The sequence below is a fragment of the Candidatus Acetothermia bacterium genome, from assembly GCA_024653305.1.
Classification (GTDB): Bacteria; Bipolaricaulota; Bipolaricaulia; order Bipolaricaulales; family Bipolaricaulaceae; genus JACIWI01.
Genome location: JANLFW010000002.1, coordinates 68,733 through 124,272, shown reverse-complemented (window position 1 = coordinate 124,272; position 55,540 = coordinate 68,733). Strand labels below are relative to the sequence as shown.

Annotated in this window: 54 protein-coding genes and 1 pseudogene (1 of these 55 running past the window's edge); 11 read left to right on the top strand and 44 right to left on the bottom strand. The window is 66.3% G+C overall.

Annotation, left to right across the window (positions count from 1 at the left end):
- Positions 1-170: 170 nt before the first annotated feature.
- Together NUV94_01785 and NUV94_01780 are read right to left on the bottom strand one after the other, a co-directional pair.
- Entirely contained in the window at positions 171-815 is a 645-nt protein-coding gene (locus NUV94_01785) for a hypothetical protein (GenBank protein MCR4391520.1), read from the bottom strand.
- 1 nt (position 816) lies between these two features.
- Positions 817-1,713 carry a restriction endonuclease gene (locus NUV94_01780; GenBank protein MCR4391519.1) on the bottom strand — a complete coding sequence of 299 codons (897 nt, stop codon included), beginning with the start codon at positions 1,711-1,713 and terminating at the stop codon, positions 817-819.
- Positions 1,714-1,933: 220 nt separating this feature from the next.
- On the opposite strand from NUV94_01780, the gene NUV94_01775 reads away from it, so the two are divergent.
- Together NUV94_01775 and NUV94_01770 are read left to right on the top strand one after the other, a co-directional pair.
- Complete coding sequence (locus NUV94_01775; GenBank protein ID MCR4391518.1) at positions 1,934-2,038, top strand: transposase; 105 nt, start codon at positions 1,934-1,936, stop codon at positions 2,036-2,038.
- A 287-nt stretch (positions 2,039-2,325) separates the two neighbouring features.
- Positions 2,326-3,351, top strand: a complete 1,026-nt coding sequence (locus tag NUV94_01770; protein MCR4391517.1) for a D-cysteine desulfhydrase family protein — start codon at positions 2,326-2,328, stop codon at positions 3,349-3,351.
- A 69-nt stretch (positions 3,352-3,420) separates the two neighbouring features.
- Here the strand turns inward: NUV94_01770 and NUV94_01765 are convergent, their stop codons facing one another.
- The 40 genes and pseudogenes from NUV94_01765 to NUV94_01570 all read right to left on the bottom strand — a co-directional run bounded on the left by NUV94_01765 (position 3,421) and on the right by NUV94_01570 (position 43,144).
- Positions 3,421-3,714 carry a metal-sensitive transcriptional regulator gene (locus NUV94_01765; GenBank protein MCR4391516.1) on the bottom strand — a complete coding sequence of 98 codons (294 nt, stop codon included), beginning with the start codon at positions 3,712-3,714 and terminating at the stop codon, positions 3,421-3,423.
- Between the two features lie 79 nt (positions 3,715-3,793).
- Positions 3,794-5,053, bottom strand: coding sequence for a lactate racemase domain-containing protein (locus NUV94_01760; protein MCR4391515.1), 1,260 nt, complete (start codon positions 5,051-5,053; stop codon positions 3,794-3,796).
- Positions 5,053-6,504 carry an NADP-dependent phosphogluconate dehydrogenase gene (gene gndA, locus NUV94_01755; protein ID MCR4391514.1) on the bottom strand — a complete coding sequence of 484 codons (1,452 nt, stop codon included), beginning with the start codon at positions 6,502-6,504 and terminating at the stop codon, positions 5,053-5,055. The genes NUV94_01760 and gndA overlap by 1 nt, the downstream gene beginning before the upstream one ends.
- A complete protein-coding gene (locus tag NUV94_01750; GenBank protein ID MCR4391513.1) occupies positions 6,501-7,409 on the bottom strand; it encodes an HAD family hydrolase in 909 nt (302 codons plus the stop codon). The genes gndA and NUV94_01750 overlap by 4 nt, the downstream gene beginning before the upstream one ends.
- Positions 7,410-7,434: 25 nt before the next feature.
- Positions 7,435-8,715 (bottom strand): diphosphate--fructose-6-phosphate 1-phosphotransferase, encoded by a 1,281-nt coding sequence (locus NUV94_01745; GenBank protein MCR4391512.1) that lies wholly within the window; start codon positions 8,713-8,715, stop codon positions 7,435-7,437.
- A gap of 94 nt (positions 8,716-8,809) precedes the next feature.
- Positions 8,810-9,616 (bottom strand): SDR family oxidoreductase, encoded by an 807-nt coding sequence (locus NUV94_01740; GenBank protein ID MCR4391511.1) that lies wholly within the window; start codon positions 9,614-9,616, stop codon positions 8,810-8,812.
- Positions 9,609-11,027 carry a tagaturonate epimerase family protein gene (locus NUV94_01735; protein MCR4391510.1) on the bottom strand — a complete coding sequence of 473 codons (1,419 nt, stop codon included), beginning with the start codon at positions 11,025-11,027 and terminating at the stop codon, positions 9,609-9,611. Before NUV94_01735 ends, NUV94_01740 begins: the two co-directional genes overlap by 8 nt.
- Positions 11,024-11,848 (bottom strand): sugar phosphate isomerase/epimerase, encoded by an 825-nt coding sequence (locus NUV94_01730; protein MCR4391509.1) that lies wholly within the window; start codon positions 11,846-11,848, stop codon positions 11,024-11,026. Before NUV94_01730 ends, NUV94_01735 begins: the two co-directional genes overlap by 4 nt.
- A gap of 16 nt (positions 11,849-11,864) precedes the next feature.
- Positions 11,865-12,962, bottom strand: coding sequence for a creatininase family protein (locus NUV94_01725; protein ID MCR4391508.1), 1,098 nt, complete (start codon positions 12,960-12,962; stop codon positions 11,865-11,867).
- Positions 12,963-13,014: 52 nt separating this feature from the next.
- A complete protein-coding gene (locus NUV94_01720; GenBank protein ID MCR4391507.1) occupies positions 13,015-14,175 on the bottom strand; it encodes an alcohol dehydrogenase catalytic domain-containing protein in 1,161 nt (386 codons plus the stop codon).
- Positions 14,176-14,221: 46 nt separating this feature from the next.
- Positions 14,222-15,244: an inositol 2-dehydrogenase gene (gene iolG, locus NUV94_01715; protein MCR4391506.1), complete on the bottom strand. Its 1,023-nt coding sequence runs from the start codon at positions 15,242-15,244 to the stop codon at positions 14,222-14,224.
- 11 nt (positions 15,245-15,255) lie between these two features.
- Positions 15,256-16,065 carry a sugar phosphate isomerase/epimerase gene (locus NUV94_01710; GenBank protein ID MCR4391505.1) on the bottom strand — a complete coding sequence of 270 codons (810 nt, stop codon included), beginning with the start codon at positions 16,063-16,065 and terminating at the stop codon, positions 15,256-15,258.
- Positions 16,066-16,094: 29 nt separating this feature from the next.
- A complete protein-coding gene (locus NUV94_01705; protein ID MCR4391504.1) occupies positions 16,095-16,922 on the bottom strand; it encodes a Cof-type HAD-IIB family hydrolase in 828 nt (275 codons plus the stop codon).
- 2 nt (positions 16,923-16,924) lie between these two features.
- Positions 16,925-18,010: an ABC transporter ATP-binding protein gene (locus NUV94_01700; GenBank protein ID MCR4391503.1), complete on the bottom strand. Its 1,086-nt coding sequence runs from the start codon at positions 18,008-18,010 to the stop codon at positions 16,925-16,927.
- Positions 18,000-19,667, bottom strand: a complete 1,668-nt coding sequence (locus NUV94_01695) for an iron ABC transporter permease (protein MCR4391502.1) — start codon at positions 19,665-19,667, stop codon at positions 18,000-18,002. Before NUV94_01695 ends, NUV94_01700 begins: the two co-directional genes overlap by 11 nt.
- A gap of 46 nt (positions 19,668-19,713) precedes the next feature.
- On the bottom strand, positions 19,714-20,709 hold the full coding sequence (locus NUV94_01690) for an ABC transporter substrate-binding protein (protein MCR4391501.1): 996 nt from the start codon (positions 20,707-20,709) through the stop codon (positions 19,714-19,716).
- Between the two features lie 128 nt (positions 20,710-20,837).
- Positions 20,838-21,671 carry a carbohydrate ABC transporter permease gene (locus tag NUV94_01685; protein ID MCR4391500.1) on the bottom strand — a complete coding sequence of 278 codons (834 nt, stop codon included), beginning with the start codon at positions 21,669-21,671 and terminating at the stop codon, positions 20,838-20,840.
- Positions 21,664-22,554, bottom strand: coding sequence for a sugar ABC transporter permease (locus NUV94_01680; GenBank protein ID MCR4391499.1), 891 nt, complete (start codon positions 22,552-22,554; stop codon positions 21,664-21,666). Before NUV94_01680 ends, NUV94_01685 begins: the two co-directional genes overlap by 8 nt.
- Positions 22,555-22,617: 63 nt before the next feature.
- Entirely contained in the window at positions 22,618-23,853 is a 1,236-nt protein-coding gene (locus tag NUV94_01675; GenBank protein ID MCR4391498.1) for an ABC transporter substrate-binding protein, read from the bottom strand.
- A gap of 115 nt (positions 23,854-23,968) precedes the next feature.
- Positions 23,969-24,682, bottom strand: a complete 714-nt coding sequence (locus tag NUV94_01670; GenBank protein MCR4391497.1) for an MBL fold metallo-hydrolase — start codon at positions 24,680-24,682, stop codon at positions 23,969-23,971.
- Positions 24,683-24,684: 2 nt separating this feature from the next.
- Positions 24,685-25,551, bottom strand: a complete 867-nt coding sequence (locus NUV94_01665) for a PfkB family carbohydrate kinase (protein MCR4391496.1) — start codon at positions 25,549-25,551, stop codon at positions 24,685-24,687.
- An 8-nt stretch (positions 25,552-25,559) separates the two neighbouring features.
- Positions 25,560-26,420 carry a sugar phosphate isomerase/epimerase gene (locus tag NUV94_01660; GenBank protein ID MCR4391495.1) on the bottom strand — a complete coding sequence of 287 codons (861 nt, stop codon included), beginning with the start codon at positions 26,418-26,420 and terminating at the stop codon, positions 25,560-25,562.
- A complete protein-coding gene (locus tag NUV94_01655; GenBank protein ID MCR4391494.1) occupies positions 26,417-27,319 on the bottom strand; it encodes a sugar phosphate isomerase/epimerase in 903 nt (300 codons plus the stop codon). The genes NUV94_01660 and NUV94_01655 overlap by 4 nt, the downstream gene beginning before the upstream one ends.
- Positions 27,320-27,330: 11 nt before the next feature.
- A complete protein-coding gene (locus tag NUV94_01650; protein MCR4391493.1) occupies positions 27,331-27,582 on the bottom strand; it encodes a TOBE domain-containing protein in 252 nt (83 codons plus the stop codon).
- Positions 27,568-27,849, bottom strand: a pseudogene (locus tag NUV94_01645) (glycerol-3-phosphate ABC transporter ATP-binding protein). Before NUV94_01645 ends, NUV94_01650 begins: the two are co-directional and overlap by 15 nt.
- Before the next feature lie 200 nt (positions 27,850-28,049).
- Positions 28,050-28,259, bottom strand: a complete 210-nt coding sequence (locus NUV94_01640) for a LacI family DNA-binding transcriptional regulator (GenBank protein MCR4391492.1) — start codon at positions 28,257-28,259, stop codon at positions 28,050-28,052.
- 1 nt (position 28,260) lies between these two features.
- Entirely contained in the window at positions 28,261-29,091 is an 831-nt protein-coding gene (locus NUV94_01635; protein ID MCR4391491.1) for a sugar phosphate isomerase/epimerase, read from the bottom strand.
- Positions 29,088-30,230, bottom strand: a complete 1,143-nt coding sequence (locus tag NUV94_01630) for an ABC transporter ATP-binding protein (GenBank protein ID MCR4391490.1) — start codon at positions 30,228-30,230, stop codon at positions 29,088-29,090. The genes NUV94_01635 and NUV94_01630 overlap by 4 nt, the downstream gene beginning before the upstream one ends.
- 10 nt (positions 30,231-30,240) lie before the next feature.
- The gene (locus tag NUV94_01625; protein ID MCR4391489.1) at positions 30,241-32,010 is read right to left on the bottom strand and encodes an iron ABC transporter permease; all 1,770 of its coding nucleotides are present in this window, start codon (positions 32,008-32,010) and stop codon (positions 30,241-30,243) included.
- 78 nt (positions 32,011-32,088) lie between these two features.
- Entirely contained in the window at positions 32,089-33,291 is a 1,203-nt protein-coding gene (locus NUV94_01620) for an ABC transporter substrate-binding protein (protein MCR4391488.1), read from the bottom strand.
- Between the two features lie 15 nt (positions 33,292-33,306).
- Entirely contained in the window at positions 33,307-34,263 is a 957-nt protein-coding gene (locus NUV94_01615) for a hypothetical protein (GenBank protein ID MCR4391487.1), read from the bottom strand.
- Positions 34,264-34,350: 87 nt separating this feature from the next.
- Positions 34,351-35,481 (bottom strand): metallophosphoesterase family protein, encoded by a 1,131-nt coding sequence (locus NUV94_01610; protein MCR4391486.1) that lies wholly within the window; start codon positions 35,479-35,481, stop codon positions 34,351-34,353.
- A gap of 2 nt (positions 35,482-35,483) precedes the next feature.
- A complete protein-coding gene (locus NUV94_01605) occupies positions 35,484-36,197 on the bottom strand; it encodes an HAD family hydrolase (GenBank protein ID MCR4391485.1) in 714 nt (237 codons plus the stop codon).
- A 104-nt stretch (positions 36,198-36,301) separates the two neighbouring features.
- On the bottom strand, positions 36,302-37,195 hold the full coding sequence (locus tag NUV94_01600; GenBank protein MCR4391484.1) for a MurR/RpiR family transcriptional regulator: 894 nt from the start codon (positions 37,193-37,195) through the stop codon (positions 36,302-36,304).
- Positions 37,192-38,232, bottom strand: coding sequence for a LacI family transcriptional regulator (locus NUV94_01595; protein MCR4391483.1), 1,041 nt, complete (start codon positions 38,230-38,232; stop codon positions 37,192-37,194). The genes NUV94_01600 and NUV94_01595 overlap by 4 nt, the downstream gene beginning before the upstream one ends.
- A gap of 52 nt (positions 38,233-38,284) precedes the next feature.
- Positions 38,285-39,580 carry a DUF1015 domain-containing protein gene (locus NUV94_01590; protein MCR4391482.1) on the bottom strand — a complete coding sequence of 432 codons (1,296 nt, stop codon included), beginning with the start codon at positions 39,578-39,580 and terminating at the stop codon, positions 38,285-38,287.
- Positions 39,581-39,583: 3 nt separating this feature from the next.
- Positions 39,584-40,492, bottom strand: a complete 909-nt coding sequence (locus tag NUV94_01585) for a D-2-hydroxyacid dehydrogenase (GenBank protein ID MCR4391481.1) — start codon at positions 40,490-40,492, stop codon at positions 39,584-39,586.
- A 9-nt stretch (positions 40,493-40,501) separates the two neighbouring features.
- Entirely contained in the window at positions 40,502-41,578 is a 1,077-nt protein-coding gene (locus tag NUV94_01580) for an alanine--glyoxylate aminotransferase family protein (GenBank protein ID MCR4391480.1), read from the bottom strand.
- 62 nt (positions 41,579-41,640) lie between these two features.
- A complete protein-coding gene (locus tag NUV94_01575; protein MCR4391479.1) occupies positions 41,641-42,543 on the bottom strand; it encodes a radical SAM protein in 903 nt (300 codons plus the stop codon).
- 1 nt (position 42,544) lies between these two features.
- Complete coding sequence (locus tag NUV94_01570; protein MCR4391478.1) at positions 42,545-43,144, bottom strand: Maf family protein; 600 nt, start codon at positions 43,142-43,144, stop codon at positions 42,545-42,547.
- On the opposite strand from NUV94_01570, the gene NUV94_01565 reads away from it, so the two are divergent.
- Positions 43,143-43,985, top strand: coding sequence for a histone deacetylase (locus tag NUV94_01565; GenBank protein ID MCR4391477.1), 843 nt, complete (start codon positions 43,143-43,145; stop codon positions 43,983-43,985). The genes NUV94_01570 and NUV94_01565 overlap by 2 nt on opposite strands.
- Here the strand turns inward: NUV94_01565 and NUV94_01560 are convergent.
- Complete coding sequence (locus tag NUV94_01560; protein ID MCR4391476.1) at positions 43,945-44,679, bottom strand: hypothetical protein; 735 nt, start codon at positions 44,677-44,679, stop codon at positions 43,945-43,947. The genes NUV94_01565 and NUV94_01560 overlap by 41 nt on opposite strands.
- 199 nt (positions 44,680-44,878) lie before the next feature.
- Between NUV94_01560 and NUV94_01555 the strand changes: the two genes are divergently transcribed.
- The 8 genes from NUV94_01555 to NUV94_01520 all read left to right on the top strand — a co-directional run bounded on the left by NUV94_01555 (position 44,879) and on the right by NUV94_01520 (position 55,323).
- Positions 44,879-45,916 (top strand): hypothetical protein, encoded by a 1,038-nt coding sequence (locus tag NUV94_01555; protein ID MCR4391475.1) that lies wholly within the window; start codon positions 44,879-44,881, stop codon positions 45,914-45,916.
- The gene (locus tag NUV94_01550) at positions 45,913-46,647 is read left to right on the top strand and encodes an ABC transporter ATP-binding protein (protein ID MCR4391474.1); all 735 of its coding nucleotides are present in this window, start codon (positions 45,913-45,915) and stop codon (positions 46,645-46,647) included. Before NUV94_01555 ends, NUV94_01550 begins: the two co-directional genes overlap by 4 nt.
- Complete coding sequence (locus tag NUV94_01545; protein MCR4391473.1) at positions 46,644-47,417, top strand: ABC transporter permease subunit; 774 nt, start codon at positions 46,644-46,646, stop codon at positions 47,415-47,417. Before NUV94_01550 ends, NUV94_01545 begins: the two co-directional genes overlap by 4 nt.
- Positions 47,407-48,210, top strand: coding sequence for an NAD(+)/NADH kinase (locus tag NUV94_01540; GenBank protein ID MCR4391472.1), 804 nt, complete (start codon positions 47,407-47,409; stop codon positions 48,208-48,210). The genes NUV94_01545 and NUV94_01540 overlap by 11 nt, the downstream gene beginning before the upstream one ends.
- Positions 48,211-48,261: 51 nt before the next feature.
- The gene (locus NUV94_01535; protein ID MCR4391471.1) at positions 48,262-49,596 is read left to right on the top strand and encodes a TldD/PmbA family protein; all 1,335 of its coding nucleotides are present in this window, start codon (positions 48,262-48,264) and stop codon (positions 49,594-49,596) included.
- Between the two features lies 1 nt (position 49,597).
- Positions 49,598-51,085, top strand: a complete 1,488-nt coding sequence (locus tag NUV94_01530; protein MCR4391470.1) for a carboxypeptidase M32 — start codon at positions 49,598-49,600, stop codon at positions 51,083-51,085.
- 309 nt (positions 51,086-51,394) lie between these two features.
- On the top strand, positions 51,395-54,448 hold the full coding sequence (locus NUV94_01525) for a PKD domain-containing protein (protein MCR4391469.1): 3,054 nt from the start codon (positions 51,395-51,397) through the stop codon (positions 54,446-54,448).
- A gap of 11 nt (positions 54,449-54,459) precedes the next feature.
- Positions 54,460-55,323, top strand: a complete 864-nt coding sequence (locus NUV94_01520; protein MCR4391468.1) for a hypothetical protein — start codon at positions 54,460-54,462, stop codon at positions 55,321-55,323.
- Here NUV94_01520 and NUV94_01515 read toward each other — a convergent pair.
- Positions 55,320-55,540 carry the final stretch of a hypothetical protein gene (locus tag NUV94_01515; protein MCR4391467.1) on the bottom strand. The gene runs 3,607 nt beyond the window's last position, so 221 of the gene's 3,828 nt are visible here — the last part of the coding sequence; its start codon lies off the right edge, out of view; it ends in the stop codon at positions 55,320-55,322. The genes NUV94_01520 and NUV94_01515 overlap by 4 nt on opposite strands.

Genomic DNA, 55,540 nt, shown 5'->3' with positions numbered 1-55,540 from the left:
GTGCGGGTCATGTGGTCGATGATGAAACAGGGACGGGACTACGAGCTAAGGGAGGTCGCATGTCCCACTTGAACATCCGAGCGGAATGTTCGCGTCCTGCAATCTAACAGGGCAAGCGGGGTAGGGTCCCGCACAAGGAAGAATCCCGGCGACGGTGGTATTGTTCGCCATCACACATTCGTCTTTCCTGCGCGTTTGAACACCACCGCGAGCAAGGCCGTCGCAAGGGGGAACGCAATTGCCCATACGGCCAGGCTTGCGAGAACCAACACGTGAAGAGGGTTGTTGCTCAGCACATAGCCGATGCCACCCAAAACAGTAAACACGGCATTGGCAACGAAGCACCCGCGGATCACACGTTCGATTCGGCCTCTGGCAAAGATGGGCAGGGCGAACAACGCGGCCAAGCCCATGAGGGTGTAGCCAATCGTTTCGAGCGACCAGAAAGCCGTATCGGGCGTGAAATCCATGGTCAGCCACGCGTAGAGGTGGGGGTTGGTGTGTACGACGGTCAATTGCAGGTAGTAGTTCCATATCAGCAAAGCCGCATACACAATGGCAAATGACAACCCGATCTGACTCAAGACCTTCTTCTCCTGGGAAGCGTAACTGTGGATGCTCGCCATAAGAACGATAAATGAGAGGGCAAGCAACAGAGAGGCACCCACAGCGACCGAACGCGTTGGGACGCCGCTTGCGCCGAGTGCGATGGCGATGTCGAAGACGATGATCCACGCGGTGGTGAAGATCGCCGACCAGAAGCCGATCTTGAGTACGATTCGGGGTGGAGCTGAAACGAGATTTGTACGTGCCACCTTATTCCTCAGTGGGAGCCAAGAAGTACACCTTGATCAAGGGCAGCATGGCTTTCCCTCTCTCGCTGAGTTTGTCGTAGTGCTCCTGCCATAGGTTGATGAGCCGGTCGAGGTCCATCGTCTCGATGTGCTTTGTGGATGCGCGTATCTCCCGCTCCACCTCGGAGCTGAACCCACCTGACGAGACGATCAACCCAATGTCGCCCTCCTTGCGAAGCAACCCTTCTAGTTCGCGGACCTCCTTGACCGTCACCCTCTGGTCCCGGTGCTTTACCTGAACCTTGATCCGGGGGGTGGTGGTCCCCAACGGATCTTTGTAGGCGACGATGTCAATCCCACCGTCCCGGCCAGGGGGAGCAACATGCGGAACGTGGTACCCCATGGCCCTGAGCAGTTCAGCAACGAGCTTCTGGAAGTCGTAAGCCCCGAGGTTGTTGATGTACTCCTCGATCTCAGCCCTGGCTTGGGCCAAAGCCTCTTCGTACGCTGCCTGTCGAACGATCTCTCCTTGTTCTTCAGCAGTGAGGTCGATGTCGGCTTCCGTCGCCTTCTCCTGGCTTGTCTTCCACGCCCGGTACGCGGCTTGGGCAGAACGGATGAACTCCTCCGGCGGAAGGTGCAGCGCCCTCTCACCATCCGCCGTCAAGTACCACTTCCCACCGGACTTTCGGATGTAACCCGCCTTGACGCAGTCAATGGAGTAGAAATGGACTATGGCTTTCCATCGGATCCAACCAGACTTTTCATAGGGTGCCTTTTCGTACGTGGAAAGGCTCAGCTTCGGCTCGACCGCCGTTAACAGGTCCCGGATCCGTGCCTCACCGCCCGCATTCCTGAGCTCCAAGAGAACGGCCTTCATCAACTGACCAACGCGTTCCAACGGAACCTTCGCAGGCATCCCCGATCACCATAGAAGTATAGCGTGCCACCATTACCTCAGGCCAAATGGTGTCCAGCAGGTGTGTGAGACCAAGCGGCTCCCTCCTGTTTCACGTAGGCCAGCCGCGGTCGTGCCTGCCAGCGAGCAGGTAGGACATGGCGATGAGGCTCCCTAGGTGGCTAGCGTTGGGTTTGTGAAGGTGGCGGGCAAGGCTCGTACGGGTAAGAAGGTGTGGTGGGTGCACCGGGAGATCGGGAGACGGTGCGGCGTGGTTGGGATGTTCCCGAACATTGCTTCCGTGCTGCGGCTGATCGGCGCCGGGAAGGAGGTGACTGCCGTCTAGATGGTCACAAACCACGGGGAACCCAATCTACACCACTTGACGGGATGTGACCCCTCAGTTGAAAATCCAATCGGAATGTTCAGACTCCGTTTCTCGATTGCGTGCGGTGGAACTCCGGACTCGATCGGGACCTGTTTCGGTTCCCGCTCTGGTCTGTGCGGGGGGAGAATTGACCGGGCTCGAACAGCACCGCCGGGCCAACCGGTCCCGCCGGCCTTGGACGTCCTGCGGGCTGGGCGAGGGTTTCGGCGCGTCCGGCACCCAGGCTAGGGCGTGAAGGAGGGGGAATGCAGATTGGGAAGGTGGAGCGGCTGCGGCTTGGGGGCTTCCCCACCCCACTTGAGGAACTCCCGAACCTCTCCCGAGTCCTCGGCGGGCCCCACATCTTCAGCAAACGGGATGATCTCAGCGGCCTAGGGCTTGGAGGAAACAAGGTCCGCAAGCTGGAGTACGCCCTGGGCGAGGCCAAGTCGATGGGGGCCACCGTGGTCATCACGAGCGGGGCCGTGCAAAGCAACCATGTCCGGCTCACGATCGCCGCCGCCAACCGTTTGGGGCTGCGTACGGTTGTGGTCCTGCGCGGCGAAAAGCCCTCGGCCCCCACCGGCAACCTCCTCCTCGACCGGATCCTCGGCCCAGCCGAGGTGCACTTTGTGGGCCCTGCCCAATACCCGACCCGGGAGGAGCTCGTCCGGGCCACCGAGGCCAAGGCCGAGGAGATCGCCGAACGCCTCCGGGCCTCGGGCGAAGTTCCCTACGTGATCCCCAATGGGTGCAAGCCGGTCCATGGGGCCCTGGCCTACGCGGGGTGCGTGCTCGAGCTCGTGGCCCAGCTCCGAGAGCTGGGCTTGGCGCCGGATGCGGTGGTCACCGCGTGCGGGACCGCAGGCACCCAGACCGGGCTCATCCTGGGATCCTCGCTCTACACTCACGGGGAGATGCGGGTGATCGGGATCAGCGTGTCTGGGGCGGCCTCTTCCCTCACCGAGCGCATCCACCGCAACCTCGAGGAGGCCCAGCAGTTCTTGGGTCTCGGAACGGAGATCCCCCGGGAGGCCATCGAGGTCCACGATGGGTATGTGGGCCCGGGGTACGGTGTGCCGACCTCGGCGATGCGGGAGGCGGTGGTCCTCCTCGCCCGGACCGAAGGGATCCTCCTCGACCCGGTGTACACCGGGAAGGCCATGGCCGGCCTCATCGACCTCGTCCAGAAGGGGCGGTTCCGGAAGGACGAGGTCGTCGTATTCCTCCACACCGGGGGGATCCCCGCCCTGTTCGCCGAGGCCCAAGCCCCCACGTTCCACGACGTTTAGTGCTGCCAAGGGGCCGTCTCCCCAGGGGCGTCGGTGGCCCCCTGCCCAGCGCAACACGCCGATCAGAACCTAGAAATGGCGGAGGTACTTGAGGGCCTCGAACAGCTCCTCGATCTTCTCCTCGCCATGGCCCTCCTCGATCGCGTGGCGGACGCAGTGGCGGGTGTGGGACGCGGCCAGGGCCCGGGCGGTGCGGCCCAGGATCCCCTGGACGGCGGCGATCTGCTTGAGGATGTCCACGCAGTAGGCATCCTCTTCGATCATCTTCCCGATCCCCGCGAGATGCCCTTCCGCGGTGCGGACCTGGCGCAGGAGCTGGCCCTTGAGCATCGGCTCTTCGTGCAGACTCCCGATCCGTTCCATCGCCTCTACATCCACCCCACCTGGGGTGGGTCTAGTATAACCAGCACTGCTCCCAGGTCAACCTTGCGGGGCAGAGGGTTCAGAGCCGGTCGATATCGGGCACTGTACCGTCGGCGAGCCGCCACAGCATCTCTCCGGCGTTGGGCACCGCCAAGACCCCTTCTTTCTCCCGGCCCATGAACGCCTCGGGCCGGATGGACGCGGGGTCCTGGTACCCCAGGTTGATCCGACGGCACACGTTTTCCGGGATCCCCGTGGCCAGGACGACCTCGATCCGGGGCCGTTCCACCCCGCCCCGGTACGTGCCGATCCCCTTGACGTGGGTGGAGTGGGCGAGCACGGCCCACGGGACGTCCCTGTACTTATCCCACTGGGCGAGGAAGTAGTCGCGGGTGTGGTAGCCCACCGTGAGGATCCACTCCCCATGGGTCACTGATACCTCGTGCAGGTGAGGGGCGTAGATGATGAGGGCTCCCCCATCCTCGACTACCGGCTCCAGCTTGTACATGCATTTGCCGGCCGTCCACAGCTCCCGGTACATCGCCGGGGCCATGGACAGCACGGTGGAATAGGCCCGATCGGCCCACACGATGTTCACCTCGGCGGAGAGCGCGGCCGCCGCCGCCCATGCGCCCTTCACCTCGCCGACGAACAACCCCACGAGGCTTTGGCCGCGCATGACGAGCGAGATCCCGGCGCGCGGGGTGGGCACCAGGGCCGCGGCCCGCTCGATCAGCGCCCGCACCGGGGTGTCGCGATGGCCGTTCACCTTGGGGTTGGTGATGAGCGCCCCCAGCCAGTGGGAGGCGTGGAGCATATCCGGCCCGGCGATCCCGGGGAAGAAGTACTTGTGCCCGCCGGAGAACCCGACCACCTCGTGGGGAAACACCGGTCCCAAGATGATCAGAAAGTCGTGCTCCAGCACCGCGCGGTTGACGCGTACCGGCACCTCCTCCCGCAGGAGGCCTCCCGAGATCTCCGCCATCTCCTCCCGGGCGATGGTCCCGACCTGGGCCAGCGCCGCCGGGTCGTCCCACCGATGCTGGAGGATCTGGACGCCAGGGAAATCGTGGAGTCGGGGCCCAAGGTGGCGGGCGAGCTCGGCTTCGGTCAAGGGCGGGTGGGTCCCCAGGGCGATGAGGAACGAGAGCGTCCGGGCCTGGGGGGCATAGGCCTCGGCGATCGTCTCGAACGCGGCCGGCATGGGCAGGGTGCGGGTGTGGTCGGGGATGATCACGAGCACGCGTTTTGCGCGGACGTTGAACCCGGCCAAGGCCTCGCCCAGCTTCTCGCGGAACTCCCGGTCGGCGATGGGGCGACCGGGGGCGAAGGAGAACATCACCCAGCCTCCCCTTGGGTTTTGCCCCCAGAAGCATCACGGCTTCTGGGGGACCCCCATTCGGTGTGGAACGTCCCTGGGCGGTCCACCCGCTCGTAGGTGTGGGCGCCGAACCAGTCCCGCTGGGCTTGGATCAAGTTGGCCGGGAGCCGCCCGGTGCGGTAGGCGTCCACGAACTCCAGGGCCGAGCTCATGGCTGGAGTGGGGATCCCGTGCCGGTGGGCTTCGGCCACGATCCGCCTGAGGGAGGTGTGGTGGTCGTGCCACCGCGACCGGAACGGCTCGGCCAGGAACAGGATGGGCAGGTCTGGCTGCGCCGTGAGCGCTTGGCGGATGGGCACGAGCAGTTTCGCACGGATGATGCACCCCGCCATCCACACCCGGGCCACCTCGGCGAGATCGAGGCCGTAGCCCCGCTCCTGGGAGGCGTCCCTGAGCTGCCTCAGGCCCTGGGCATAGGCGGAAACAGCGGTCAGGTACACCGCGTGGTGGAGATCGGCGAGGAACCCGGCGCGGTCGGCCGCCAGATGCGGCTCGGGCCCGGGGATGAGCTTCTCAGCGTGGGCACGCTCGTCCTTCAGCGCGGATACGATCCGGGCGAACACGGCGGCGGCGATGGTCGGCGCCGGTGCGCCGATGTCCAGCGCCGACTGCGTGGACCACTTCCCGGTCCCCTTCTGCTGAGCGGTATCCTTGATCAGCTCTACCAGGGGGGCGCCCGTCTCGGGGTCGCAGGTGCGGAGGATGCCCTCGGTGATCTCCAGGAGATACGAGCCGAGCTCCCCCCGGTTCCATTCCCCGAAGAGGTCGGCCATCTCGTGGGGGGACATCCCGAGCCCGCGCTTCATGAGGTCGTAGGCCTCGGCCAGGGTTTGCATGATCGCGTATTCAATTCCGTTATGAACCATTTTCACGTAGTGCCCCGCGGAGCCCGGGCCGAAGTACCCGCAGCATGGGCCTTCCGGCCCCTGGGCGGCGATCTTGGTCAGGATCCCTTTCACCCGTGCGTAGCCTTCCAGGTGGCCGCCGGCCATGATCGCCGGGCCATGGAGGGCCCCGGCCTCGCCCCCGGAGATCCCGACCCCGAGGTACAGGAGGCCCCGGTCCTCGGCGAGCTTCAAACGCCGGTCCGTGTCGTCGTAATGGGAGTTACCCCCGTCCATCACCAGGTCCCCGGGGGCGAGTAGAGGGAAAAGCTCGGCGAGCACGTCATCCACCGGGGAGCCGGCCTTGACCATCACCAGGATCGCCCGCGGCCGTTCAAGGGTGGCCACGAACTCCTGAAGCGTATAGGCGGGCACCACCTTCCGGCCTTGCGTCCGCTCCGCAAATGCCTTGGTCCGGTCGGCGGTGCGGTTGTACACCGCCACCGGGTGGCCCTTGCTCTCTACGTTCAGGGCCAGGTTCTGCCCCATCACCGCGAGGCCAATCACACCGAGGTTCGCCTTCATCCCTCCACCTCCCACGGCGGCCGCTCCGGCAGCGCCCGCTCGAATCGCCCGATCAGCTCCCGCTCGTACTCGCCAGCGTAGCTCCCCGCGAAGAACCTCTCCAGGGCCTCCCGATAGAAGCGCTCCCAGGCGGCCTCCTCCTCCCCCGGGACGACGGGGTAAAAGAGGACGCCGTTGGCTTGCGCCGCCTCGAGGTCCCCGGGGGCATCCCCCACCATGAGCACGTGGTCCTTGGGGTAGTGGCGGGCGGTGGCCGCGACCTGCTCGGCTTTCGTCCCCATCTCCTGGCCGCAGATGAGGGACGCGTAGCGGTCGATCCCGTGCTCGGCCCACTCCCGCTCCAACGCCTCCAGGGGGGTCTGGGAGACCACCACCACGTCCGCCTTCCCCGAAAGCCCCTCCATCAGGGACTCCCGCACGAAGGGGAACGGGGGGATGCCCCGCACGATCTCCTTGATGGCCCAGTTCACCCGCTCGGACCACTCGAGCACGTGCTCAAGCTCCCTTCTTTCCTCCTCCGATTTCGCCTGCGCGATCGCCTTCCTCAGGCCGTCGTTTGAGAGGGAGCTTCCCGGGTCGTCTACCCAGGCGAAGTAGTGGGGGTACTGGGGCACTTCGAACCCCCGTCGCCGCACCTGGGGGTGGGAGGGGAGGAGCTCGGTGAGGATGCGCTTGATGGTGATGTGGCGGTTGGCCCCCCGGGTCCTGGAGAAGAGGTCCGCGAACTCCTTGCACTCCCGGGCGGCCTGGGCCACGGGCTGAAGGCCGAAGTACGCGACCATCCAAGGGCAGAAGCACTCCCGTTGCTTGATTCCCATGGTGTCGAACACGCAGCCGTCGGAGTCGATGCACACCAGGAACCCGTGCCGCGGCGTGAATTCCTCAAGCTTTGCCCTGTAGTCCATCGTCACCTCCCGCGTGACGGGTATTTCATCCTCCCTCCCGATGGGCGGCAGGGGTGTAGTCCGGGAGCACCTTTTCGGCGAAGATCGGCCGCAGGCGCGCAAACCTGAGCCGGCCGTCCACGATCGGTACCGAGACCAGGTCCTCCCCCAAAAGCGGCCAGGCGTAGCGGACGAAGTCGTCGGTGACGTCGGCCCGCTCGCGGTCGACCCAGGCCGCGGGGAAGGGCCGATCCCTCCCCGCCACCTCCGCGAGGGGGACGGCCCCGTACTCCGCCCGGTAGATGTTCCCCGGGGCCCGCAGGATGGTGGCCATGACCCCGCTTTTCCCCTCGGCGGCGAGAAGCACGGCCTTCCGCCCCACCTGGTGGGCCTCCGTGAGGTCCACGGGCGAGGCGTAGAGGATGGCGTCGCGCTGCTCGGTCCCGGGGAGCTGGCCCCGGGCCGGAAGGCCCACGTCGTTCAGGTGGTTCACCAGGAGCTGGGCCACGGTGGCGCGGGAGGAGGAGAAGGCGGCATGGCCGAAGGCATCGCGACGCTCCCCGAGCTCGGCGAGCTTGAGCCCCTCGGAGACCACCACGATGGCCCGCCCCTCCCGGCGGACCGTGTCGGCCACGAGGCCTGCGAGCTCCTCCAGGGTGGGGTTCATCTCCGGGAGGAAGATGAGGAGGGGGATTTCCCGTTCGGGGTCGGCCAGGCGCGCCGCCGCCGGGATGTAGCCCACCCGCCGGCCCATGGCCTGGACCACCAGCACCGGGTCGGCCGGGGCCGAGCCCCGGTTCTCCTCTTCCAGGCACTGGACCGTCCACGCCCAGTAGCGGGCCACGGACCCGTAGCCCGGGGTGTGGTCTACAAGCTCGAACTCCTCGTCGCCGAGGTCGTTGTCGATCGTCTTGGGGACGCCCACCACGGTGAGCTCGTAGCCCGTCCCCTCGGCGGCCTGGGCCACCTTGAGGCACACCTCTTGCGTATCGTTCCCCCCGATCCCGAAGAAGTAGCCCACCTGGTGGGCGCGGAACACCTCGATGGTCCGCGCCAGGTCCTCCTCGCGTGTGAGCTTGTAGCGGGCGGTGCCGATGGCCCCGGCGGCCGGGGTGGTCCTGAGGAGGGCGATCTCCTCCTCTGCTTGGGCGGAAAGGTCGAGAAGCTCCTCCTTGAGGACCCCCAGGATCCCGTGCCGGGCCCCGTACACGGTCCCGAAACGCCCCGGGAAGGAGAGGCAGGTTTCCACGATCCCACGGAGGGCGCTGTTGATCACCGGGGTGGGTCCCCCGCCCATGGCCACCACCACGTTCCTCGCCTTACTCATCCCTGCCTCCGCGGTGAATGCTCGCGACTGATCGAGGCTTTTGCAAACCTTTTCTTCAACCCCATCACGGATCACCGATCACGCATCACGGATTTCACACGCCGGAGTAGGCGGAGAAGCCGCCGTCGATGGGCAGGACCACCCCGGTGACGAAGCTCGCTTCCGGGGAAAGGAGCCACCGTACCGCTCCCACCAGGTCCGCGGGCTCGCCAAACCGGCCCATCGGGGTGTGGGCGATGATCTCCCTCCCCCGCTCGGTGAGCTCGCCACGCTCGTCCACAAGGAGAAAACGGTTCTGCTCGGTGAGGAAGAACCCGGGGGCGATCCCCACGACCCGGATCCGGGGCGAGTACTCCTGGGCCATGTGCACCGCGAGCCACTGGGTGAAGTTGGCCACCGCGGCCTTCGCCGCGGAGTAGGCGGGGATGCGGGTCAGCGGGCGCAGGGCGTTCATGGACACGATGTTCAGGATCACCCCTTCCCCCTGGTCGGCCATGACCTTCCCGAAGGCCTGGGAGGCGAGGAACGTCCCCATGAAGTTGAGGTCGAGCACGAACCGCACCCCGTCCTCGGGGAGGGTGAAGAACGGCTGCTCAGGGCTGGTGGTGGCCTTGGGGTGATTGCCCCCTGCCCCGTTCAGGAGGAAGTCCACCCGGCCGAACGCGGACAGGGCCTTCTCCGCCGCCCGCTCCAGATCGGCGCGAGAAAGCACGTTCGCCTTGACGGAAAGGCCGTTCCCCCCCGCCCGACGCACGGCGGCCAACGTGGCCTGGGCCTTGTCCTCGGCCAGGTCCAAGATCACCGCGTTCACCCCATCGCGGGCGAGCCCGACGGCGATGGCCGAACACAGCACCCCACCACCGCCGGTGATCACCGCCACCTTACCGGAAAGGTTAGCCATCGTCCTTCACCTCCAGGAGCTCAAGGTGCCGGCCCAGGTGCTGGGCCAGCGCCTCGTAGTGTTCCTCTTCGTGCTCGGAAAGCACACGGCGCAGCTCCTCCCCGAGGGGGCTCTTGAGTACGGAGCCGAACGCCACGTGCAGCACCTGCCGGGCATCGTCCTGGGCGAGGAGCTCGAGCAGCCGCGCATCGGGGAGCGTTTCCAAAACGGGCAGGCGCCGGAGGTCGGCCGACAGGTGGTAGCTCTTCCGATCCTCAGGGAACCGGTCCAGGGACAACCGCACGATCTTCCGGAACAGGGGCGGGGCAAACCGGGCTGCGACCTCGAGTGCGACGAGGTAGCTCGTTCCTGCGGTCTTCACGTGCCAGAGCCCGTCGGCCTCCTCGGCCAGGATCGGGTAGAGAGAGAACTTGTCGGATCCCGAGTGCAGGCTTAGCCGGTAGGGCCCGAACGCCCGGGCGATGGCCACATGGGCCCGGAGTTCCCGCCGGAAGTGCGCCGGATCCCCACGCCAGTCCACCGCCTTCTCCATCGCCCCGGGGAACCGGGGGGCGAGGCTGGCCAGTGCCACGTCGTGCCGCCTGAGCTCCAGGGCGATGAACAGGTGCTCCAGGGGCGTGGTCGGGGTCTCCGTCTCGTCCACGGAGAGCTCGAAGTCGAACCCTTGGGGGAGGCGGGCGACGAGCGCCCGGTACATCTCGACGGCGAAGGCTACGGCTCCACCGTGCTTCACCGCCGCCCGGGCCAGGTCCTCTTCCGTGAACCGGAGCGTTCTCCCTCCATCCAGGATGAACTCCCGGCCCAGGTACTCCCGACACAGCCGATCGGCATCCGGCAAGGACCGGAACCGCTTCGCCACCTCGGCCAAAGGGAGCCGCTCCACGGCCACCACGTGGTCCGAGGGGTCGCAGGTGAAGAACGTGTAGCCGAGGTCGGCACCGTGGAGGGCGTCCTCGACCTCCTTTAAGTGATCGGCGTCGGCGCCGAACCCGCCCTGGTAGCCCTCCTGGAAGGCGCCGAAGATGGCATGGACCAGGACGTCCTCGAACGTGCGTCCGGTGCGGGCGTTCTCCCGCACCGATTGCTGGGCCAGCGCGGGGAATACCTTGGCCCCCCGGAGGGCGCGGATGTGGCCGGGTGTGGCCAGGCCGAGGCGGTCGCCGAACCCGAAGCCCGGGCCGGAGGAGACCCGCTGTGGGGAGAGCCAGGGGAAGACCTTGGTCAAAGCCCGGGCGTTCGCGAACGAAACTGGGCACAGGACCCCACCCGAGGGCAAGGGGTCCCCGGCAAATCCGGGGACGGGCGACGATAGAAACAGCCGTCTCCCATCCGGTCCCCGCACCAACGCGAACACGGTTTGCCCCACGGTGTGCACGGAAGCCGGATAGACCTCGTGCTGGTTCGGGATCATCGGCTCCCTTCCCACATGGACCTTAGCCAACCCATGGCCTGGAAGGGCGCCCCTGCCGTCGGCCGGGGTAGACACTCCAGGATCAGGCTCCCCCGGTAGCCGATCCGGACCAAGGCATCCCGCACCTCGCCCCACTCGAGGTGGCCATGACCAGGGGGCCAGCGGTTGGAGTCGGCGAGGTGGACGTGGAACAGGCGATCACCGGCGCGGCGAAACGCCTCCCCGATCTTGGGCTCCTCGATGTTGGCGTGAAACGTGTCCACGAGGAGGCCCACGTTCTCAGCCCCGACCCGTTCCATGACCGAGAGGCCCTCGGCCACGGTGTTCACGAGACGCGATTCATAGCGGTTGAGCGGCTCCAGGGCGAGCCTCACGGTACGATCGGCTCGGGCGCACTCGCGCAGGGATTCCACGAGGAGTCCTGGGTCCCCGTCCACCCCGCGGAGGAGCCCCACGATCACGACCGCCTGGAAGGGGGCCGCGAGCCGCATGTGGGCCTGGATTCGCTCCACCGCTCGACGGCGGACAGCGTCGTCCGGCGCGGCCAGGGAGAGGGACTCCTTTCCCGCGGCCTGGCCGGTGGTGAGGGAGGCGAGACGAAGGCCGGCACGTTCGAGGGCCTCTGCCACGTGTGCCGCGTCCAACCGGGTCGGGTCGGTGACAGCCAATTCCACCGCCTCGCATCCGTGCTCACCCACCCGGGCCAGGGCGTCCGTCCACTCCCCGGGGGCAAACGGGGAGAACGGCGTCGGGTCCTGGACCGGGACGATCAACCCAAGCGGCCACCTACCGAACTTGCCCTCGCCTATCACACGGATCACGGTTTACGGATCACGGTCAAAACCCCCGCCTGGGAAGGGCGTACACCGGCTTCCACCCTGGGCTCCCGGGCTCCTTGAGGTACGGCTCCATCTCCTCTCGGGTGCGGAGGGTCACCTTCTCCACCGGCGGGACCGTCCCGGGCGGGAACGCCTCGAGGATCTGGTCGATCACCAGGGTGAGGTAGGAGAGGATCGCGGCGATGGGGCGCTTGGCCTTGCGGGCCGTAGCCCGGGTGGGATCGCCCACCACCCCCTGCGGGGTGGCCGCGACCTCGATGGCGATGTGTCCCTCCCCCTCCGACCACTTGTGCGGCCGGCGATGGGCATCCACCGCCGTGTCAAAATGCCCTCCGGGAAGGAGGTTCAGCCCCTCCGTCTTCTCGGCCAGGGCCATGTCCACCATCCCCGGGGGGAACATGAGGAGGGCCACGGAGGTCTCCGCCTCGTCGGCGTGCACGAAGTGGGTCTCCAACGAGCCCGGGCGATCCACGGGGAAGAAGAACTCCCGTACTGCACGGTGCCAGTCCAGCACCTGGAACACGCCGGGGAGCTGGTAGCGGTACATGAACTCGTGCAACGCCGACTCCAGGACCCACAGCTGGCCGTGGTTGTTGACGATGAGTTGCTTCCTGAACCCATCGTTCCATAGCCCGAGCATGACGTTGACCAGGGTCTCCCGGACCACGTCCTCGGGCATGATCACCGTCCCGGGCATGCCCACATGGTGGTAGGGATGGGCACCGTAGTTGAGCGGGGGCAGGGCCAAGGCCACCGGCCGGCCCTTCTTCTCCGTATAGCGCCGCACGGCCTCGCAGATCTGGGTGACCATGAACGTGTCCAGGCCGGACACCGTGTGGCGGCCGTGGTTCTCGGTGCAGCCCACCGGGATGAGGACGATGTCGTTCTTCTTCCTCGCTTCGATGACCTTGGCCCGCACCGTGGTCTGGATGTAGGAGCCGGGTTTCCCGAGCTCCGGCGCGGAGGGGACGCCGTATTCGGAGAGGATCCGGTCGATCTCCGCCTCGGATGCGTCCCACAGCTTCTTCTTCAGCCGGCCCACCTCCGTGTCCTCGAACACGATGGCGGGGTGTTCCGTGGTTATCCACATGCCCATCGCTCGCTCCTTTCCAAACGTCGCACATGAAGTGCGACGCTACGAACACTCGTCACGGCTTGATGACGATCTTCCCGTCCTGTCGCTTGGTGGCCTGTTTCAGGGCGTCCAGGGCCTTCGTGAGCGGGAAACGGGAGGTGATGATCTTGGAGTTGTCCACGAGCCCTGCCCCCATCAGGCGGATGACGGACGGGAAGATGCCGTAGCCGGAGTGGCCCTGGGCCCCGAAGAGCTTGGCCTTGCGGGTCTGGAAGCGCTCGAGGTACATGGGCACCCGCTGGGCGGCCCGGCCCACCACCGCGATCTTCCCCCCGATGGCCAGGGTCTTCTCCATCTCCGGGATCGTCTCCTCCGGTGCCCCGGCCGCCTCCACCGCGAAATCGGCGCCTTCGCCGTGGGTGAGCTCCATCACCACCTCGGACGGGGCGACCCTGGTCGGGTTGTACACGTGATCAGCACCGACCGCCTCGGCCAACTTCCGCCGCACCTCGGATACGTCGAAGGCGATGACCTTGGCCGCCCCGGCTCCTTTGGCGAGCTGGATCGCGGCGAGGCCGATCGGCCCGGCACCGTGGATGACCACGTACGCCCCAGGCCGGAACCCGCCGGCGCACTCGAAGATCGTGTTGTAGGCGACACAGGTCGGCTCGGTGGTCGCCGCCACCTCCCAGGCCAGGTCCTCGCTTGCGTACCGGTCGAAGATCGCGTCCACCTTCCAGCACAGCTTCGCCGGGACCACGATGTACTCGGCCATCGCCCCGGGGATGGTGAACCCGATCTCCTCGAGGTTCAGGCACTGGTTAGGGTAGCCATCCCGGCATGGGCGGCAGTACCCGCACCACACCATCTCCTCCACCGTGACCCTGTCCCCGACTTTAAAGGTTTTGCCCTCCGGTCCTGGGCCGATCCCCACGATCTCGCCGGCGAACTCGTGGCCGATCGTGGTGGGGAACTTGGTGAGGCCGGGGTACAGCATGTAGTCGTCTTGATCCGTCTCGTAGAAATGCACGTCCGAGCCGCACACCCCGCATGCCCGCACCCGCAGGAGCACCTCCCCTGGGCCGGGTTTGGGCTGCTCCACTTCCTTGAGTTCGAGCTTGGGGTGCCGCCAAACCTGAGCTCCCTCGACCGCCTTGCCCGTCTTCTTCTCGAACTCCGAGACCGTGTACCCCGGCCTCGGTTCCCACTTCGCCGTGAGCACCAACGCTTTCATCGTTGCCCCCTTTCGCAAACGTTTGTAAGCGGCCGATTATACCCTCTCACCCTCCCCGGGCCACTTCCTCCAGGCGCACAGGGCGGTGTTCCTCCAGGGAACGCTTGGCGGCGTAGGCCATGACCACCGGGATCTTCCCGTCCTCACCCGTAACCGGCGGCTCCTTGTCCTCGAGGACGGCGGCGGTGAACGCCCGGGCTTCCCAAACGAAGGATTCCGTGTACCGGTCCATGAAGAAGTGGAAGATCCGCGTCGCGTGGTCCCCCTGGGCATCGCTCTGCACGGCCGTATCCAGCCGGGGGTTGTCCACGCGGATCATCCCCCGTTCCCCGAACACCTCCACCCGTTGGTCGTACCCGTACACGGCCCGGCGGGAGTTGTCGATGACCCCGATCGCGCCGGACGCGAACCGGAGCGTGACGGCCGCCGTGTCCACGTCCCCGAGCTCGCCGATCCGCTTGTCCACGAGCACGGATCCCAGGGCGTAGACCTCGATCACCTCGTCGCCCACCATGAACCGGGCCATGTCGAAGTCGTGGATGGTCATGTCCAAAAAGATCCCGCCCGAGGTCCTCACGTACTCAGGGGGTGGGGGTTCAGGGTCGCGGCTGGTGATGCGCAGGATGTGGGGCCGGCCGATCGCCCCTTGGGCCACAAGCTCCCTCGCCCGGGTGAAGTTCGGGTCGAACCGGCGGTTGAACCCGACTTGAAGCTTGACTCCGGCCCGCTTCACCGTGGCCAGAGCACGGTCGATCGCCCCGAGGTCCAGGGCGATCGGCTTCTCGCAGAAGATGTGCTTCCCGGCCTCGGCCGCGGCCTCGATCAAGGGGGCGTGGGTGTCGGTGCTCGTGCAGATGAACACCGCGTCCACCGTGCGGTCATCCAGGATCGGCCGGGGATCCCCGTAAGCCCGGGGAATGCCCAGTTCGGCCGCGCACCTTTCGGCGGCCTCCCGCCGCACGTCGGCGATGGCCACCACCTCCGCCTCGGGTACGCGGCGGATCAGATTCTCCGCGTGGACTTTCCCGATCCGTCCGGCACCGAGGATCCCGATCTTGACCTGTGCCATGGTTGCCTCCTTCAGAGTTGCCAACCCGCTTGGGCGAGGACCTGCCGCGCCCGGCGGTGCGCGTCGCGGGCCACCGCGTACGGGTCCTGTTCCCCGTACTTGGGGTGGAACACCTCCACCGACACCGGCCCCCGGTAGCCGGTGCGATGGATCGCAGTCAGGATGTCCACGAGCGGGAGCCCGCCCTCTCCGGGGAGCACCCGGTCCTCATCCCGGAGTTCCTCCACCGCTTTGCCCGCGGTGATGGCGTCGGAGAGGTGAACGAGCCCGATGGCCGCTTTGGGGAGCCGGGCGATCTCTCCAGGGGAGGTCCGGCTCACCGCGAGGTGGAACGTGTCGAGCACGAGCGGCACGCCGGCTGCGGAAGCGAGGTCGTAGGCCTGGTCGAGGGAGGGGAACGCGAAGGTTGGAAACCCGATGAGCTCGTAGAGCACCGAAACGTGGTGCTGGGTTGCTTGGGTCTTGAGCCAAGCGAGTTCGGCGTGTGCAGCACTCTCGGCTATCCGAGCAGAACCGGGTACGAGGATGACCTGAGGCACACGGAACCTAGCGGCGAGGGAGAATACCGCTGTGGCCTGGCTCGGTAACGTTGGTCCGTCTAGGGCGAACACGCCTTCCAGGGCGTTCAAGGGAAGCCAGGTCAGCCCAATCTCGGCCACTGCGGCCAGCGCCGCTTCCCGCCCACCGCGCGCCTCGCACCCTTCCAGCACCGGGGTCCGCGGCTCGTATCCGGCGAAGCCCGCATCGCGGGCAGCCCGGATCCCCGTGTCCAACGATGCGGTTGCCAGCGTCGCCCCGTTCAGCCCAAGGATCATGGTCATCCCCCTTCTTGTTTGGCCGTGTAGCCCTTTCACAGGGCCACCGATGGCCGTCTCCGGGGACGAGGATCGCCCCCCGCCATGCCAAGGATCCTTTGCAGGGATGGGATGGCGGCGATCACCACGTCGGCCTTGGCCCGGACCTCCTCGGGGGCGTGGGCCATGGCCACCCCGAGGCCGGCCCGCTCGATCATGGAGAGGTCGCTTGGCTGGTCCCCCACCGCCACCACCCGCTCAAGGGGGATCCCAAGCCGGACACACAGCCAGGCCAGGGCCTCCCCTTTGCACACCCCCGGAGGAAGGACTTCCACGTACTCCCGCTCCGACCGCACCACGGTGAGCTCGGGCACCGCCTGGCGCAACGCATCCTCGGCCTCCCCGAGCCCAAGCGGATCTCCGATGAACAGGAGCTTGAGCGGGCCTTGGTCCGCCCAAGGGGCAAGATCCCCAACGGCTTGGGCCTTACGGTTCTCCCTGGCGAGGAACGCCCGAATGGGGGGAGTGAGGTGGGCCACGTAGATCGTGGGGTCTTCCACCGCCCGGTACAGTTGGGGGTGGATGGGGAACCGCAGGGCCGCGGCCAGGGCCCGGCGGGCGAGGTCCGGGGGGATGCGGTGCTCGCGGAGGGGGGCCCCGGTCTTGGGGTCCCACACCACCGCCCCGTGGTACAGGATGACCGGGGTGGTGATGCCAAGGTCCACCACGTACCGGCGGGCGGAAGCGAGGGACCGCCCGGTGGCCAAGGTGACCCGGGCCGACCGCCCGAGCTCTTCTAAGAAGGCATGGGTGGCCACCGGCACCGCCCCATCGGGCGCAAGGAGGGTCCCATCGAGGTCGAACGCCACGAGCGCGTAGCGCACAGCTATTCCTCGCGGCGCAGGAGGTGCACGCTCTTGCGATGCAGGTGCACCCCCACCGCGGTCCCCAGCTCCATGAACCCCTTCTCCTGGGGGCTCAACACCTCTACGTTGAACAGGTCTCCGCTTTCGAGCTCAACCCGATAGGTGGCCATGGACCCGGTGTAGTGGGCGAGCACGACCTTGCCGGCGAGATCGCCTCGGCCTTCGGGGACGAGATCCACCGCCTCCGGCCGCACCACCGCGACCACCGTTTCGCCGGGGGCGACGCCGGCTGTGTTGGGGACGGCAATGCGTTTGTTCCCCGGGAGTTCCAGCTCCACCTCCGCCCCTTGTGCCTGGAGGGCCCGGGCTTGGAGGAAGTTGGCCCGGCCGATGAAGTCGGCGACGAACGTGTTGGCCGGGTGGGCGTAGATCTCGTACGGGGTCCCCACTTGCTGGACCAAGCCCCGGCACATGACCACGATTCGGTCGGAGATGGCCATCGCCTCTGCCTGGTCATGGGTCACGTAGAGGCTGGTGATCTCCAGTTCCTTCTGCAAACGTCGGATCTGCTCGCGCGTTTCTACACGGAGCTTGGCGTCGAGGTTCGACAGAGGCTCATCGAACAGGAGCACCTTGGGCTCCAGCACCAGCGCTCGGCACAGGGCGACCCGCTGCTGCTGGCCCCCGGAGAGCTTGCTCGGGGGACGGCGGTCCAGGCCGGTTAAGCCCACCCGCTCCAGGGCGGCCAGCACCCGCTTCCGGACTTCGCGCCGGGGGAGGCGTCGCACCTTGAGGCCGAACGCGACGTTCTCGAACACGGTCATGTGAGGGAAAAGCCCGTAGGACTGGAACACGGTGGCCGTATCCCGGCGCTGGGGCGGAAGCCGGGTGATGGGACGGCCGCCGAGGTAGACCTCCCCCGCGCTCGGGTCCTCGAACCCGCCCACCATGCGCAGGGTCGTGGTCTTCCCGCACCCGGACGGCCCGAGCAGGGTCACCAACTCCCCTTTTTCCACGGACAGGTTGAGGTGGTCCACCGCCACCACCGTCTCCCGCCGGCCCCGGAACACCTTGGTCAACGCTTCCAGCACCAGCTCAGCGGCCATGTCGCCCCCTCCCAAGGAGCATCCTCCCCACCACCAGGTCCAAAAGCAGGATCGTGCCCAGCACCACCAGGATGATCACCACGCCATACGCGGCGGCCTGCGAGAGATCAGCGTTGTCCACTTCGTGCAGGAGGGCCACGGTGATGAGCTGCCAGCGGGCGGACACGACCATGATCACCGCGGAGATGGAGGTCACACAGGCGGAGAACATGTAGGCCATCCCGGAGATGAACGCCGGGGCCACCAGGGGCAACATCACCCGGCGAAACGTGCGGAAGAACCCGGCCCCGAGGTCGGAGGCGGCCTCGTCGATCGTCGGGTCCACCTGCTGGAGCATGGCGATCCCGTCCCGGATTCCCACCGGCATTCGCTGGAAAATGAAGATGAGGACGATGATCGCCGCCGTGCCGGTGAGCTGGATGGGCGGGGTATTGAACGCAAGGATGTACCCAATCCCCACGATGATCCCGGGAACGGCGAAGTTGAGCATGGACAGGAAGTCCATCGCCCCCCGGCCGGGGAACCGCTTCCGTGACACGAGGTAGGCGATGAGGATCCCCAGGATCCCCCCGATGGGGGTCGCCACCCCCGCGAGCTTCAGGGTGTTCATGAGGTAACCCGCCCCGGTGCTGAACACGTACGCGAAGTTCTCGAAGGTGAAGGCGTGGTTGACCCCCCATAGCTCGGTGAACGCCCCGTACACGACCATGGCGTAGAAGAGGAGGATGATCCCCGAGAGCAAACACACCACCGCGAATAGGGGCCACTTCACCCACGGCTCCGTGCTGCGGAGGCCAGCGGTGGACGGGCGCCCGGTGACGGTGACGTAGGAGCGACGGGTCACCCAGTACCGCTGGAGGACGAACGCGAGCAGGGTGGGGACGAGGAGGACGATGGACAGGGTGGCCCCGAGGGGGAGGTTGTACATCCCGGTGATCGCCAGGTACGCCTGCACGGTGAGCACTGGGTACCGGCCCTGGATGACGATGGGGTTGCCGAAGTCCTCGAGCGACCGGATGAACAGGAGGAGCAAGGCAGCGGCCAGCCCCGGGGTGGCGAGGGGGAGCGTCACCCGGAAGAACGTGCGCAGCTTGGACGCCCCGAGGTCGAGGGCTGATTCCTCCAAGGCCGGGTCGATCCCGGCGAGCACCCCCTCGAGGGTCATGAACGCGAGTGGAAAATAGGCCAAGGTCTCGGTGAGGACGAGGCCAGGGAGCCCATAGATGCTCCACGAGATCCCCCACCGGGCTTGCAGGAGCTGGGTGATGAGCCCGTTGCGGCCGAGGAGGAGGATCGCCGAAAGCGCCAGGAGGAACGGTGGGGAGATGATGGGGAAGGTTGCGATCCAGCGGAACGCGGTCTTCCCGGGGATGTTCGTGCGGGTCACAGCGTAGGCGAACACGAACCCCACCGCGGTGCCGAAGAGGGCCACCAGCGCCCCCACGGTGAGGCTGTTGAGAAGCGGCCGGATGAGGTAAGGTCGCCCCTCGAAGAAGTACAGGAAGTACTTGGGCTCGAACGTCCCTTTGTGGAACAGGCTCGTCTGCAGGACCTTCACGAGGGGGAACACGATGAACAGGGCGAGGAGGGCGAACACAACGAGGATCACCCCGAGGAGCACCGGGTCGTGGATCAGCCGTCGGGACGCACTGCGCATGGCCAATGAAAATGGGGGGTGAGGTAACCCCACCCCCCGCGTTCGGCTAATAGCCGGTGAGGGCCTGCCACTGCTCGATCAGCCGGTCCCGGTTCTCCGCTGCCCACAGGGCGTCGTAGTCCACGAGGTTCACCTGGTCGGCGGTCACGAGCCCCTCCGCCAGTTCGGCTTCGGGGTTCAGGGGGACGCGGTACCAGCGCTGGAACAGGGACTGGGCCTCCGCAGAAAGCATCCAGTCGTAGAAGACCTTGGCGAGCTCGAGTTCCGGTCCGCCCTTGATCAGGGCCATGGCCCCGATCTCATACCCCGTCCCCTCCTTGGGGAAGGACAGCACCACCGGATACCCCTTGGCGAGGCCCTTGGCGATGACATCGTGAGAGAACGCGATCCCTACAGCGACCTCGCCCAGGCCGACCTCGGTCACGCAGGCCGAGCCGGCCTTGGTGTAGTGGTGGATGCGCTCGGAGATCTGGCGCTCGAACTCCAGGCCGTCCTTCTCCCCGAACAGGAACACCAGGGAGGCGAGGCGCGTGTACCCGGTGCCCGAGGTGTAGGGGAAGGCCATGGATAGGTTCCTATCGAATTCAGGGCTCAATAGATCGTACCACGAGGTGGGCGGCTCGAGCCCATGCTTGGCGAGGAAGTCCTTGTTGCTGGCGAAGGCGATGAACCCCGTGTAGATGCCCACCCAATACCCGTCAGGGTCCTTGAACTTGTCCGGAAGATACTGCCACCCCAGCGACTCCGTGTACGGCTCAAGGAGGCCATCCTGTTTGGCGAGGATGAACGTGTCGCTGGGGCCGGCGAGCCACAGGCTGGCTTGCGGATTGCCGGCCTCGGCCCGGAGCCGGGCGAGGAGCTCCCCGGCGGACAGGCGGACCCATTCCACCTTGATGTTAGGATACCTGGCTTGGAACGCCCCGATGTAAATCTTGGCCTCGTCCACGTCGAACGCCGTGTACATGTGAAGGACCTGCTGTCCCCAGCCAAGCAGGGCCGCGCCCACCAGGGCCACCGCGAGAAGAACCCCCAACTTTCGCATGGCTTCACCTCCGCGTGATTCTTTTCCCGTCCTGATCTACACTACTCCTGCAGTTCCCCCCTTTCACCCCCTCCGCAAACGTTGTGGTAGGACACGCTACCTCGTTCCCGGGCGCCTGTCAACGGGGATCATTTGAACCCCATCGCGAACCCGCGCAGAAGGTATTTCTGCACGTACCCGGAAAGGAGGAGGATGGGCAGCGACGCGAGGAGGCCGATGCCCATGAGCTCCCCCCACAACACCTCGTACTCGGTGATGTAGCTGGCGATGTGGATGGGTAGGGTGAACACCGCCGGTGAGCGCAGGAAGAGGAGGGCGTAGGTGAACTCGTTCCAGCACATGATCACACTGAGAATAGCTGTGGCCGCCAGCCCCGGGCCGACCAGGGGGAGGACGATGGACCAGAGCGTCCGCCATCGCGAGGCTCCGTCGATGGCCGCCGCCTCCTCCATCTCCAGGGGGACATCCCGTACGAAGCCGAGCAGCATCCACACGCAGTAGGGGAGCGTGTACACCTGGTAGCCGACCACGAGCCCGAGAAGAGAGTTGATGATCCCCAACTGCCGCAGGGTCACATAGAGGGGGATGGCGATGACGATCGGGGGAATCATCTTCACCAACAGCACCCACAGGAGGAACAGGTTGTCGAGTTTAGCTGGGAAGCGGAAGCGGGCCAGGGCGTAGGCTGCAAGGAACCCGCACAAGAGCGACACTACCGTGGCTGCGGCGGCGGTGATGACCGTGTTCAAAAAGTAGCGCAGGAACCGGTGCTCCCACAGGCTGCGGTAATGCTCGAAGGTGATACGGGTCGGCGCCCAGCTCGGTTCCGGGGAAGCGTACTCGATGGGGAGCTTCAGGGACGTAGTCACCATCCAGTAGATGGGGAACAGCGTCCAGACCATGGCCAGGGCCACGAGCAGGTAGAGCACGGCGCGGCGGCCCAGCCGATGCGGGCTAGGCATGTTCGCGGATCACCTGCCGCACGTAAACCGCGGAGATCAAGGTGACGGCGATGAGCATGACCACTGCCGCGGCGGCCGCCCGGCCCAGGTTGAAGTAGCGGAACCCCTCCCGGTAGATGTGCAAGGAAATCGTCTCCGTGGCGTCGCCCGGCCCCCCGCCGGTCAGGGCGTACACCTTGTCGAAGATCTTGAACGTGTCGATGATGCGCAGCAGGGCCGCGAGAAGGAAGTGCCGCTTGATCAAGGGCAAGGTCATGTGCCGGAATAGGCGGAACCCCGAGGCCCCGTCCACCCGGCCGGCCTCATAGATCTCGGCGGGGATGGACTGAAGTCCCGCAAGCAGGATCAGGAACACCATGGGCGTCCACTGCCAAAGGTCGATGAGGACGATGGACTTAAGGGCCAAATTGGGATCGAACAGCCACCGCACGGGGGACAGGCCAACCGCCCGTAGCACGTGGTTGATGATGCCGAAGTCGTAGTGATACATGGCCCCCCACACGGCGCACACCACCATGGTGGAGAGCATCATGGGGAAGATGAGGAGCGCCAGGAGCCACTGCCGACCGCGGAACTTGGTATTGAACAGGAGCGCCAAACCGAGCCCGAGGGCGAGCTCGGCCACGGTGGCGAGCGCCATGAACTGGAACGTGTTGCTCAGTCCCTTCACGAAAAAGCGGTCGCTGGCCAGCCGGTAGTAGTTCTCCAGGCCGATGAACGCCTTCTCCCCCCGGGCGTAGGAATAGCGGTAGAACGAGAGCTGAACGACGTTGATCACCGGGTAGACGGTAAGGGCGATCATGATGAGGAGGGCCGGAATGAGGATGAGGTAATGGAAGTAGCGCTCGTGAAACGGGGCTCTCGGAGCAGACGATCTCGTCATGGAGACAAACGAGGGAGGGCGAAGCGGTCGGTCACCGCCTGGCCCTCCCCTACCCGATGTACATCAGCGCAGGATCTCCTCCACGCGCGCTTGGGCCGCAGCCAAGGCCTCCTCCGGGGTCATGGACCCCACTAGGGCGAGCTGCAGGTAGTCACCGAGCACGCCCTCGATCTGTGCCCACTCGGGGAGGCGCGGCCGCGGCCGGGACGCGTCCAGGGCGGCCAGCTGGGCTGGGTACCAGCGGTACTTGGCCACCACCTCCGGGTCCTGGTACACACTGACCCGCGTCGGGGGAAGTCCGACCTCCAGGGCCAACGTCTTCTGCACCTCCGGTGAGGAGACGAAGCGCAGGAAATCCAAAGCAGTGGCCTTGTTCTTGGAGGCGCTGGGGATCCCGAGGAGCCAGATACCGATCACCGGGGAGGATTCGGCCACCAGCCCCGGGTGGGGGATGATCTCCACCTGGCCCACTACCTTGGACTTGGCCGGGTCGTCTAGCGCGGGGATCCAGGCCGGCCAGACCTCGGTGGCGATGGCCACAGTGCCTCCCTGCAGGGCATCGCGCAGCTCGGAGGAGTCATAGATCTCCACGCCGGCGGGGGCGAAGGCCTTCATGGCCAGGAAGAACTTGAGCGCGGCCACGGCCTGGGGCGAGTTGAGCGTCGGGCGGCCGTTTTCGTCAAGGATTTCCGCTCCGAATGACCAGAAGATGGGCAGGAACCCGGTCACAATGGGGTTGCCTTTCTTGCCGCGGAAGACGATGCCCTTGATCCCCGGCTCGTAGCGCTCGATGAGCGCCGCCGCCCCCAATACCTCCAGCCAGCTCTTGGGTTCGGGCAAGCCGTATTTGTCGAACAGGTCCTTGCGGTAGGCGAAGAGCTCGACGTTGCCCACGTGGGGCACGGCGTAGAGCGCGCCCTGGGCGTACGGGTAGCAGCCCACGGCCAGGGCTTTGCCCACAAAGTCAGGTTCCGCGGTGAACCCCAGGGCCTCCAAATTGGCCAGCCATCCGAGGCTCATGAACTCCGTGGCCCACACGTCGTCGAGCAGGACCACGTCGTAGGCGCCGATGGCCTCACGGAAGTCGATGACCAGCTTCTCATAGAGGCCGCCGTAGGGCAGCTTGAGGAGTTCGATGTCCACGTCGGGGTGTTCGGCCTTGTACAGGTCTACGGCAAGCTGCATGGCCGCGCCATAGACCCCGTCACGGCCAGCGATGACGAGTTTGGTGGCCCCCAGCCCGAGCGTGGCCACTGTGGATACCAAAAATATCCCTATCACCAACCTGCGTAATCGCATCCCTTCCTCCTTGTCGCACCTGAATCAGGTTGCCCCTGGCCTGTTGGATTTGCTTCCCTCGATCACCCCCTCCTTCAAACGCTTGCGAGGATTCTAGCCCTGCTTTCTCAGGCGGTCAAGCTCCGCCCGGTCCCCTCTCGCTCGGCTGGTGGACCAAGAACGCCCGCTTGGCCAAGCGGGCGAGGTCCTGGGCCGCATCCCGGGTCAAATGGAGGTGGGCGCGCTGCTCGGGGGTGGCCTCGTCCAGGGTGGCCTCGATCAAGGCCAGATCAGCCCCCCGCACCAAGTCCACCAGAGCCGGGCAGAGGGCGGTGTCCCCGGTGACCGCGACCGCCCGACCGCGGAAGGTCAGGCGGTACCCGAGGGCCGGAGCGGGAGCGATGAGGCGGCCCTGGACGCTGTGCCAGTGTTCGACGCGCCGGGCCTGCACCTGGACGTCTCCGATCGCCACCGCCTGCCCATCGACGAGGGCTTCCGTCTCAAGGCGGTAGGGGAGGGTATTTCGATGACATGAGCGGAACGCGGCGACGACGTGCTCGACCTCACAGCATCCGGCCGGGTACCACACCCGGAACAGGCGGTCATGGCCTTCTGCCCGCAGGTAGCCGAGCAGGCTGTAGAGGCCGCCGATGTGGTCCGCGTGGCCATGGGTCAAGAACGCCCCGGCCAGGGACATCGGGGCGATTCCGGTCCGGAGGAGGTCGCGCACAGCGCCGTCCCCGACGTCGAACAGGAGGTGGGTCGTGCCCGCCCGGACGAGGAGCTGGGTGGCCAGTCCGGCCTGGCTGAACAGGACCTCGACCGCCAGGTCATCGTCCTGCCAACGCATCGTCAGGCCTCGGCAATGCGCATTCGGACTTCGTCGAGCGACCCGCGGAATGGCCCGGGCCGCTCGAGCTTGAGGGTGGTCAGGGCGGCAGCGAATCGGGCCGCCTCGTCCGGGGCGTCGCCCAAGAGGCGTCGGCCGAGGTACGCGGAAAAACAGGTATCGCCGCGGCCGGTGCGGCCGGCCAGCGACCGCGGCCGGAACGGGGCCTCGTGGAAGCGGCCATCGGCCAGCACCAGCACCCCTTCCTTCCGGGTGAGCACGATCTCTTGAGGCCCGTGTTCGGCGAGCACCTCTGCGGCGCGCCGAGGGTCCTGCTGGCCGGTCAGGGCCGCGGCCTCACGGTCGTCCACCTTGAGGTAGCGGACGAGGGGCAAACCCTGGTCGGCCCACGGCCACCCATCGGTGACGAGCTCCTTGCCCACCCGCTTGCGCAAGATACCTTGGGCGTCGAGCGCAACCGGGCCCCGAGCGGCCACCGCCCGGAGGAAAGGCAAATCGATCTCATCGGTGATGATCGTGCCCACGTAGTAGAGGCGCGCCGCGAGGTCAGGGAGGTCCTCGGGGCGGAACGTGCCGGCAAAGCCCCGCTCGTAGCAACGGCGTTTGTCGGAGGCCGGGTCCGGGAGGAGGTTCTCGATCCCTGTGGTTCCATTGGTGAAGACCGGAAACAGCGTGGCCCCGGACGCCCGGAGCTCATCAAGGAGGCGCGTGTCCTCCTTCGCGAGCCGGGTCACCACGGCCACGCGGAGCCCGAGGGCAAGGAGCACCATCCCCCCGTAGTACACCGCGCCCCCCAGGGCTTCGGAGGCGTTCCCGCCGACCACGATCCGCCCCTTGTCCAAGTGGCCAATGCAGAGAACGTCGAGCACCTTTTCTCCTACGCTCCTTGGACTGACTTCTGCAGGTCCTGCAGCGCTGTTGAAGCCAACCCCACCTCGAAGAATCGCGGTTTGAGCTCGAGCACATAGGCGCCGCGGTACCAACGTTTCATGGCCGCGAATACGTCGCGATAGGGAATACATCCCCAACCCAAAGGGAGGTGGAGATCCCCCTCTCCTAGGGGAAGCCCTTCGACATATGGCTCGAGGGTGGCTATCTCGCCGAGGCCGAAATTGTCGTGGACGTGGACGTGGCAAATGTAGGGAGCACTCTCCGCTATGGCTTTCAAGAGCTCGGCAGTCTGCCCCTGTACCGTGAGGAAGAGATGAGCGATATCGCAGCAAACGCGTACCCCTCGGCATGCTACCGTGTCCACGAGCGACGTCACGCGCCTCACATCGGTGCGGTTGTTCTCCACACAGATCGTTATCCCTTCCGCCTCGGCCACCTTTCCCAGACGCTGCAAGGCCTTGACCTCGGACTCCTGAGCCGCTTGTGCAGGATGTTCACCTGTAGCGAGACCCTCGTGGTACACGAAATGAGTGGCCCGGATCTCTGCGGAGAACTCAAGGCAAGCCATGAAAAGCTCGGATTGTAGCGAGGCGCGACGGATGTCCTGGAGGTTTAGGCAGTTTGGCGCATGTACAGTATACCGCACCGGATAACCATTAAGCGTCCGCTTCACCACGTTCAAACGTGGCCGGAAGAGCTTGCCGTGCGCGATCACGTCAAGGCCGTTGACCGCCACCTCGGCCAAATCCCCCCCACCGCGGACCACGGTAGCCAAGTCCTCTTCAAGCACCGTTAGTGAGCCATCGAGTCTCCGCGCATGCAGGTTAAGGCCGATTGGATTGGTCACCGTTCCTCCTCCATAATCGCCTTGATCTCCGCCAGACAGCGGGCATAATACTGCTCGTATCGGGGGGAAATCTCCAACGTGATGCTGAGGTCTGTCCCTTTTAGGATGTTCAGCCCTTGGTGGTACGGGACCTCTCCCCAGCCGAGGGGCAGGTGATGCAGCGTCCCATAAACCAGCGCCGACCGCTGCGGCAACGCTCCGGCGATGGACATTGGCATGTGGACCCCCCGTCCATGGGCATCGTGCAGGTGAACGTGAGTGACATAAGGCTTGGCATGGGCCAATGCTCCGAGGAAGTCGAATCCGTAGTACTTGGCCGCACTGTACGCATGGCCGAAGTCCAAGCATATCCCTACATTCTCCTTGCCGACTTGCTCGACGATGTGCACGAGCGAATCCAATCGATCTCCCAGGAGGTATCGGTCGAGGTATGGGGGGAGGTTCTCGATGCACAGCGCCACCTCTCGCTGGGCGGCGAAGGCCGCGATCTCACGCAGCGTTTCCACAAAGCAGGTCTGCGCCGAAGTGATCGCGTCGTATCGGCTCGCCCACACGAGAGGAACGTGCCCGGTATGGAAGACCACAAGCCGACTCCCCACCGTGGCAGCTAACTCGATGGTGGCCTGAGCGATCCGTGCCTCAAGATCCCGACCGGTAACCGCCGCGAGGTTCAGCGGGTCCGGGCCGTGGATGACGTAATCCAACGGGAAATGTGACAGTACGTTGACAAGGGCTTCAACCCGATCGGGGATCGGTCGCCCTCCGCTAATCACTTCCAAGCCCTCCACACCGACCTCGGCGTAATCGAAACCGAGCTCCTGCAAAGAGGTGAGCACCCGCTGGAGGTATGCAGGGTCGTTGAACGTCTTTTCGCTGTCTACATTTAGCCCGTAACGCACCACAGCTCCTTTCACCAACCTGGCACGAGCAAAGCTTCCCCGCTCGTCGAATCGAACAGATAGACCCGGTCCGGAAGGACGTGCCATCGCACCCGGTCGCCTGGACGCAGCCGAACCTCAGGGGGGGCGAGCGCTTTAAGCATCGTTTCGCGCACCTTAATCGTAACCAGGGTCTCGCGACCTAGCGGTTCCACGACGTAGACCTCAGCCTCTGAAGGCTGCTCCGGCTCGACCTTTATGTCCTCCGGCCGCAGCCCCAACACCAACCTGCGATTCCCGACCTGCCCGATTCGATGCGCCCGGTCAGGAGACAGGGGCACCCGTAGACACTCATGGTGCAGGAAGCATGCGCCCCCTGTTGTCTCCAGTGAAACCTCAAGGAAATTCATAGGGGGGGTCCCCATGAACCCGGCGACAAAGAGATTGTCTGGGGAGAGGTACAACTCCTCAGGAGCACCAACCTGTTGGAGCTTCCCCTCATGCAGGACGGCGATTCGGTCTGCCATGGTCATGGCTTCCAGCTGGTCATGAAGGGCCCGGCGATGGGCGCAAGGACGCCAATCAACCCTACAAACCACAAGAGACGTCGCATGATCTCACCCCTTCTTGTTCTTGGCTAGAGGGCATACAATACTACTGGACCGGATATCACCCCCTTAGAGCTTGTGTAAACGCTTGCAAAACAACGCATTCTACCGGCTCACCGGTCGGTCGGCAAGGGCGGTGCTCCTCACCGATCGTCCACCATGTGAGGAGCGCACGCCGCGCGTATCAGGCGCAAGGCGAGGGCGTTCCGCTCATAGCCGAGTTCCGCGGTCAGCCGGCGGATGCGGCCTTCGTCTCCCCCCGGAGGCCGGAGGAGCGGCAAGTCGTCGAGAGCCCGGGATACGGTGGACAGGGAGACCCCGGCCGCCCGGGCCATGTCCCGGGTGGTGACCAAGTCAGGCCTCGACCACCTTGGACCAGACCCGGCTTAGGAAGTCCCGGCCGGATACGAAGTCACTCTCCCTGCCCGCCAGCTCCAAGAACAGCGGGAACCCACAGCCGTGACGGAGGTAGGCGAAGAGGAACGCCCTCCAGTCGATCGTTCCCTGCCCGGGTGGGAGGTGATCGTCCGCCGTGCCGTCGTTGTCGTGCACGTGAGCGGCACGAATCCGCTCCGGCCCCAGCGCATGGAAGAACTGAACCGGGTCTCCGTTGAGCACTTGGGCATGCCCCAAGTCCAGGGTGAACCCGACCGGATTCAGCCCATCGATGAGCCCATGGAGCTGGGGCACGGTGAACCCACACTTGGCCTTTTCCCCCTCGGCTGGGTTCTGGTTCTCCACACCGATCGCCACCTGGCCGCCGTGCTCGACCATGCGCTCCAGAGCCTGGATCGTGTTTTCCCGGCAACGGGCCAGGAGGTCCGGATCGGCGTACTTTTTCTCCACCCAACCTGGGTGCACGGTGTAGGTCTTCGCTTCCATCTCCTCCGCCCATTCCAGTGCCCGGAGGTGCTCGTCCACCGCCGCCTGCCATCGGTGGGGGAGGAGGGAACCGATGTTCGTATACGGCCCGTGCACGGAGATCCACAGGCCCTCCTCGCGCTGTACCTCGGCGATGCGGCGGACCAGCGCCGGAGACCACCGGTCGGGGAGGATGAACGGGAGCTCGTGCTTGAACTCCACCCCATGGAAGCCGTGCCGACGGCAGAGCTCGATCATGTCCCACCATGTCCCCTTGTATGCACGGCCGGGGGCGATGCCGATCGGCAACCGTTGCCGGTTCATGCTCCTCCCTTTTGTGGGGAGAAGCCGAACGAGGTGATCAGTGTCCCCTCGCGTGCGTCGAACACGTTTCCCCGCTTGAGGCCCAGCCAGAACGGTTGGTTGGGACCGAGACAGGCGTGCTCCTCACCTGGGCCCTTGAGCACCACTTCTTCTCCTCCGGGGGTCAGCCGGCCGTAGGTGATGCACTCCGCTCCCGTGGGCAGGGTGGCATAGACCGTAGCGGGGAGGTATCCAGCCCGTGGTTCGACGGAGAACCCCATGTCCTCGGGCCGCACGTTGACCACGACTTCCGCCCCCTCCGGCAGCGCCTTGGAGTCAGGGAGAAGGAGAGGCACGTCCGGGTTCCACTTGAGGGCAACGCTCGCCGGCGGCCCGGCGGAGGCCACCACCGCCGGGAACAGGTTGGTGGTCGGGTTGCCCATGAACTCGGCCACGAACAGGTTGCTCGGGAAGTGGTAGACCTCTTGGGGTGTGCCCATCTGCTGCACCACCCCATCCTTCATCACCGCGATCCGCGTGGACAGGGTGAGGGCTTCCAACTGGTCGTGGGTCACGTACACCGTGGTCGCTCCGATCTCGGTGTGTAGCCGCTTGAGCTCGGCCCGGAGCGTCATTCGCAGTTTGGCATCGAGGTTCGAGAGGGGTTCGTCAAACAGCAATATCTCCGGTTGGACCACCACCGCCCGGGCCAGCGCCACCCGCTGTTGTTGCCCGCCGGAGAGCTCATTCGGGAAACGCCTCTCCAGCCCGCCCAGCCCCAGGAGGTCGAGGACCTCCCGGACGCGGCGCTTGATCTCCTGCTTCCCGAACCCCTTCTTGGCCAGCCCGAACGCGACATTCTGGGAGACCATCATGTGAGGCCACAGCGCATAGCTTTGAAACACCATCCCGATACCTCGCCCGCCAGGGGGGACCATCACCTCACGCACGCTGGAGAACACGCAGCGCTCGCCGATGAAGACCTCGCCCTGATCCGGCTCTTCCAATCCTGCAAGGCAGCGCAGGGTCGTGGTCTTGCCGCAGCCCGAAGGGCCGAGGAGGGTCACGAACTCGCCGGATGCGATGGACAAGTCCAGGCTGTGGACAGCAATCACTTTCCCGAACCGTTTGGTCAGGCTGCGGATGGTGATTTCCGGCATCTCGGCCTCCTCACAATTCGAACTTTCCCCCCAACCGTCGGATCACGAAGTGGCCGGTCAGGGTGATCACGACGATGAGGAGCATCACAGCGTAGGCAAGTTGGGTGAACCCTTGGGATTGGTATCCCCAAATAACGGAGGTCATGACGCGGGTTTGGGGAGTGACCAGGAGCACGATCAAGTCCAGCGTGCGCATTGCGGTGATGAAGGTGAGGAGGGCGGCGGACATCACCCCGCTCTTGGCAAGAGGCAGCACGATTCGTACGAACCGTCTCCCCCACCGCGCCCCGTGGAGGTTGGCCGCTTCCTCGAGCGACGGGTCAATCTGGTGCATCGCGGAGATGCCCGAGCTGGAGGAGAAGGGCAGATACTTGATCGTACAGGCCAACACCAGCAGAGCCATCGTCCCGTACAGGGCCGGGAGGGGCCCCCACGACCGGGCGAATAGGCTGAGGTAGATCCCGCCGAACGCGAGCCCGGGGATCATGTAGGGAATGAAACTGAGGATCTCGATGGACCGCGACATCACCGTTCCACGCCTGCGTACCACGGCGTACCCGATGAGGAGACCGAGAACCCCGCTGACGAGCGCGGTGATCCCGGCCAAGGTGACCGAGTTCTTGATCGCCCCCAGGATGAACGGGCTCCGGAAGATCCCGGGCTGTCCGTCGGCCAGCATCCGTTCTCCTTGCCCGATCCAGTAGTATCCGGTGAAGTTGGATAGCGAGTACTGACCTTCGTAGCGCATGAGCGTCTCCAGGGCGATCAAGCCCAACGGGGCGAGGACGAACACGACGATAAACGCCCCTAGGAGCGCCACGGCCGGGATCCGCCATCCTCCGAGTCGCACCGGACGATGGTAGGCTCCCTTCCCGGTGATCGTGGTGAACCGCTTGCGCGTGCCGATGAGCTTCTGATTGGTGAACACCACAAGCGAGGTGGCCAGGATGAGGATCAACGTCAGCACGTAGCCCTGGCTATGTTGGCGGGAGCTCAGCGCCCAGTAGACCCGCGTGGATAGGGTGTAGTACCCGACGGGCAACCCAAGGAAGGCCTGGGTCCCGAACTCCCCCAACCCCCTCCCGAAGGTGAGGACGAACGCCGATCCCAGGGCCGGGAGCACGAGGGGCAGGGTGATCTTACGGAACACCTCGAGTTTACCTGCCCCCAGGACCTCCGCGCTCTCCTCGAGCTGGGCGTCCACCGTCGCCAGCGCGCCCCTCATGAGCACGAACGCATAGGGGATGTAGTGCACCGCGAGTGCGATCACGATCGGGAGAAGCCCGTAGCTCGCCCAGGCCGGCGGGTTGACCCCAAACAACGCGCGCACGAGGCCAGGCCGTCCGCCGAACTGCTCGCTTTTGAACACGGTGAGCCAGGCCAGGGCCACCGTCCAGGAAGGCATGATGTAGGGGACGATCAGGACCGAGTTGAAAAAACCCTTTGCAGGGAGGTCGGTCCGCGCCACGAGCCACGCGAACAGGGTTCCGAGGGGGAGGGCCAGCGCACAGATGAGGACGGCGATGAGAAGGCTGCGTGATACTGGCACCCAGAAGATCGCCTGTGCCAAAGGGCCGAACAGGGTGCGGTGCCAGTAGAAGGTGGTGGGCTCTCCCGGCAGGACCCCCTTGACGTAGCGGGGACCCGAGGAATCGAAGCGGAACGAGCTGACCGCCATATTTCCCAGGGGGATGGCCACGAACACGAGCAGCCCGAGGATCAGGGCCAGCCCCCATATCCGCTCCGGCTGGCGAAGGAGGCGCAGCAGGGGACGCCGCACGCTGAGTCTGTTACCCGGCATTGTCCGCGATAAGGGGAGCGGGGCTGCGGCACCGCCGCAGCCCCGCGGTTTCACATCCTAGCGCAGCGTGAGCCAGAAGTCCTGCACCTGCAGGCCGTGTTCGTAGACCCAGTCCGGATCCACGAACCACGTCCGCGCGCGCAGGGTATCGAGGGTGATCTCGGGGAGAGGGTTTCGCGCCACGATCCGCGAGCTCCACTGCCCCTTCACATAGAACGGATCGTAGCCCGCGCCGCCGCCCCCGTCGCCGAGCATCCACTGGATGAGGAGCTTCGCGGCGTTGGGGTGGGGGGCCAGGTTGGCAATGCTCATGTAGTTGAGTTTGCTGAGTCCGGCCACCGGGGAGAGATCCCAGCCGATGGCCAGCACCTGACCTTTCTCGTTGTCGCGGATCTTGGACGACGAAGCGATCGCGAGCGGCGGTTTGGCCTGTCCAGGGGTCCCGCACGCCTTCGTCGCGTCCCCGTCGGACTTGGTGATCACAAGGCCGTTGTCCGCAAGTCGCTTGATCCACTCATAGCCGGCGTTCGGGATTCCCGGGCTCAGCACGATGGGTGTCCCAAACGTCGCTTGGTACGCGGCGGCCATGAGGTCAGCGTTCTTGACGACCATCTGGAGGAAGTTCATGTTCTCCTCCGTGGTCAAGGGGTCCTTGAACTGGACCCGGCCCTTCCACTCCGGCCGCGTCAGATCCCACAGACTCGTCACTGGAGGAGTAGGGTAGGTCTCGAAGTTGTAGAACACGACCTTGGACTCGACGCTGTGCACGAGAAGGGGCGACCTGAACTCTTCCGGGATCGCGTCCGTGGCGAGCACACCGTCAACCAAGGTCGTTGGCACGTAGTTCCAGATCAGACGCTGAGGCAGGAGTTCCTTGACCAGGGTCGTGGTCCCCGCGAGGAACAGCACATCGATCGTGTAGATTCCGGCGCCCTGTTCCCGGGTCAGCTTCTCGATCTGCTGCACATCGGTCATGTCGTAGGCCTCGACCTCGATCCCAGGGTAGGCGGCCTTGAACGACTCTACGACCTGGTAGATCCGTGACGACAGGGACAAGATCACAACCTTCCCTTCAGCCTTGGCCGCCTGGTAGATGGCATCCCAATCTTCAACCTCTGGCTGATAAGGCCCGATTTGGGCTTTCCTGAGCCACGCGTCCTGTTGCGGCGTGAGACCCGTCTGTTGGGCCAGGATCACCGCGCCGAACAGGAGCATGCTCCCCACAAGTACGAGCTTTGCCCACGTGTGCTTTCGCCACATCCTCGACCACCTCCTCTACTTATCCTGACACGGATCGTAGACGAACACCCTGGCCAGGAGGGTCCCGTCCAGGTGAACGCCTCCCATCAGATAGATCTTCCCCCCGAGCACAACGGCGGCGCAGGAGGTGACCGGTTCGGGAGGCGGAGTGTGCTCGGTCCAGGCCATCGTCGCCAGATCGAGTCGGTAGTTGACAAACGCACCCTCGCCGCGGCCAGTCATGATATAGACGTACTCCCCGACCGTGAGCGTCCGGGGGTGCTCCCACGGAAGCGGCACACCCTCGTCCCAGTGTTGCCATGTGTTCGTTGCTGCTTCGTACACGCTCAACCAGCGGAGGGCGCCCTGGTCCGGTCCGCCTTGCCCGGCCACGACCACGATCTTCGTCCCGACCGCAGTGGCGTCGAAGTCCTCCCGTCCGCGCTTGACGAGCGGTGCGGCAGTGGACCACTTGAGCGTTGCGACGTCGAACACGTCGGTTGCCTCAACGTAGTCGTAGCCCGTGTTGGTCAGTGAATCGTCCTCGCCAGTCAGGAGGTAGATCTTCGTCCCAATGACAACACACGCCGCGTCACCGTGGGCCATGGTCATCCCGCCGGGAACTGGCTTCCAAGCCACTACACCGCTTGCAGGGTCCCACACATAACCGCTCAACGTGCGGACCTTCGCCGACGTTCGGCCAGCGAGGGAATAGATCTTCCCCCCCACGGTGGCCAGACAAGGCATCTCGCAGTTGACCGGGCTCGGGCCGAGCACGGTCCACGTATTGGCCGTTGGGTCGTACACCTCGACCGGGGCGCACTTGCCGTCCACGTCGTTGCCTCCGACCACGTAGATCTTCCCATCCAGAGCCACCGCTCTGTGCTTGGAGCGTGCTACGTTGAGCGGTGCGATCTCGGTCCATGGCGCCGCCCAAGCCACCAGGCCCAACAGACACGCTACGACTAGCCCACCACACACAATCCGTCTCATCGGATTCCTCCTTCATGCATGCGTTCCAGTTTCACGAAGTCTGACCTGTCCCTCTCTTCCTGTGGTCCGCTCACCTCCTTGTCCCTCTCAGGGTTTCTTCATGGTGAAAGAGTCGAGAACGCTTCCGTCGAGGCGATACACGGTGAACGTGAGCTGTGCCGGTCGGGGCCGAACCTGAACGAGGATGTAGGTGTAGACCTTGCCCTCGGAAACGGCGGTCCACCAATTCCGGCCCAAGATGGTGCGGGGGTTCGCTCCGGCGGATCCATCGGTGACATAGGTGACCCCGGTGCCGTCTACTCGCCCGCCCCGAATCGGCCAGGTGCGCTCGTAGGTGTGGGCATGGCCGTTGAAGTAGATGTCAACCGCGAACCGCTCGAACACATCCACCCAATGATCGTGGACAGATTGGGTGGGGCCGTGTGAATCATCCATGGAATACACGGTGTGATGCGCGAGCACAATCTTCCAAGGCTGGGTCGTACTTCGCAGGTCTTGGATCAGCCACGGTCGCTGCTGGACGACCAGGTCTTCGGTGACGGAACAAAGGTGTGCGAAGTGGATCGGCCCGTAGTCGTAGGAGAACCACTTTTCATTGTTGGGGAGGGCGAACTGGTCGAAGTAGGTGGGCAACATGATATCGTGGTTTCCAACGCTCGGGATGAACGGGATGCTCGCGAACACGTCGCCAGCGGCTTTGAACCACAGGTTGAACTCGTAGTGGCTTCCCCCTTGGGTCAAGTCCCCGGTGCCGAGGATGAACCGGACCCCCGCTTCCCGCACCTTCTCGAGGACTTGTCCCATAATGGTGAAGTTGTCCTGCGTATCTCCGATGATGGCGAACGTAAAGCCCACGCGGGGGTCGTCCTTGGAAGGGGCAGTGATGAACGAGTAGATTTCGCTCCAGTACTCGGGCGCCCCGCACCGATAGTAGTAGGTCGTGTTCGCGGCAAGTCCGGTGATCTCCACGGTATGCCACACCACGTCTTCCCGCACGAACTTGTAGCCATGGCGCGCACCCGTCGCCTGCTGCCCGAGTTCTTGGGTCAACCCGTACTCCACAACGCTCGTGGTGATGTCGGGCGTGGTGCGCCACATGACGGTCATCGTAGTCGCGGGGTCGTTTTGCCAACTGAGGTGGATCGCCCACGGACCCGCTCCCACGGCCAGTACTCCCATGACCAGCACGGCCATGGCCCACACGAAGATCCTGCGCATGGTCACCCCTCCTTCGTTACGGGAGGCGGCCATAGTGGCAACTCGGCCACCTCGCTGAACCGCGGTACCACGTAGTCGGCCTGTCGGCATGAACAGCGCAGGCAGACGGTGATCATGCCGGCGGCCTTGGCCCCCTCGATCTCGCTCGGGTCGTGCCCAACGAACACGGTGGCCTCCGGAGGCAACCCAACCCGGGCCGTAAACCGTCGAAAGATCTCCGGGTCCGGTTTCCGGCACCGCTCATCCACCGACGACACGATGAGGTCAAACAGGTGCGCGATCCCCGCCTGTTCCAGCCACTGCCGTTTCACCGCGTCAGGGTGGATGCTGTTGGTGAGCATGCCCACCGTGACCCCCCGGGCCCGGAGTTCGGTGAGCACGCCCGGGAGATCGGGGTCAACAACGATGTCGGCGCTGAACTCCTGAACCAAGTCGTGAAGCCGCGTTATCCCATCTGGCTCGGGAAGCCCAAGGCCACGGGCGAACTCGGCGAGCATCTTCTCGTAGGGGATCTTTCGGGCGAACGCGCGCTCCTGTAAGGAGAGGTAGAGGGATTTGGCCTCGCTTGGGGCGATGGGGAGCCAGCCCTGGGCTTGGAGGGCGTCGATCAGGGCATCGACCACCTCACGGTTGCGGGAATAAACGACCCCATGCCCGTCCAGGGCCAGGGCCTGGGCGGGGGACAGCCTTCGTCCAGCTCCAGCGTGCACGTCCACGTCAGCCGACCGCCCTTTGTTGCAGGAACTAGGGGCTCTTGCAACGTCCGTTGCTCATTGTAGGGCGTCCCCTCCTCAGCGTCAAGTGGGGCCGATGACTTCGGTTATTGGTGAGGAATCACCGAATGTTCGTAGCCGAAACGCCGGCGGAGCTCCTGCAGGCGTTCCAACCGCCGGAGCACCTGTGGCGCTCGCATCTTGGCGATCTGCAAAACCAATGCCGTTTGGATCGCCATAGGCACGATGTCCGTGTGGTAAATGGTGGCCGGGCCCCGCCGAGCGGCCAGGACCAGGGCTACCCCGTCCACCATGTCCTTGGCCACCGTGTCGGTGACCAGGATCACCGGGCAGCCGACCTCGGCGGCGAGGGTGATGGCCATCAGGTGCTCCTTGGGCACAGCGATAAAGCTGTAGAGGATGAGCACGTCCTTGGCCGTGAGCAACTGGAGTTTCTCCAGGATGGCTCGGCCTTCCTCGGCAATGACGTGAACGTCGAGGTGGAACCGGCGTAGCCGGAACGCCAAGAGTTCAGCCAGTGGGACTTGGGGTCCCCGCCCACAGATGAACACCCGCTTCGCCTTGAGGATCAACGCGGCCGCCCGGCGGAAATCCGTGGGATGCACAGTCTTAAGCGCTTCCCGCAGGTACATGATCTCCGTTTCGATCACCTGCTGGAACAGGTTGTCCTCATGGATCTCGGCCAGGGTTTTCCCTAACTTGCGCCCCGGGGTGATCTCCTGGCGGTAGAGTTCCTGCAAGTCGCTCCGGAACTCGGTGTATCCAGGATACCCTAAGCGCTGTGCCAATCGCACCAGGGTCGACTTATGCACACCCAGTGCCTGGGCGGCCTCATCGATGCTAAGGAAGATGTAGTCTTCGTAGCTCGTGAGCAGCCGGTGGGCGAGGTCCTTCTGAACCTTGGTCAGGGAAGAAAAACGTTGGCGTAGCCGATCGCGGATCTCAGACATCGGTCCCTCGCCGCCCTGGTCCCTCCTCACCGGCCTCGCCTCCTTTCGCCCCCGGTTTGTCCTGGTCTCCGCGGCGGAGCGGTGGTGCGGCGCACCACGAGCTTGGGGGGCAGAACCTTCCGGAGCTTCCGGCGCCGGCGGTGCTCGATCACGTCCAGGAGATAGTCGGCCGCAATCCGCCCCATGTCGTAGGTGGGCTGAGCGACGGTGGTGAGCTGGATGCAGGGAAGCGACGCATAGCTGATGTCGTTGTAGCCGACCAGGGACAGGTCCTCCGGCACCCGCAATCCGACCTCCTCGGCTGCCTCCAGCACCCCGAGGGCGATCATGTCGTTGGCGGCGAAGATCGCAGTAGGGCGGTGGGGGAGGCCGAGCATCCGGTGGCCCTGGTCCTGACCAGCCGCTTGAGTGAAGTCGGCGTATACAGCCCAGCTCTTCCGCACGGGAAGCCTCTGCTCGGCCAGGACCTCCCGGTACGCCTCCATCCGGTCCTGGCTGGACTGGACGTTCTCCGGCCCTCCGATGAACCCGATCCGCCGGTGCCCGAGGTCCACGAGGTGCTCCACCGCCAGCCGGCCCCCCTTCCGGTCGTCCACCACCACGTACGGGGCGTCCACCCCCCGCACGAGGCGGGACACCAGGACCAAGGGGAGGCCGGCCCGCATGAGGGTCACGAGAGAGGGGTCGTCGGCGGTCACCGAGGTCAGGATGAGCCCATCCACCCTTTTGCGGCGCAGGAGCTGCATGTAGCTGCGTTCCCGATCGGGGTCCCCATCCGTGGTGCACAGCACCACCCCGTACCCCCGGGCATGGGCCACCTCCCCCACCCCGTGGGTGATCTCGGCGAAGAACGGGTTGGTGATGTCAGGGACGAGGAGGCCCACCACCCCAGACGAGCCCTTGACCAGCCCCCTCGCGAGCTCGTTGCGCTCGTAGCCGAGCTCCGTGGCCAGGCGGCGGATGCGGGCCTTGGTTTCTTCCCGCAGGAGCGGGGAGTCGTTGAGCGCCCGGGACACGGTGGACGGGGATACCCCGGCCGCTCGGGCCACATCCTTAATGGTAACCATGACGGTGTGTTTTGTACGTCAAAATCTCAGGTCCGTCAAGAATTCCTGCGACTTAGGGCTTTTCGATCTCCATCTTCATGGCCACCAGGCCGGAGAGGAGCTTTGGATAGAAGTCGGTGGACTTCTGGGGCATCGGTTCCCCGTGGTCGGCCAGGGCCATCACCTCCTCGACCCGGGTCGGGTTAAGGAGGAACGCGATCTGGCCATGCCCCTCGTCCACCGCGGCCACCGCTTCCTCCGCGGTGTGGGTGTAGTCCACGTTCGTCTGTCGGGCCAGCGCCTCCTCGTCAATCCCCAACCACCGCTCGAGGATCGCCTTGTGGAGGATGGCCACGTCCAGCCGCTTCCAGGCGGGGGAGCGGTCCCCGGGGACGAGTTCGTCTAAGTCCGCGTCCGGGCGGAGGGACAGGGCCCAGAAGCGCCGTCCGGCGTAGGCCACGAACACGTTCCTTCCCAGGCCGGCGCGCAGGCGCTGCTTGGCCTCGGCCAGGGAGCCGATCGGGTCCACGCGGAAGCCGCTCGCGACGTCCGTGAGGAACCGGTCAAGGTCGAAGCCGGGGAGGCTGTGGACCACCCGTGGGGTCGGCCGGATCACGCATCCCGGCTCGGCTGCGTTCACCAGGGTCACCGGGAGCGCGGTGAAGCTCTCCGGCCCCACCGGCCGCCAACCCCGGTCCAGGCATTCCTGCATGAACGCGCGCGCCGTCTCGAACCGGTGATGGCCGTCGGCGATGTACAGGTCCAAGGGGGCCAGGGTCTCTTGCACGGTCTGGATCGCCTTCTCATCGGGTATGTACCACACGAGGTGGGCGTTGCCGAAGTCGTCGCGGGCCTCCATGTCCGGGGCCCGGCCGGCGATCGCCTGCTCCACGGCGCGGGTGGCGCGGCGCTCTGGGTCCCGGTAGAGAAGGAAGATATGCTCGAGGTGGGCCTCGGTGGCCCGGAACAGCTTCAGGCGGTCTTCCTTCGGGCCCCGCAGGGTGCGCTCGTGGGCCTTGGCCCGGCTCTCCTGGAGGTCGAGGAGGGCGATCAGCCCTTGGCGGACAAATCTCTCCCCGTCGTGGGTGAAGTGCGTGTGGTACACGTAGATTCCCGGGCGGGGGTCCTGGAGGAGGATCCTCTTCCGAAGCCAAGCCTGGAAGAGCTCGGCCCGCCGGGCATAGTCCCCCTCGTCCTGGGGTGGGGTCTTGCCCCCGATGAGGCGCACGAAGTTGTACGGCGACCGTTTGAGGTAGGCCTCCATCTCCCTTGGGCCGATCCGGTCGTAGGGCTGGGTCACCACCAGGGACAGGTCCCGCACCGCCTTCAGGTTGTAGCGGATGCCGCGGAACGGGTGGACGACGGCCAAGGTTCACGCCCCCTTTGCACGCTGGAGGAGGATCTCCACCACCTCGTCGCCGATCCGCTCCTGGGCTTCGTGGGTCTGGGCGCCGATGTGGGGGGTAAGGCTGACCTTGGGGTGACGGAGGAGGTCCATGTTCTTCGGGGGCTCCTCCGCGAACACGTCGAGGCCGGCCCCGGCGAGCTTGCCGGACTTAAGGGCGGCGAGGAGGGCCCGTTCGTCCACGACCCCCCCGCGGGCGCAGTTGATGAGGTATGCCCCGTCCTTCATCTGGGCGATCTCCTTCTCCCCGATCACCGGCCCTGCCGGATCGGCCGGAACGTGCAGGCTGACGAAGTCGGACCGACGGAGGAGCTCCACGAGCGGAACCAAGGGGACGTCGGGCAGAGGGGATTTGGACACGAACTTGTCGTGGGCGATGACCGTCATCCCGAGGCCAAGGGCCCTGCGCGCGAGCGCCTGGCCGATGCGGCCGATCCCGATCACCCCGAGGGTCTTCCCTTGAAGCTCGATCCCGTGGAACGCCTTCTTCTCCCACTTCCCCTCGCGCAGGGACTGGGTGGCCTGGGGGATGGACCGGGCGAGGGCGAACATGTGGGCCAGTGCGAGCTCCGCCACCGAGTCCGAGCTGGCCTTAGGCGTGTTCAGGACCTCGATCCCCCTCTCCTTGGCGTAGTCCGCGTCCACGTTGTCCAAGCCCACCCCAGCCCGAACGATCAGCTTCAGGCTCACCGCGGCATCGATGGCCGGCTTGCGGACCTTGGTCGCCGACCGGACCACGATCGCTTCGTACCCCCGGGAAAGCTCCTGCACGAGCTCCTCCGGGGACATCCCGGTGCGCACCACCACCGTAAGGCCGGCCTGGCGCAGGCGCTCCAGGGCCGGCTCCGCGACCGGATCGCAGATCAGTACACGCATAGAACCTCCCTACAGCCCGAGGATCCCGTCGATCGTGGCCAGCAGCCCGCGCACGTCGGCCACGGTGAGATCCCCCATGTGGGCGATGCGAAACGTCTTCTCCTTGAGGTCGCCGTAGCCGTTGGAGATGCGCATCCCGTGGTCGCGCACCAAGGTCTTGTTCAGGTTGTCCACGGAGATCCCCCGGGTGTTCACGATGCAGGTCACCGTCTTCGACCAGTACCCCTCCTCGGGGTAGATGTCGAACTGCCGCTTGGCCCAGGTTTGGACGAGGGCGGCCATTTCCTCGTGGCGGGCGAACCGGCGATCCAGGCCTTCCTCGAAGATCGCGTCGAGCTGGGCGTTCAGGGCGAAGAGGTGGGGGATGGATGGGGTAGCCGGGGTCTCGTTCTTCTTGTGGGACTTGAGCATCACCGGGAAGCTGAAGTAGTAGGTGCGGGGCTTCACCTCCTCCGCCCGCTTGAGGGCCCGGTCGGACACGGCGCAGATGGTGAGCCCAGCGGGCAGGGCCACCGCCTTCTGCACCCCGGCCAGGCACACGTCCAAGCTCAGACGGTCGAACTCGATCTTCACCCCGCCCATGGCCGACACCGCGTCCACGAGGAGGAGGACGTCCGGAAACCGGTGCACGACCTCGGCGATCTCCGGAAGCGGGTTGAGCATCCCGGTGGAGGTCTCGTTGTACACCAGGGTCACCGCGTCGAACTCCCCGCTTGCGAGCTTCTTCTCCACCATCTCCGGCTTGATGGCCACGTTCCACGGGACCTCCAGCGCCTCGCATGGGATGCCGCAGGCCTTGGTGATCTCGTGCCAGCGCGCGCTGAACGCCCCGTTCACGAGGTTCAGGCACTTCTTCTGGACACAGTTCTGGACCGCGGCCTCCATCGCCCCGGTGGACGAGCAGGTGAACAGGAGCACCGTCTGCTGGGTGTACACGAACTTCTGCAGCTTGGGCTGGAGTTCCGCGTAGAGCTCGCGGAACTCGGGAGAACGATGGTAGATCTGAGGAGTGGCCATGGCCTGGAGGATTTCCGGGCGCACCTCGGTGGGCCCAGGGGTGAAAAGCTTGCTGTGCACTTTACGCATGAATCCCTCCTTCGTGGGTATTCCCCCGGGCGATCATTGCTCAAACCGATCTGGGATGCAAGTTAGCCCGGGCCGGCCCGACGCAGCCCCAGCCGTCGGGCGATGACCAGGGCTTCTTCGTACTCGGCGGCGGTGAGGCGGCGGGCGAGCTCCGGGTGTTCCCACGCTCGGTGGGTCGGATGGTACTGGGCCATCAGGTTCACGTAGGTATTCGGGGAGAGCTCGTCGCGGACGAACCGGAGGACCGCTTCCGTCCCGGCGAGCCCCCCAGGCAGGACGAGGTGGCGCACGAGCAGGCCCCGCACGGCGATCCCCCCTTCCACCACGAGGTCCCCCACCTGGCGGTGCATCTCCTTAAGGGCGACCCGCGCGGCCTCAACGTACCCCGGGGCGTGGGAGTAGCGGGCGGCGACCGCGGAGTCCCCGTACTTGAGGTCCGGCATGTAGATGTCCACGATCCCGTCGAGGAGGCGCAGGGCCTCCACCGCCTCGTAGCCTCCGCAGTTCCACACCAAAGGGAGCCGTAGCCCCTCCTCCCGCGCTTCGGCCACTGCGGCCACGATCTGGGGAGCCTGGTGGGTGGGGGTGACGAGGTTCACGTTGTGGCAACCCCGTTCTTGAAGCTGGAGCATGATTTGGGCCAATTCCCGTACGGAGATCTCCTCGCCTTCCCCGAGCTGAGAGATGGTGAAATTCTGGCAGAAGAGGCACCCTAGGTTGCAGCCGGAGAAGAAGATCGTGCCCGAGCCGCCGTGGCCCACGAGCTCCCGCTCCTCGCCGAGGTGGGGGCCGAAGCTCGCCACCCACGGGAGGAGGCCCCCCCGGCAGAACCCGCGCTCCCCCGCGGCCCGACGGACACCACAGCTCCGTGGGCACAGCCGGCACGGGGAGGCGAGGGCGAAGAGGCGCTCCACCCGCTCCTGGAGCTCCTGGGATGTCCATCCGAGGTAGCCCGGCCAGGCCACGTCACCCCTCCCCCGGCCGCCAGCCGAGCTCCCGGAGGAGCCGGTACAGGGTAGCCAGGGGCAGGCCCATCACGTTGAAGAAGTCGCCCTCGATCCGCTCCACGAACGGGGCCGCCCGCCCCTGGATCGCGTACGCCCCAGCCTTGTCCAGGACCTCCTCCACCCCCAGATACCACGCGATCTCCTCCTCCGTGAGGGGTTTGAACAGGACCCGGGTCGTCACCAGGGCCTCCCGCTCCGCGGACCCGGAGAGGAGGACGAGCCCGGTGCACACGGAGTGCCAACCGCCGGCGAGGGCGCGCAGGGTGGCCTGGGCCTCGTCGAGGTCGCTGGGCTTACCGTAGGCGCGGCCGTCCCGGAACACGCCGGTGTCCGCCGCGATGACCAGCCCATGCGGGCGCTGCGCCCGCACCGTCTCCGCCTTGCGCCGCGCGGTGCGGAGGAGATCGGCCGGCCCCTGGATCTCCCCTTCGTCCACCCGCGGCGCCATCACCTCGAACTGCGGGCACAAAAGACGCAGGAGCTCGATCCTCCGGGGCGAGCTCGACGCCAGGATCAGCCGTTGCCGAGTGGGTCCCAGGTTCTCATAATCCAAGGCCATGGACATCATTTTCAGCGAGCGGTGCCTGGAGTACCACGCCATCGGCCATCCGGAAGGCCCGGCCCGGGTGCGCATGATCCAGCACTACCTCGCGCACTTGGGGTACCCGTTCGTGGAGGCGGTGCCGGCCACCCAAGAGGAGCTCCTTGCCGTCCATACCCTGGACCACATCCGTCGCGTGGAGTCCCGCGATTTCTCCGACCCGGACTGCCCAGCCTACCCGGACATCGGCTTCTACGCGGCGCTCGCGGTGGGCGGGGCGATCCTGGCTCAGAAGCGGCACGGGTTCTCCATCCTCCGCCCCCCTGGGCATCACGCCGGCCCCGCGTTCCTGGGCGGGTTCTGCTACTACAACAACCTGGCGGTGGCGGTGAAGCTCTCCGGGAACCGCACCTTGATCGTGGACATCGATGGCCACCACGGGAACGGGACCGAGGCCGTGTTCTTCGGGAACCCGGACGTGACCTACGTGTCGCTGCACCGCATGTACAACTACCCCGGCACCGGGCACCACTCCCAGGGGAACTGCCTGAACTTCCCCCTCCCGCCGCGGTGCGGGAAACATCTGTACCTGGAGACCCTGGAGCAGGCCCTGGCCGCGGCCGGCCGAAACCACGAGGAGCTCGCGATCTCGGTGGGGTTCGACACGTACAAGGACGACCCTCTCGCCTCGTTGGGCCTGGAGGTCGAGGCGTTCTACGACATCGGCTACCTGCTCGGGGACCTCAGGCTCCCCACGTTCTGCGTGCTCGAGGGCGGCTACGTCCCGGAGATCATGGGCCCGGCGGCCGAGGCCCTCCTCACAGGCCTAGAAGAAGGAGGAGCAAGAACGGGAGGATGAAGCCCGGCCCCGTGCAGGGATCGCACGCGGTGTCGGACGGGCACGGGTTGCAGCTCGTCCACCACCCGCACAGCCACGCGCAAGGATCGCACGCGGACGGCCCCTCACACGTTGGACACGGCGTTGCGGTCGCCGTGCCGGCCTGGGCACTGGCTTGAGCCGAGGCTTCCGCCGACGCTTGAGCTTGGGCCTGCACGGCCAGTGTGGCCGAGGCCAGGTCCCTATACGAGATCTGGAAGGGTTTTCCGGGGTCGATCCCCTCCCCGAGGAGGACCACCGCGGCCACGGGCTTTGCCGGGGGAAGCACTCCCGCCAGGAGGTCTCCGTCGATGGGGACCACGTTCTCCTGGGTGAGCCCGACCGCGGCCTCGCCCTGGGCGAGGTGGATCGCGCCCGGGTCGAACGTGGCCCCGGCCTCGGAATAGGCCCACACCAGGACCGCGTTCTCGCCCACGTACGGGGCCAAGGCTGCCGCCAGCTCGGGGCGGATGTGGGAGGCGATGGTCCGCTCGTTCACGAACACGAACACGAACAGGACCTTGCCGCCGACATCCTCCACGGTGAGGGCGGCCACGAGGTCGGGGTCGAGCCCGGTCTGGGCCAACACCTGCTCCACCGATTGGGCAGCCGCCGCGGCGACCACCACGCCCGCCAGGATCAGCCCGCACAGCCCGCGCCGGAAGGTCAGAGACACGTCAGCAACACCACCACGCCGCGAACACTCCCAGCCACAGGATCCAGAAGAACGCGAACAACCACCAGCCACAGCACGGCATCGGGAACCCACCTCCTCTACTGGAACCAGTTGCCCCACTATAGCACTCCCTGGGGGCACGGACAAGTGGTCTAGGTCACATTGCCGGCCTCGGGCCACGTGCGTATAATGCGGCGCCATGCGCATACCACATTGGATCGTGGTTCTGGCGATTCCGGCTGTGATCGCCTCTCCGGCTGTGATCGCCTCTGCAGCGTCTCTTCGGGTTTCCCTTCCCCCCATGTTCGGGGCAGTGCCCGTGGCCCTAGGCGTGGCCTGGGGGACCTTCCAGGAGGAGGGGGTGGAGGTGGAGCTGGTGCCGCTTCCCAGCGGGCGGGACCGGGTCCTGGCATTCCAGGCCGGCCAGATCGACGTCCTGGTGACCGACCTCACCTCGGCGATCATGCTCGTGGCCGCGCGCCCGGACGAGGCGGTGATCGCCGGCTCCGCGTTCACCCCCGCCCCAGGGGCGCGGCATCTGGTCATGCTCACCCCGGTGAGCTACTCCCGCATCACCTGCTGGGAGGACTTCGTGGCCCAGGTGCGGGGAAACCCCCGGCTCCAGATCGCCATCCCCCGCCAGTCGGACCTCGAGTTCGCCGTGGACCAGTTGCTTCGCAGCTACAACCTCGTGGTGTCCCCCGACGCCTACATCGGCCAGGATAACCTTCTGGTCAACGCAACGTGGACGCTGTTCGGCATGGTCAGCGTGGGCGTGTTCCCCCAACCGTACGTGGACTACCTTCTGCACTACGAGTTCGAGGGCAAGCCCCCGTTGGCCATCCTCACCGACTTCGGCGGGGTGACGATCCCCCCCGAGGTGATCGTGGTCCACCGAAGGGTCCTCCGGGACCGGCCGGAGGTGGTGGCCGGGTTCTTCCGCGGGTTCCGGCGTGCGGTGGTCAAACTGAACGCGACGCCGCGCGAGGCGCTGGTGGCCACGGCGATGCCCCTTGCCCTGGAGTTGTTCTTCCCCGGGGCCGACCCGGCGGAGGGGAAGCCCGAGTTCAAGGCCCGGGTGGACGCGGCCATCGCGGCCATCACCATCCCCGTCTTCCCCGAGCCGGCGACGGTGGACCCCGACAGCTTCGCCCGGGTGGCGGAGTGGGCGGCACAGAAGGGGTATCTGCGTGCCCCGGTCCAGTACGGCACAGCCACCATCGCCCCACCGGGATGATCGAGGTCGAGAACCTCACCCTCACCTACGGCCGCGGGAGCCGAGCGGTGATCGCCCTCCAGGAGGTCTCGTTCTCCGTGGACCGAGGGGAGCTGGTGGCCGTGGTCGGGCCGTCCGGGTGCGGCAAGACCAGCTTGCTCCTGGCGATCGACGGCCTTGTTCGGCCCACTGCCGGCGGGGTGCGGATCGATGGGGAGGAGGTGCGCGGCATCCGGCGGGACGTGGCGTTGATCCTCCAGGACGCCGGGTTACTTCCGTGGAAGACGGTGCGGCAGAACGCGGAGCTGACCCTCCGGCTGCAGGGGCGGCAGGAACCGGTGGATGAGGTGCTCGCCACGTTGGGCCTGGCCGGGTTCGAGCGGCGCTTCCCCGGGGAGCTCTCCGAGGGGATGAAGCGGCGGGTGGGGATCGCCCGGGTGCTGGCCCTCCGGCCGCAGGTCCTGCTCATGGATGAGCCGATGGCCAACCTGGACTCCATCACCCGGGAGCGCATCCAGAACCTGATCCTGAACCTGTGGGCGGAGATGCGGTTCACCGGGGTCCTGGTGACCCACGACGTGGAGGAAGCGGTGTTCCTGGGGCGGCGGGTGCTCGTCCTGTCCCCCCGCCCGGCGCGCCTGGTGGAGGTGGTGGACAATCCCGGCATGGGCGCCCCCGACTACCGGGGGACGCCGGAGTTCGCGGCCCGGGTGGACTACCTCCGGCGGATTTTGGGGAGCAACGGGCCATGAAGCACGCCCTGCACTACCTTCTCGCGGTGGCCGTGGTCATCCTGGCGTGGGCAGCCGTGTCGTGGGCCTTGATGGCGGTGCGGGGGCGGGAGATCCTGCCCAGCCCCTCCGCCACCGCGGTCGCGGCGTGGGAGAACCTGGGGGTATTGGCGGCGGCGTTCGGCACCTCCGCCCTCCGCTTTTTCGTCGCCCTCGTGGTCGCGTTTGCCCTCGGCCTCCCCCTGGGGCTGGCGGTTGGATTTGAGCGGGCACTGGACACGTACTTATCCCCGCTGATCTACCTCCTCTACCCCATCCCCCCGGTGGCCCTCCTCCTGTTCCTGTATCTTGCGTTCGGCCTGGGGGAGGTGGTGCGGCTGGTGGTGGTGGTGGCCGCCCTGTTCTTCCAGGTGGTGGTGGCCGCCCAGGGGGCGGCCAAGTACATCTCCCCGTCCCATGTGACCGCGGTGCGGTCGGCGGGCGCGTCGCGGTGGCAGCTCTACCGGCACGTGGTCCTCCCCGCCACCCTTCCGAGCGTGCTCACTGCCGCCCGGGTATCGGTGGGCCTGGGGATCACGCTGCTGTACATCGCGGAGACCAAGCTCGGGGTGCTCCTCGGGCCGCGGTCCGGGCTGGGACGGCTGATCGAGTACTACACGTTCCGCGCCGACATTGCCCTCGCCGGCGTGATGGCCCTGGCCCTGCTCGGGCTCTTGTTCTACGTGCTCCTCGAGTTCCTCGAGCGGCGGCTGTGCCGGTGGAAGTACATCGGGGGGCAGGGTGGAGCTTAGCCAGGTTCTGTTCGTGTACAATCCGGACAGGCCGGCCGCGGAGGCGGTGGTGAGGCGGGGCGCCCGGTGGTGCGAGGGGCGGGGGATCGCGGCCCACCTCTCGCCCCGGTGGCGGGCGTTCCCGGAGAGCGTGGACCTGGTGGTGGCGGTGGGCGGGGACGGGACGATCCTCCGGGCGGCGTCGGGCATTTACCCAACCGAGATCCCGATCCTCGGCGTGCACGTGGGGTCGCTGGGGTTCCTGGCCGCGTGCGAAGGGGACCACATCGAGGACGCGCTCGAGGAGATGGTCTCCGGTCAGGTTAGGGCAGAACGGCGCCTGCGCCTTGCCGCCGGCGGGCCGGGGATCGCCGGGACCGCCCTCAACGACGTGGTCGTGGTCGGCCCGGCCCACGCTCGGTACGTGGAGTTGGCGGTGGAGGTGGACGGGGACTCGGTTGCCGTCGTTTCCGGGGACGGGGTGATCGTGGCCACGCCCACCGGGAGCACCGCCTACGCCCTGGCCGCGGGCGGCCCCATTGTCCACCCCGGCGTGGGGGCGATCCTGATCGTGCCGCTTGCCTCCCATTGCCTGGGGCTGAGGCCGGTGGCGGTGCCGGCGGGCGCGGAGGTCCGGGTTCAGGCGTTGTCCCCCGCGGCCGTGTTCCTCGACGGGGACATGGCCGGGGAACTGGCCCCAGGCGAGGCGATCCGGGTGGCGCGCGCGCCGGCGGACACGGTGTTCCTACGCCTGTCCGGGGAGGCCACGCTGTTCGCCCGGCTGCGGGACAAACTGGGCTGGCCGGCGCCCTAGGCCCTCTCCCTTGTCGGGAGGGCGATGCGGGCGCACGCGAAAGGAGGAAGCGTGAGGGTGGAGGAGCTCTTGGAGGCGACGTTGGCGCAGCGGGCAGCGGACGAGCTGGAGCTCGTGGTCGTCCGCGAGCGGGAGGAGCTCACCCGGTTCACCGGCTGCCAGATCCACCAGAACGTGGCGTCCACGGACACGGTGGCCTACGTACGGGCATGGGTCGACGGCAAGGTGGGGGTGAAGGAGACGAACGACCTCACCCGGGACGGGCTCCGCCGGGCGGTGAAGGAGGCGGTGGCGGTGGCCCGAGTCCAGACCCGCCCCGCCGGCTATGCCCCACCCGATCCGCAGCCCATCCCGCCGCTCGACGTGTGGGACGAGGCCACCTGGGCGGCAACCCCGGGCGAGCGGGCCGGGCTCGTGGCCCGGGCGGTGGCGGAGGCCCGGGACCTCGGGTACAACGCGTCCGGGTCGCTTTCCACCGGTGGGACGGAGCTGTGGGTGCGAACCTCCCGGGGGGTGGACGCCCACTTTCGCGGGGCCTCGATGCGGTTCGTGACCGTGGTCCTAGGGAAGGAACGGGGTTCCGGCTATGCCGAGTTCTCCGGGGTGATCGCCGCGTTTCGGCCGGAGGAGGTGGCCCACCGTGCGGTGGAGAAGGCCCGCGCTTCGGAGCGGCGGGTGGCCATCGATCCTGGGGAGTACACGGTGGTGTTGGAGGAACCGGCGGTGGCGACCCTCCTTGGGATGCTCTCCTCAATGGGGTTCTCTGCCCGGGCCCTCCTCGAGAAGCGCAGTTTCCTCTGCGACCGGCTTGGGGAGAAGCTCGTCTCCGAGTTGGTCACGGTCTACGACGACGGACGCCACCCTCAGACCTTGCCCTTGCCGTTCGACTTCGAGGGGGTGCCCAAGAAGCGGGTCTACTTCTTCCGATCCGGGGTGGCGGAGGGGGTGGTCCACGATGCCCGCACCGCGACGCTGATGGGAGCAACCTCCACCGGCCACGCCCTGCCTCCGCCCTACGCCAGCTACTCCCCGATGCCGATGCACCTGGTGCTGGAGCCGGGGACCGCAAGCGACGCGGAGCTCCTTTCCGGGGTCAAGCGGGGCCTCCTCGTGACCCGGTTCCACTACGCGCGCACGGTGGACCCCATGCGGGCGGTGATGACGATGATGACCCGTGACGGGACGTTCCTCGTCGAGGACGGGAAGGTCGTGGCGGCGGTGGAGGACCTGCGCGCCACCGAGTCCGGCCTGCGGGCCCTGGCGGAGGTGGAGGCGGTGGGCCGAGAGCCGTACCTCATCACCCACGGGGAGGCGTTCGGGGCGGTGCTCGTGCCCAAGGTGCGCATCGCCAGGTTCGCGTTCACCGGCCGAACGGAGAGGATGTAACGTGTCCGCCCTGAACGAGCTGCGCGGCTACGTGCGGGAGATGGTCGAGATCAGCGCGGGCGCGGCCCTCGCCCACTGGGACCAGCGCACCTGCATGCCCGAGAAGGGGGCGGAGGCCCGGGCCCGGGTGGTGGGCCGGCTGGAGCGGTTGAGCTTCGAGCGGCTGGTGTCCCCGCGGATGGGCGAGCTCCTCGCGGCGGCGAAGGGGGAGCTTGAGGACTCCGAGGTGGATCGGGCCCTGGTGCGCCATTGGGAGCGGCAGCACCAACGGTACCGGGCCATCCCGCCCGACCTGTACCAGCGGTTCGTCGAGGCTTGCGCCCGGGCGGAGACGACCTGGGAGAAGGCCAAGGCCGCCTCGGACTTCTCCATGTTCCGCCCGCACCTCGCGGAGGTCGTGGACCTGGTGCGCGAGATCGCCAAGCTCATCGGATACCAAGAGAGCCCGTATGACGCCCTGGTGGAGGAGTACGAGCCGGGGATGACCGCAAGGAAGCTGCGGGCGGCGCTGGGGGAGCTGCGGGAGGAGCTCGTGCCCTTTCTGACAAAGCTCCGGGAGGATGGGACCCCACCCCCACCTTTGCCCCAAGGCCCGTTTCGGGTAGAGGCCCAGCGGGCCCTCGCCCGGGAGGTCCTTCAGGCCATGGGGTACGACTTCACCGCCGGAAGGCTCGACGACTCCACCCATCCCTTCACGATCGGGATCGGCCCGGGGGACGTGCGGGTCACCAACCGCTACCGGCCGGACGATCCGTTCTCGGCCCTGTTTGGGGCCCTCCACGAGGGGGGCCACGCCCTGTACGACCAGGGGGTGGACCCGGCCCTGGCCTGGACGGGTTTGGATACCGGGGCTTCGTTCGGGATGCATGAGTCCCAATCTAGGTTCTGGGAGAACCAGATCGGCCGATCCCTTGCGTTTTGGGAGTTCTTCCGCCCCAAGCTCGTGCAGCGGTTCCGCGCCTTCTCCCGGCTCACCCCGGAGGAGGTCTGGCGGGGGGTGAACCGGGTGGAGCCGTCCCTGATCCGGGTGGAGGCGGACGAGGTCACGTACAACCTGCACATCTGTTTGCGGTTTGAGCTTGAAGTGGACCTGATCGAGGGGCGCTTGAGGGTGGAGGAGCTTCCCGGGCGGTGGGGGAAGGCGATGGAGAGGTACCTCGGGGTGGTCCCGCCCGATGATGCCCATGGGGTGCTCCAGGACGTGCACTGGTCGGGCGGGATGTTCGGGTACTTCCCGTCCTACAGCTTGGGGAACCTGTACGCGGCCCAGATCGCGGCCGCAGCCGAGCGCGAGGTCCCGGACTTCTGGGCCCGGGTGCGGCGCGGCGAGCTCGGGTCGATCCGGGAGTGGCTGCGGGAGAGGATCCACCGCCATGGGCGGGTGTACCTCCCCGAGGAGCTCGTGGTTCGGGTGACCGGGGCGGGGCTCTCCCCCCGCCCGTTCATGAACTACGTCCAGCGGAAATACCGCGACGTGTACAGGTTGTAGCGCGATCTCGCGGCCTCGGGGATGCACGGGAAGCCCGGTGCCGGAAGCGCCGGGCTTCTTCTCTGGTCGGGCAGGGCGCTTCGCTGCTTTCGTGTTGTTTCAGGGCCGATCCCTGTTCATGGCTTCGTGTTCGGATGTTGCAAAGATTACCGACGCCCACATTTTCGTAGCGCTATACTCACGGGCGGGATCGGACAAGGGTGTGGGCGAGGAAGGACAAACGCCTGTGGTCCGGGTAACGGCGATCGCGGCCAACGGGAGGGGAGATGGGTAGGCTAGCGCTAGGCTAGCGGAGATGAGGAGGTAGCGGTGAAGAAGACCCTGTTGAGCCTGGTCCTGTGTGGGCTGGCCGTGACCGCGGTGGCCGCCCCCACGTTTACCGACAGGTCCTTTGGCGGGGAGGCCTTGAACCCTGGTGATACTGGGATCATCGTCCAGGTGATCACCGTCAAAGGGGACTCCGCCCGGGATACCACCATCGAGTTCATCCAGGTGAGGAACACGGGCACCGCCACCTCCTCCCACATCACCCAGATCGCCCTGGCCCTGGAATCCACGACCCCAACCCTGCCCACTTCTGCCCCTGCCACGACAGCTGTCCGAGCGCCCACCACTGGTAAAGACCTTCAGGTCGGGATCGTCATTCCTACCTCTTTCACCGTCCCGAAGGGCCAGACGCGGTATCTTTGGGTGCTGGTGGACGTAGCTCGCCCCGCCGCAATTTCGGGCGGGGAGACCGTGGTTCTGGAGACGAACGCCTATTGGTACACCGCCACTGAATCGGGGAACAGCGGCTTCCTCCAGGATGGCCGGCCCGAGACCATCCGGAAGGCCGGGTTTGAAGTGATCACCGACGAGTCCCCGGACCCCGACAACCTCAACCCCGGGGACTCCGCACCGGTTCAGAAATTCCGCATTCGCGACCTCGATGCCAACGCCCGGGCGGTCAAGGTCAACAAGGTCACGGTGAAGCGGGCCAACGGTGCTACCGCCGAGGCCTCCGACCTCCAGTCCATCGAGGTCCAGATCAATGACGGCACGGCCACCTACACCGCTGCTACGGAATCGGCCACCGGATGGGATGGAACAGGTGTAGTGTTCACGGCTACGAAGCCACCTTTGCCCACGAGCTTCCCCGACGGGACTGAGCTCACGATAACCGTGACCATCACGGTGCAATCGGGGGACGAATCGGGGGACGCCACGTACCCGCGGGACGAGAGGACCCTTAAGAGTGCGGTCGTCCTTGAGGTCGAGGAAAACACGGGCCAGACCATAAACCAAACGGTGACCGGGCCCACGACTTGGACCATCCGCCGGGCTGGGTTTGAAGAAATCGAGGAGATATCCACACCGCCTCCAGGACCGGGGATCAACCCCGGTGAGCGCCTGACCCAAAAGATTTGGGTCGCCGATCGGGACTACAACGGGAATAAAGTCCAGATCACCCACATTTACGTGAAGAACTTGGGAACCGCGGAGACCGCGGACATCGCGGGGTTCACGGTGTGGGTGGGCACCACCCGGGTCCGTTCCAGTTGGCCTTCGGGGTTCGACTTCCGCATAGGCGGCTGGATCCAGGTCACCCCTACCGATGTCGCGGACGAAAAGGAAGCGACCATCACCATCGAGTATCGGGTTTCGCCCCTAGCCACCACCGGCCGTACCATCCGACCAGAAGTCCGTGTGGGGAGCGAAGAACCCCCAGTGCCTTCCCCTCCAAGCCCGGCCTATGCCACGGCGGCGGTTACCTACCCGGAGACGGTGGCCATTTACCCCGCGGGGTTTGAGGTGGTGGAGAACATCGCCATCGATCCGCGCACGGTCTACTCCACCCAGCGGTTTGTGGCCCAGAAGATCAAGCTCGAGGACAAGGACGCCAATACAGCTGGAGTCACCATCACCCGGGTCCGGGTGAAGAACGTGGGCACGGCAAGCGACACCCAGTTCGCCAAGCTCGAGGTGCGGCTTGCCGGGGAGAACGGGGCCCTCCTCGGCGAGACCACGAACCTCACGGGGTTCCGCAATTCGGGGGTGTCCATCACCCCCACCGCCAACAACACCGTGGCCGACGGTGCCAAGGCGGAACTTTGGATCTGGGTCACCCTCGCCGGCCCCGACAAGACCGTGGCCGGCCGGACCGTGCGCCTGGAGACCGTTTTCTCCTACACCGAGGGCACAATGAGCGGCGATACCACGGCGGTTCGAGGCGCCACCTTCGACATCGGGGTCAACAACCCGCCGGTGATCCAGGACTTCACCTGGAGCCCGGCTAACCCTCAGTACGGCCAAGAGATCACCTTCACTCCAGGGACGATCACCGACCCCGATGGCGATGCCATCGTGTACTCCAAATGGGACTTCGGAGAGGGCGCGAGCCCCAGGTACGTGGAGCGGAACGGGCCGCCGGAGACGGCCAAGACCAAGTACCCCGACGGCGGCACGTTCACCGTGACCTTGCTCGTCCGGGACGCCAAGGGCCTGGAAGGGAAGAAGACGAAACAGATCACAGTCACCCTGCGCCCGAATCAGCCGCCCACGGTGGACTTCACCTGGTCCCCCACAAGCCCTGCCGCCGGCCAGGCCGTCACCTTCACCTCCACCGCCACCGACCCCGACGATCCGCCGGATACCCCGTTCACCTACGCCTGGACGTTCGGCGACGGCGGCACCGCCACCGAGGCCAACCCCACCCACACCTACGCCGCGGCCGGCACCTACACGGTGAAGCTCGAGGTCACCGACCGCCGGGGCGCGAAGGGCACGAAGGAGAAAACCATCACCATCGGCGCTCCTCCGCCGCCACCGCCGCCCACGGTCACCGCCCTTTCCGCCAGCCCCGCCGTCCCGGAGGCGGGCCAGCCGGTCACCCTCACCGCCACTGCCACCGCCCCTCAGGGTGACCCGGTCACCGCTTGGGAATGGGATTTCAATGGCGACGGCACGGTGGACGCCACCGGCGCCCCGCCCGTGACGCACACCTACCCCGCGGCGGGCCTGTATATGGTCAAGGTGAGGGCCCGGAACCAGGCCGGGTGGAGTGCATGGCGAACCCTCGACCTCTACGTCCGGGCCAAGGGCGGAGCGGAGATCGGCACCCGGCTCCTCGATAACCCAGCCGCTGCCCAGGCCCGGATCCAGGTCTTCCTCCCATCGGGGGCGACGGACGTGAAGATCCGCGTCTTCGACGCCCTCGGCCGGCCCGTGGTGGAGCGCGACATAGCGGGGGCCCAGTTCACCTGGGACCTTGAGGACGGGGCCGGCCGAACCGTGCCCAACGGGCTCTATTTCTACCTGATCACGGCGACCCAGGACGGCCGGACGATCCGGTCCGAGGTCGGGCGGATCCTGGTCCTGCGCTAAAGGAGTGGGCGATGCGCAAACTGTTCCTGGCAACGATCGGGGTTCTGGTGGGGGCGACCGCCCTCGGCCAGGGCCTCCTGAACCCGTTCGACATGGGGCTTGGGGTGCGGGCGATGGGCCTGGGCGGGGCGTATACCGCCCTCGCCGAAGGCAGCGAGGCCCTGCTCGCGAACCCAGCCGGGCTGGCGTGGGTGCCCTCGCTGCGGGCCGACTCCACCGTGACCAATGCCCTCAACCTGTACACGGTGGGCTGGCTGGCCGGGGCCTTGCCCGGATGGGGCGCGGGCTTGACCTACCTTTCGGTGGGCGGGATCGCCGACCCGGCCGGGGACCCCCTCACCTTCTCCACCTTTGGCCTGGTGTTGGGCGTTGGGCTGGATGCCCGCCGCATCCCGTTCCTCTCCGGACTCTTCCCGTTCCCGGCAGCCTTGGGGTTGGCGCTGAAGCACCACCAGATCACGGTGGCCGACGCGTCCGGAAGCGGGATCGCCTTGGACCTCGGGCTCCTGGGCCGGCTGTCCACGCCGTTCGGGGAAGTGCGGGCCGGGCTGGCCATCCGTGAGCTCGGGTTCGGCGCGAGGTTGGGGGAGCGGGGCGAAGGGTGGTCCACCGACCTCGCCCTGGGCGCGGCGTGGATCCACCCGGCCGGATTTCTCGGCGTCCTGGACCTCTCTACCGACTATCTCGCGATGGGCCTGGGCTGGGCCCCGTTCCGGGAGCTCGAGGTCCGGGGCGGGGTGCGCCTCCCGGGCGGGCTCGTCCAGTGGTCATTGGGTTTGGGCGTGCGATGGCAGGCGTTCGCCGTGGACTACGCCCTCCTGACCCACCCCTGGCTCGCGCCCTCCCACCGGTTCGGGTTCGGGGTGAGCTTCTAGAACCGGGCGGCCAGGGTCACCCCCCCGAACAGGGCGTGGCGGAATGACGTCGCCGGCTGGTACCCGAACGCGTAGCCGGCCTCGGCCGATAGGCTCCACATGTCGCTCAGGGAATGACCGAATTGAGCGGCCATCTTCCCCTCCAGGCGCCCCTCCTTCCACGTGGCACTGGCCTCCATCCCTAGCGTGCCGAACTCCACGGGCCAGGACAGCCGAT

What these genes read in the sequence shown, in the direction of transcription:
- NUV94_01780 (MCR4391519.1), bottom strand. Translation starts at nt 1,713, where the DNA reads ATGCCTGCGAAGGTTCCGTTGGAACGCGTTGGTCAGTTGATGAAGGCC.
- NUV94_01770 (MCR4391517.1), top strand. Translation starts at nt 2,326, where the DNA reads ATGCAGATTGGGAAGGTGGAGCGGCTGCGGCTTGGGGGCTTCCCCACC.
- NUV94_01765 (MCR4391516.1), bottom strand. Translation starts at nt 3,714, where the DNA reads ATGGAACGGATCGGGAGTCTGCACGAAGAGCCGATGCTCAAGGGCCAG.
- NUV94_01760 (MCR4391515.1), bottom strand. Translation starts at nt 5,053, where the DNA reads ATGTTCTCCTTCGCCCCCGGTCGCCCCATCGCCGACCGGGAGTTCCGC.
- gndA (MCR4391514.1), bottom strand. Translation starts at nt 6,504, where the DNA reads ATGAAGGCGAACCTCGGTGTGATTGGCCTCGCGGTGATGGGGCAGAAC.
- NUV94_01750 (MCR4391513.1), bottom strand. Translation starts at nt 7,409, where the DNA reads ATGGACTACAGGGCAAAGCTTGAGGAATTCACGCCGCGGCACGGGTTC.
- NUV94_01745 (MCR4391512.1), bottom strand. Translation starts at nt 8,715, where the DNA reads ATGAGTAAGGCGAGGAACGTGGTGGTGGCCATGGGCGGGGGACCCACC.
- NUV94_01740 (MCR4391511.1), bottom strand. Translation starts at nt 9,616, where the DNA reads ATGGCTAACCTTTCCGGTAAGGTGGCGGTGATCACCGGCGGTGGTGGG.
- NUV94_01735 (MCR4391510.1), bottom strand. Translation starts at nt 11,027, where the DNA reads ATGATCCCGAACCAGCACGAGGTCTATCCGGCTTCCGTGCACACCGTG.
- NUV94_01725 (MCR4391508.1), bottom strand. Translation starts at nt 12,962, where the DNA reads ATGGGCATGTGGATAACCACGGAACACCCCGCCATCGTGTTCGAGGAC.
- NUV94_01720 (MCR4391507.1), bottom strand. Translation starts at nt 14,175, where the DNA reads ATGAAAGCGTTGGTGCTCACGGCGAAGTGGGAACCGAGGCCGGGGTAC.
- iolG (MCR4391506.1), bottom strand. Translation starts at nt 15,244, where the DNA reads ATGGCACAGGTCAAGATCGGGATCCTCGGTGCCGGACGGATCGGGAAA.
- NUV94_01710 (MCR4391505.1), bottom strand. Translation starts at nt 16,065, where the DNA reads ATGACCATGATCCTTGGGCTGAACGGGGCGACGCTGGCAACCGCATCG.
- NUV94_01700 (MCR4391503.1), bottom strand. Translation starts at nt 18,010, where the DNA reads ATGGCCGCTGAGCTGGTGCTGGAAGCGTTGACCAAGGTGTTCCGGGGC.
- NUV94_01695 (MCR4391502.1), bottom strand. Translation starts at nt 19,667, where the DNA reads ATGCGCAGTGCGTCCCGACGGCTGATCCACGACCCGGTGCTCCTCGGG.
- NUV94_01690 (MCR4391501.1), bottom strand. Translation starts at nt 20,709, where the DNA reads ATGCGAAAGTTGGGGGTTCTTCTCGCGGTGGCCCTGGTGGGCGCGGCC.
- NUV94_01685 (MCR4391500.1), bottom strand. Translation starts at nt 21,671, where the DNA reads ATGCCTAGCCCGCATCGGCTGGGCCGCCGCGCCGTGCTCTACCTGCTC.
- NUV94_01680 (MCR4391499.1), bottom strand. Translation starts at nt 22,554, where the DNA reads ATGACGAGATCGTCTGCTCCGAGAGCCCCGTTTCACGAGCGCTACTTC.
- NUV94_01675 (MCR4391498.1), bottom strand. Translation starts at nt 23,853, where the DNA reads ATGCGATTACGCAGGTTGGTGATAGGGATATTTTTGGTATCCACAGTG.
- NUV94_01670 (MCR4391497.1), bottom strand. Translation starts at nt 24,682, where the DNA reads ATGCGTTGGCAGGACGATGACCTGGCGGTCGAGGTCCTGTTCAGCCAG.
- NUV94_01635 (MCR4391491.1), bottom strand. Translation starts at nt 29,091, where the DNA reads ATGAACCGGCAACGGTTGCCGATCGGCATCGCCCCCGGCCGTGCATAC.
- NUV94_01630 (MCR4391490.1), bottom strand. Translation starts at nt 30,230, where the DNA reads ATGCCGGAAATCACCATCCGCAGCCTGACCAAACGGTTCGGGAAAGTG.
- NUV94_01620 (MCR4391488.1), bottom strand. Translation starts at nt 33,291, where the DNA reads ATGTGGCGAAAGCACACGTGGGCAAAGCTCGTACTTGTGGGGAGCATG.
- NUV94_01615 (MCR4391487.1), bottom strand. Translation starts at nt 34,263, where the DNA reads ATGAGACGGATTGTGTGTGGTGGGCTAGTCGTAGCGTGTCTGTTGGGC.
- NUV94_01610 (MCR4391486.1), bottom strand. Translation starts at nt 35,481, where the DNA reads ATGCGCAGGATCTTCGTGTGGGCCATGGCCGTGCTGGTCATGGGAGTA.
- NUV94_01595 (MCR4391483.1), bottom strand. Translation starts at nt 38,232, where the DNA reads ATGGTTACCATTAAGGATGTGGCCCGAGCGGCCGGGGTATCCCCGTCC.
- NUV94_01585 (MCR4391481.1), bottom strand. Translation starts at nt 40,492, where the DNA reads ATGCGTGTACTGATCTGCGATCCGGTCGCGGAGCCGGCCCTGGAGCGC.
- NUV94_01580 (MCR4391480.1), bottom strand. Translation starts at nt 41,578, where the DNA reads ATGCGTAAAGTGCACAGCAAGCTTTTCACCCCTGGGCCCACCGAGGTG.
- NUV94_01565 (MCR4391477.1), top strand. Translation starts at nt 43,143, where the DNA reads ATGGACATCATTTTCAGCGAGCGGTGCCTGGAGTACCACGCCATCGGC.
- NUV94_01570 (MCR4391478.1), bottom strand. Translation starts at nt 43,144, where the DNA reads ATGGCCTTGGATTATGAGAACCTGGGACCCACTCGGCAACGGCTGATC.
- NUV94_01555 (MCR4391475.1), top strand. Translation starts at nt 44,879, where the DNA reads ATGCGCATACCACATTGGATCGTGGTTCTGGCGATTCCGGCTGTGATC.
- NUV94_01550 (MCR4391474.1), top strand. Translation starts at nt 45,913, where the DNA reads ATGATCGAGGTCGAGAACCTCACCCTCACCTACGGCCGCGGGAGCCGA.
- NUV94_01545 (MCR4391473.1), top strand. Translation starts at nt 46,644, where the DNA reads ATGAAGCACGCCCTGCACTACCTTCTCGCGGTGGCCGTGGTCATCCTG.
- NUV94_01520 (MCR4391468.1), top strand. Translation starts at nt 54,460, where the DNA reads ATGCGCAAACTGTTCCTGGCAACGATCGGGGTTCTGGTGGGGGCGACC.